This is a genomic window from Hymenobacter lapidarius, assembly GCF_001816145.1.
Lineage (GTDB): Bacteria > Bacteroidota > Bacteroidia > Cytophagales > Hymenobacteraceae > Hymenobacter > Hymenobacter lapidarius.
The window spans coordinates 1-57,024 of sequence record NZ_MDZB01000074.1 but is presented as its reverse complement, the minus strand read 5'-3'; the positions used below and the strand labels follow the sequence as shown (position 1 = coordinate 57,024).

Sequence of the window (57,024 nt, the reverse complement as noted above, 5' to 3'; positions counted from 1 at the left end):
CCGGCCGCCGAGAAAGCGGAAACCGAAGAAACCAAAGCAACTGACAAAACAGTGACTGTGGTGCGCCCCACGGCGGCTACGCCCGGCGCCGCGCCCGTAGCGGAGGTAGCAGCAGCACCAGCCCCCGCCGAAGAAGAAGAAGCGGCCCCGGCTCCGGCCCCGGCCGCTGCCCCCGAGCCCGCTGCGCCGGCCAACATGACGCTCTCGGGCCGAATAGAAGACGAGAACGGCCGCCCCATGGTGGGCGCTACCGTGTTGCTGCGCGGCAGCAGCAAAGGCACCAGCACCGACGGCAACGGCAACTACACCCTGGAAGTACCCGGCGGCAACGACCACACCCTTATCTACGGCTACGGCGGCTACGAGGACGAGCTGGTGCGCGTCAGCGGTTCCAAGCCCGTGAACGTGACTCTGACGCCCCGGGCCAAGGTGGGTAGGAAGCGCCGCTAATCGAGCCGCGTCGTGCCAGCCGCCCAACGCGCCGGACCGCGTAGTTGACGCACACAAAAAAAGGCCCTCCCATACGGGAGGCCTTTTTTTGTGCAGTTAGTGCGTCTAGTCCGGTACGCCTACGCTCGGCTGCCGAACCGGCGGCCAAAGAGGAAGTACACGGGCAGGCCCAGGGCCATCAGGCCCAGGCCACGGCGCGAGAATTCGGCCGTGTCGGGGGCGAAAAGCAGGATGATGCAGAAGGTGGTAGCCAGCAGTACGTACAGGCCCGGCACCAGGGGGTAACCCCAAGCGCGGTAGGGACGGGGCGCCTCGGGACGCGTGCGGCGCAGCACAAAAATGCCGATGATGGTGACCACGTAGAACAGGATAACCGAGAACATGACGTAGTCGAGCAGCTGCCCGTACTTGCCGCTCAGGCACAGCAGGCAGGCCCACAGGCACTGGGCCCACAGCGCGCGACTAGGCACGCCCGCACCGTTGAGGCGGGCCAGGCCGGGGAAAAACAGGCCGTCTTTGGCCATGGCGAAGTAGGCGCGGGCACCGCTCAGAATGATGCCGTTGTTGGCCCCAAAGGTGCTCAGCATGATGAGCACGGCCATGACGTAGGCGCCGGCCCGGCCCAGTACCGATTCGGCCACGGCGGTGGCTACCCGGTCGTCAGTAGCGTACATAATGCCCCGGCCGGCCAGCGTGGTGGCGTCGGGCGTGCCCGCTAGCGGCAGCACCAGCAAGTACACCACGTTGATTAGAATGTAGAGAACCGTGACGATGGCCGTGCCAATGGCCATGCTCCGGACCAGGGTGCGTTCGGGGTTCTGAATTTCTTCGCCGGCAAAGCCAATGTTGTTCCAGGAATCGGAGGAGAACAGCGACCCGGTCATGGCCATGCCGATGGCCACCACCAGCGTAGTGCCGCTAATGGGCACCGTGGGCAGCGTGAGGCCCGGCGCCGCGTGCCGGCTGGCCGACCACAGGTCGGCGAAGTTGGCGGCAATGGCGTCGGAGTTCAGGCCCAACGCTACGCCCAGCACAATGAGCAGGCCCAGCGCCACCAGCTTGGTACTGCCGAGTACGTTCTGAATAAGCTTGCCGGTGCGCACGCCCTGCGCGTTGAGGGCCGTGATGCCCACAATGAGGGCAATGGCCAGCAGCTGCACCGTGCTGAACTCAAAGGAGCCCACCGAAAACAGGATGTTGCTCACGCTGAAATACGGCAGCAGCACCCCGGTGAACTTGGCAAAGGCCACGGCCACGGCCGCAATCACGCCGGTCTGAATCACGAGGAAGAGCGTCCAGCCGTAGAGGAAAGCGGTGAGGCGGCCGAAGGCCTCGCGCAGGTACACGTACTGGCCGCCTACTTTGGGGAACATGCTGGCCAGCTCGCCGTAGCTGATGGCGCCGGCCATGGTGATGACGCCCGTGAGCAGCCACACCACCAGCAGCCAGCCCGCGGAGCCCACTTTGCGGGAAATGTCGGCCGAGACGATGAAAATGCCCGAGCCTATCATGCTGCCCGTGACAAGCATGATGGCATCGAAGAGGGTAATGGCCCGCTGAAAATGGGGTTGTGAGGGTTGAGGTTCGGTCATAGAAAACGAAGATTTTTGTCAAAGAAAAGCAAAAGCCCCGCTGCGGAAGGCATGCCTGCATTAACGGAAGCGTAATTAAGTCAGAATTCGCCCCGGGCGGGCCTGCTGCGTACGCGTCCGCAGGTGGGTAGCTCTGACGAATCAGCTTCAGCATAGCGCTTATCGAACGGAAAGGCCGCCCGCTGTTTCGCGGCACAATAGGGAGTAGAAAGAAACGTTGCCCATACTAAAATCACTATTCTTCCCTATTCGTCTCCTTCTACCGCTGCTGCTTGTGGTGCTCAGTCTGCCGAAAACCGGCCACGCGCAAAGCAAGCTGTACCTCGACCTACGAGCGGGCATCAACCATAATTCTGCCGAAGGGGCTTATTTCGGGAAGGGAGAAGCTCCCTTCAAAGCCCACAGTAAACTAAGTTTCGGGGTGCAGGGCGTGGGAATGTTGCGGCTGCAGCTGAGCGAAAAGCTGGGCCTCGCTACCGGCTACAGCGGCAGCGAATTGGGCTGGGCCTACAGCATCGAACTTCCGAAGCAGTACAGGCCCAGTCCGCCTTACGTGGGATGGCGGGGCGCTGGAAAGGGGGTGTACATGCACCAGTTTCCACTCCTGGTCAGCAAAACAATCAAGGAGTACAACATCAAGGAAATTGATACCGTCCGGCACACTTACCTGGCCAGCTTCCGGCTTGATGCGGTATTCGGGGGCGGCCTGAACCGAATCGGTAATAACTGCCTGGACTGCGGCGGGCTCAGCGGCGGCGGCGGGCTCTATGACGAAATTGAGTTCCGCGAAACCATCATCGTGCGCCGCCAGTGGGGGCAGTTTCTTGTCGGCGGCGTCACGGCGCGCTTCTACCGCCGGGGCAAGGAGCGGCTGACCCTGAGCGTGTACTACACTCAGGGCCTGACCGATATGCTGCTCGTGCCGGTGGAATACCGCTACGGTCCGCAGCGCGGCGCTACCACGCTGCACGTGCGCGGCTCGGGGGTGAGCGCCACGTTGGGCTACCCGCTGCGGCTGGCCACCTTCGGGCGGGCCACGCCGCCGGGTGGCCCGCGCCGCTAACACCCAAGGGCGCTGGCCCGATAACTTGCGGGCGGGGCCAGCCAGTCTACGGCTCCGGTGCTTGAGGCAGCGGCAGTAAACCGGCTTCGGCCGTACTTTCGTCGCCCGTCATCCGCTTTCTTTCGCATGTCCCGTAAGCTCCTGGCGCTACTCATCGCCCTGCTGCTCCTGCTCTCGCTGGCCACGTACGTGTACTACCGGCGCACGCTGGCGGCGGCCCCCGTCGACTCCTACAGCCTGGTGCCCGACGACGCGGTGCTTGTGCTGAGCACCCACGACCACCCCGCGCTGGTGCGCCACCTGCAGGAAACCGAGCTATGGGATAATCTCACGGCGGTGCGCTACTTCCAGCAGGCGGCCGGGCACCTGGCCCTGGCCGACAGCCTGACCGGCGGCGGGGCCAGCCGGCGCCGCAACGGCGGCCTGCTGGCCCTGTTGGGCCGCAAGCTGGTCATTACCTCCGTGCACGTCACGTCGGCCCGGGAGTTTGATGTGCTCTACCAAGTGCCCCTGAGCCGGGTGAGCGAGCTCCGGCAAGTACGGAGCCTGCTCGAAACCCTGGGCCGCGACGGGCGCTACCGCCTCACCACCCGCGACTACGAGGACCAGGAGCTGACCGTGCTCACCGAACGCAACAGCGAAGGCAGTATAACGGTGTTTAATTACCGCAACCGGTTGCTTATCAGTGCCAATCCGGCGCTTGTAGAGGCCGTGGTGCGGCGGCTGGCCCACCCCAAAGCACCCACGGTGGTGGCCGCCTTTGGCTCGGTCGATGTTCTCAAGCTGCGCGGCATGGACGCCTCGCTGCTGGTGAATTATCGCCGCCTGCCGCAGTTTCTGGACGTCATGTTTCGGCGCGATGCGCACGGGCCCTTCGACCAGTTGACGGGCCTGGTGTCCGAAGGCCTGCTGGGCCTGAAGCTGGCCGGCAGCCGGGCCCAGCTCCAGGGCTTCTCCAATCCCGAAACGGCCCGGGGCACGCTCCAGCAGCGCATGCGTGGCCAGCAGCCCCAGGCCATGGGCCTGGCTTCCTTGCTGAGCACCCGTACCGCTTTGTTCATTCATTTGGCGGCCACCCCGGCCCGCACCTGGCCGGCCTCCGGTCCGGCGGTGGCCGACTCCTCGGGCCGTAGCGCTGCGCTGGACAGCCTGCGGGCAGGTTTTGGTGGGGAAATGGCCATCGGCTACCTGGCTACCAGCACGGCCCGGGGCCAGCCGGGGCGGCTGGCGTTTGTGCGCTGCGTGGCCCCCGCCCGCACCGCGCAGTGGCTGGCCCGCTTGCGGCGTCTCTACGGCACCTCGCCGGCTTTCACCAAAGTGGGCCCCTACCAAATACACCCGGTGAGCTTCTCCGAGGCCGCGGCGCTGGGCCCCCTGCTCAACCCCGCGCAGCCCTACGAGGTAGAGGCCCGGGCCGGGGCCGCCGTGTTGGTGGGAGACTACCTCGTTTTTTCCGACCAGCTCACCCTCAACGGCTACCTGGCCGATGTGGTGGCCGGCCTCACCTGGGCCCAGACGCCGGCCCAGGTTTCGTTTTTGCAGGAAACCCTGCCACGGGCTCGCCTGAGCGTGTTCGTGGACACGCGCAACAGCTGGAACGCCTTGCTGGGCGTGCTCACGGAGGAGCGCCGGGCCGGCCTGCTCCGCAACGAAGGCCTGTTTAAGCGGTTCCCGCAAATAGCCTGGCAGCTACTGCCCGCCACCAACGAAGCCAACCCCGAAGCCCAGTATTTTACCCAGCTGCTGCTGCGCCACCCGGACCTGGGCCCGGCCTCCGCCCAAACGGCCGGGGCGGCCGCCAATGGCCGGGTCATCACCTTTAAGTACCCACTCACGGGCTTGCCTACGCTGCTGCCGGCCGCCGGCACGCGCATTCCCGCCGTGGTGGTGCAGGACTCTGCCCGCGCGCTACACTACGTGAGCGCCGATAATACCTTGCTCTGGTCTGATACTTTGACCGGGCCGGCCGTGGGGGCGCGGTTGGTGGCGGCCGGCAGTGGTGGACCCAGCGGCCTGCTGGTGGGCGCGGGGTACCGGCTTCACCTGTTTGGAAGCGACGGGCAAGACCTGCTGCCTTTCCCGCTTAACCTGCCGGATACCGTGCGGGTGGCCGCCCTGATGGCAGCGCCGGGCGCCACACCGGCTACCGCCACCCGGCTGCTGGCCGTCACGGCCGGCAACGACTTGCTGCTGCTCGACGCCAAAGGCCGGCTCTTTCCCGGCTGGCAGCCCAAGCGGCTCGATTTCCCATTGGCCGGGCGGCCCGCGCTGTTCAACGTGAGCGGCCGCGATGCGGTGGTGGTGCCCCTGCAAAACGGGTACGTGTACGCCTTCGACGGGCTGGGAAGTCTGTTTCCGGGCTTTCCGGTGAGCATGGGCGCGCGCCTGGCCGGCGATGTGCTCGTGCAGGCCGCCAGCACGCTGGGGCGCACCCAGCTCAAGGTGGTGAACCAGCACGGCGAGCTGGTGACCTTCACCCTGAGCGGCGACGTCCTGAACCGGCGCCGGGTGGCTACCTGGAGCCGCACCGCACGCTTCCACCTGGTGCCCGACGCGCAGGGCCGAACCTACGCGGTAGTCCGGGAAGATGGTAACCAACTCGACTTGTACTTCCCCGACCAAGTGGCGCCGCTCATCACCCAGCGGTTTGTGACGTCGGGCGAGAAGCCGGTGCAGTATTTTGATTTTGGCAAAGGCCGGCGCGTGGTGGCCATCACCGAGCCCGGTCCCGGCCAGGTATTTCTCTACGATGGCAAAGGCCGCCTGCTGGGCGGAGCGGCGCTGCCTAGCACCGGCACTGGCGTTGGCCTGAGCTACGACGCCACCACCGACACTTACCAACTGGTGCGCCTGGTGGGCCGCGAGCTGCGCCGCACCGAGCTTAAAGTGACGCTACCGTAGCGCCGCCTACCCGTTACCGCTGGCTGCCCCAAATCAGGCTGCTTCCAACCTTTTATGACGCATTCCTTTGAGACGGGTCTCGTGGTGGGTAAGTTCTGGCCGCCCCACCGGGGCCACCAGCTGCTACTCGAAACCGCCGCGGCCCAGGTAGCGGAACTACTGGTGCTGGTGTACGCTAACCCCGATTCGGCCACCATGCCGGCGGCTGTGCGCGCCGGCTGGCTCCGGGAGTTGTACCGCGGCGACGAAGTTGCGGCCGGCCTCCGCATTGGCACCACACCGCTCCGGATTATCGCCCTGTCTGCAGAGGAGGACGGGGTGCCGCCGGATGCGGCCGAGGATGCCGTTCAGCGGGAGTTTGTGCGCGGGTGGCTGCACCGGCAGGGGCTGCGAGTGGCGGTAGTTTTCAGCAGCGAGGACTACGGTCCGGGCTTTGCAGCGCACCTGGGAGTGCCCCACATAGCTGTGGACCGGGCCCGGGCGCAGGTGCCCGTTTCGGGCACCGCTGCCCGCCACAATGCCGCGCCGGTGGCCCGCTACCTGCATCCGCTGGTGGCGGCGCAGCTGGGCACGGTGCCGCCCGCCCAGGTGCCGCGCGTGGTGTTGCTGGGAGCCGAAAGCAGCGGCAAATCGACTCTGTGCCAGGCCCTGGCCGAGGCGTACCACACGGCATGGGTGCCGGAATACGGCCGCACCCTGCACGAGCAAAAAAACGGCAACCTGGAATACGAAGACCTGCTCTACATTGCGCGCCGCCACGCCGAGCTGGAAGACGAGGCCGCGGCCGTCGCCCGGGGCGTGTTGTTTTGTGACACCAACGCCGCGACCACGGCGCTGTATTCCTACTACTATTTCCACGCCTGTGACCCCGCTCTGCAAGCCATGGCGGCAGTGTGCGGCCAGCGCTACGCCCACATGTTTGTGTGCGCGCCCACCGTGCCCTTTGAGCAAGACGGCTGGCGCGGGCCCGAAGCCCTGCGCAGCTTTCAGCACGGCATGGTGCTCATGCAGCTCGACCACTTCCATATTTCCTACACGCTGCTGCAGGGCACAGTAGCCGAGCGGGTAGCGCAGGTAAGGCAGCAGCTGGATGTTGAGCTAATCGCCTCAAGCCATTAGGGCAGGAGTAACCTTGCTTAATTGGGTCATGCCGAGCGCAGCCGAGGCATCTCGCTCGCACCGTTCAACGTAGCGGGCGAGATGCCTCGGTTGCGCTCGGCATGACAGCCTGTTTACCGTTGTTTCGACATCCAGCCTTTCCGCCAGAAGTAGACGAGCTGGCCTATCACCATCAGGGCCATGAGGCCGAGCACGGCGGGGTAGCCCCAGGGCTGGTAGAGCTCCGGCATATTCAGCGGGTTGGCGCCCGCAGGCGGGGCTTCACGCTGAAAGTTCATGCCGTAGACGCCGGCCACGAAGCTTAGGGGAATAAAAATGGCGCTGATGATGGTCAGTACCTTCATCACCTCGTTCATGCGGTTGCTTTGGTCCGAGAGGAACAGCTCGGTGAGGCTGGTGATGTTTTCTCGGTAGCTTTCGGCCAAGTCCAGCGCCTGCATGGCGTGGTCGTAGGCATCCTTGAAAAAAACCTTAATGTCGTCGGGCATCACTTCCTCCGGCATGCGCAGGATTTCACTGATTTTGTCGCGCTCCGGGTACACCAGCCGCCGAAAACGCACAATGTCCTTCTTGATGCGCAGAATGCGGTTGAGCATGCGGTGCTCGCGGCGCTCCGAAAAAATCCGTTCCTCCAGGCCTTCAATGTAGTCGCCGATGGCGGCCATGGTGGGGAAGTAGTGGTCAATGACCACGTCGGTAATGGCGTAGGCCAGGTAGAGCGAGGGCTTGCGCTTCATCTGGCTGAAGTTGCTGCGCAGGCGGTTGCGCAGCGAGTCGAGGCAGTCTTCGTAGTCGTCCTGAAAGCTGAGCACGTAGTTGGGCCCGGTGAAGAGCGAGAGCTGGTCGTCGTCGATTTCGAGGCTGGCCGTGAAATCAGTCATGCGCGAGACCATAAACAAGCGGTTGTCGTCGAAAACGTCCACTTTGGCGCGCTGGTAGTCGCCAAGCACGTCTTCCATTTGCAGCGGGTGCAGGTTGAAGTCCCGCATGAGGCGCTCCATCAATTCCAGGTTGCCGTAGCCGCGCACGTCCACCCAGTGGCGCAGGTCGGGGCGCCCCTGGAAGCTGGCCCACAGCTCGTCGTAAGTAGAATACTCCTTTTCGATGAGCGTGTTGGCATCGTAGGAAATCATGAACAGCCGCGGCCACAGGGCGCCCTCCCGAATAACCAGAGCCCCCGGGCGCTGGCCCAGGGTTTCGGTCTGGTGCCGGGCCTGCAGAATGGCTTCGCGGTCGCTGATGCCAAAAGCGGGCTCGTGCTCCTCGTCGGGGGCCTGTGACGGGCCAGGGGCGGGTTTGGCAGCGGAATTGGTGGGGGTCATGGGAAGAAAAACGATAAAGCTGGGCGGGTCACTGCGGCATCCTACGCCCGTTGGCGCCCCGAAGATGCTGCCCGGAGCGAAGGTTTACGCGCAGAGCGGGCCCAAAAGCTGGCTTTGCGCGGGGGCAGTGCCGTACTTTGCCCGCAGAGCGACGAAAATCAGGTTTGAAAATAACGCATTCTTTGGGCACAGCCGCCGCGGGCGGCCCCGCCGCACCCGCCGGCTTGCGCGTGTGGACGGCCGAAAGCACCGCTGGGCCCACCGCCCCCCGGCTGCCGCTGGCCTTCGAGTCGTTCTTGTACCTGCGCCCCGCCCATCAGGCCCTGGCCGCCAGCCCCGACGCGGTGCTGAGCTTTTATCTGGAAGATGCCGCGGCCGGCCGCACCGTGGCGCAGCTACACGTAGCGCTTGCCCCCGGCAGCGACGTGGCGCGCAGCCCCGCCCAGGCGCCGTTTGGCGCCGTGCAGCTCGCGCCGGGCATGACGCCCCCCGGCCCTGCACCAGCTGCTGGACGTGGCCGAGGCAATGCTTCGCCAGCGCGGGCTGGGGGCGCTGGCCATGCGCGGCTACCCATTTGCCTACGACCCCACCGGGGCGGCCGTGCTGGCCGAAACCCTGCGCCAGCGCGGCTACCGGGTGGTGCTGGCCGAGCAGAACTACCACCTCGACCCGGCCCAGGATTACGAAGGTCACCTGCACCCATCGGAGCGGCGACGGCTGCACAAGTGCCGGCGCCACGGCCTGCACGTGGAGCAGGAGCCGCCGTTTTTGCTGCCCGCCGCTTATGCCTTTATCGAGGACTGCCGGCAGGAGCGGGGCCAGCAGCTTTCCCTGTCCCTAGCGCGGGTGCAGGAGCTGTTTCAGCGTTTCCCCCAGGAGCATTTCCTGTTTTCCGTGCGCCAGCCCGACGGGGCATGGGCCGCACTCACGGTGGCCATTCGCGTGAGCGAAACAGTGCTGTACAACTTCTACCCGGCCAGCCCGCTGCGCTGCAACGCCCTCAGCCCCGTGGTGCTCCTGAACGAGGGCCTGCACGCCTTTGCCCGGGCCAGCGGCATGACAGTGCTGGACCTGGGCACGTCCACGCTCGACTCCGGCCCCAATGCCTCGCTGCTGCGCTTCAAGCGCCATCTGGGTGGCGTGGCCGGCCTGCGCCTGAGCTGGGAGAAGCAGCTCTAGGTAATGAGCCGTTAGCTTCAAGCCATTAGCTGTGAGCTTTTATGTTCAGTTTGGGCCTGAGTCATTGTGTGGTTAGTTCAGGGCCGAGCAATTGACCTCTCTTTTACCTAGGCAAAAAACAAGAGCACCGCTGTGACCGCGGGGACGTGCCGTTATTTGCCGGGCCCATTCGCCTGACCCCGCGCCGCCCGTGCCCCAAGCCGCTACCACTACTCGTGCCGCCCAACTCACCATTTGGCGCGGCTTTGTGCGCAATTCCCTGGGCACGGGCGTGGCCGTGGTGGCCCGCGCGGCCGGGGCGCTGTTGCTCAATAAGCTGTTCGCGACCTACGCCCCGGCCGGTGGGCTCACGCTGCTCGCGCAGTTTCAGAATTTGATGGCTCTGTTCACCACCCTGCCCAACGATGGCGTGCACGTGGGCGTGGTGAAGTACCTGGCGCCGCTGCGGCCCGGCAGCCCGCGCTACCGCCTGTGGCTGGGGGCCGCGGCCGGTCTCAACGCGGCAGCGCTGCTTGCGGGCACGGTTGTGCTGGCCGCGCAGGGCTTGCTGGGGTGGGGGTGGGCCAGCATTGGCGCTTTTGTGTTCGGCATCGGCCTGCTCACGGCCCAGGGCCTGCTGGGGGCTGCCCTGCTGGCCGCGGGGCGGTTGCGGGCCTACATCGCGCTGTCGGTAGCCCTGGCGGTGCTGGGCACTGGTGCGGCCAGCGTTACGCTGCTGCGGGGCTATTCGCTGGAGCTGGTGCTGCTGGCCTATTTGTTGGCCCAGGGCGCTACGGTGCTGCCGGCGCTGGGGCTGGCGGCCCGGGCGGGCGTGTTGCAGCACCTGCGTTGGCCGGCTTCAATCAGCCGCGTGGCGGTGCGCGGCCTCAGCCAGTTCCTGCTGATGGCGGTGAGCACCCTTGTCTTTGGCAAGGCTGTGGACTACGTGCTGCGGGACTACCTGCTGGCTGCGTACGGTGCCGCCCGCACAGACCTGTGGCAGGTAGTGGCCAAGCTCTCGGATAATTATACCATGGTGTTTGCGGCCGTAATGAGCAGCGTGTTCTACCCCCGGCTGGCGGCCCTGGGCGCGCAGCCGCGGGCGGCCCGCGCCTACCTGCAAAGCGTGCTGCTGCTGCTGGCGCCGGTGCTGGCGCTGGGACTGGGGGTGGTGTTTGCCTGCCGGAGCTGGCTGCTGCCGCTGCTGTTTGCCCCGCATCTGGTGCAGGCGGGCGACCTGCTGGGGCCGCAACTGGTGGGCGACTGGGCCAAGTTTTTGAGCTGGCTTTTTATCTTTCAACTGGTGGCTACGGCGCGGACCGGGGCCTACGTAGCGGTGCAGGCGACCTCAGCGGCTGTGTTTGCGGTGCTGTTGGCCCTGCTGCTGCCGCGCTACGGCTTGCCGGGCGCGGTGCTGGCCCATGCGACTCGCTACGGGCTGGTACTGGCTGCTTGCCTGGGGGTTTATTGGCGGGCAAATGGTGCTTCGATGGAGCATGAAAACGTCGCATAAGCAACGGCTGCCTAACAGCAGTAAGCGCGGTTTCTTCGTTTAATTTGCGACTTCAGCCTCATGTCTGATTCTTCCTCCCATCTTGCGCTTCCGGACCCTGGCACCGTGCCCCTGGTGACCATTGTGGCGCTATGCCACAACCATGCGCCCTTTTTGCGGGAGGCTTTGGATTCCATACTCAGCCAAACGCACCCCAGTCTGGAAGTGTGGCTCGTGGACGATGCCAGCACCGACGACAGCGCCGCCATCCTGCGCGAGTATGCGGCGCAGCAGTCCACCTGGCATCTGCTGCTGATTCCCGAGAACGTGGGCAACTGCCGCGCCTTCAATCAGGCTTTTTTTCAGAGCCGGGGTGAATTTGTGATTGATTTTGCGACCGATGACGTGCTGCTGCCCGCGCGGGTAGCGCAGCAAGTGGCCGCGTTTGCCGCCGCTGCGTCAGATGTGGGCGTAGTGTATTCCAACGCCGAGCTGGTGGCCGAAGACGGCAAGCTTCTGGGCCTCCACCACCGCCCCGATGCGCACGGCAACCTGCTGCCGGCCCCGGCCAGTGGCTGGGTATTTGGCGAGGTATTGCGGCGCTACTTCATCAGCACGCCCACCATGATGATGCGCCGCGCCTGCCTGCAGCAGCTGGGCGGCTACGACGAAACCCTGGCCTACGAAGACTTCGATTTCTGGGTGCGAGCCAGCCGCCAGTGGCAGTTCCTGTACCTGAACGAGGTGACTACCCGCAAGCGCATCCACCCGCGCAGCATGAGCAGCCGCGCCTACCGGCGGCACGACCCGTACCTGGCCTCTACCATCAAGTGTGCCACAAGGCCCTGGCCTTGGCCACCGGCCCCACCGAACGCGCAGCGCTGGCCACCCGGCTCCGCTGGGAAATGCGCCAGGCCGCCTGGCGCGGCCGCCATGCCGAGGCGCGGGAGCTGTTTGCGCTGCTTCGCCGCACGGTCCGGCCCACTCCGCTCGACGCGGCCCTGGCGGTATGGTGCGGCCTGCGCTCATGAAATAGCAGCTAATTTTAACGCGGTTAGCCGGGCCTAAACGCCGGGCTTTAGCTGGTGCTATTTTCGTAGTTTCTCCATTCATAATTTCTGTGTCGAACCATACCCGTCGCGCCATTTTTCTTCGGGTGGTGCTCCTGCCGCTAGGGCTGGTGCTGGGCACGGTGGCGGGGCTGGGGAGTTATTATGAATCCAGTGATGACTCCACCCTGGCCTGGCTCTTTTCCGGAGTACTGGCTCTGCAGCCCGTGCCCTCGGTGCCGCTTTATTTCCACGGCTACGGGCACGTGCTGGCGGCCGCTTACACGGCCATGCCAGGTGTGTCGTGGTTTGGCTGGCTGCTGGGCGGCCTGTTGATTTGGGCCACGGTGCTCACTTTTGCCGTGCTCGACGGGTGGTTGCGGCCCCGGCTGCCCCCGCAGCGGCTGGCGCTGGCGCTGCTCGGGTTTTTCCTGCTGGCCTGGCTGGAGCACGTGCTCTGGTTCAGCTTCGTGCGGGTGGCATTGCTGCTGGCGGGGGCTTCGGTGCTGTTTGCGGCCCAGCGGCCGGGGCGGTGGGGCGCGCTGCTGGTTGGGTTGCTGGGGGTAGGCGCGGCGTGGCTGATGCGGCCCAGCCTGGCCCTGGTGGCGGTGGGCGCGGTGCTGCCGGCGGCGGTGCTGCTGGCCGGCGGGTGGCGCAAGGCTGCTCCGCTGCTCGGGAGTGCATTCCTGGGTCTGGCCCTGGCCGCGGCCCTCTTTTTGTGGCAGCAAACGCCCACCGAAGCGCGAACTCAGATGCGGGACGCCTACTTCGCCCAAATCCTGGATTTTGACCAGCTGCGCCCACAGCCGCGCACGCCCGCTGACAGCCTGGGCACCGCCGCCCTTGGCCTGTGGCTGATGGGCGACACCACCGTGGTGAACGCCGGCCTGCGTCAGCGGGCCTACCGTTTCGACGCGGCGTATTTCCTGCAGCGCGAGGTGCCGGCCAAGCTGCTGGTGCGTGCCGTGCTGCTGGTGCGTGATTATTTTCCGCTCCTGCTCGCCCTCGTGCTCAACGGCCTTATTGTGGTGCGCCGCGGGGGACACCGCGGGTGGTTCTGGCTGGTGCAGCTGGGATTTGCGGCCGGGCTGGTTGTGTTGGCTGGCATCTACAAATTGCCGGCGCGCCTAGCCATGCCCTTGCTTGATTTCTGGGTGCTCACGAACCTTGCTTTTCTATTTAAAGCATTCAACTATTCTCGGGCTGAACCTGTCTCGGCATCACTTGCCACCGTGCCAGCGTTGGGTTTCAAACTTCTCTTCTCCATCAGGGAACGGCAGGGAATACTAGTGCTCGGAGTGCTTGCAATATCCCTCTACGGCGTCAAAACGCTGCATCGCTACCAGGTGCTGAGCCGGGAGCAGTACCGGCACGAGTTAGCCTGGGCGCAGTTGGCGCAGCGCACGGCCGGCACCACGCGGATACTGGCCGGAACCAACGACTTACTCAAAAGCCTGTCGCCGTTTCGCGTGTATACTGCGGGGCCCGGTTTGGTATTGGAACTGTCCGGGTGGCAGTCGCACGACCCTTCGCAGGCCGCGCTACGGCGGCACCTCACCGGCGCGCCGGGGCAGGCCGAGTGCCTGCGCCGCCTGGCGCTGGCGGCGCCTGCTACACAGTGGCTGCTGTCGGCCGAAACGGCACAGTGGCTCAATCGGCGTTCTCGGTTTGAAGCTGCGGGGCGGGTGCCAGTTGTTACATTGGAAACAGTTGAGGTTTTCCCGGCCGATACTTCGCTGTATTATTACCGGCCGGTTGTGCGGTGAAAGGGGCACTGAACTTGCAGTGGGCCACGATACACGCGCATTTCGCCTCCACTTTATGCCAACGCATTTTAGTAATGCCATAATTTTATACCCGCCTCCGTGCCGCCTCAGCGGACCTTTGCTTTGCCAAAAGCGTTTCCTCCATAATTACTCACGCAATTGCGTCCTCCTATGCTCTCTTCCACTATGACTTCCCGCGCCGAAGTCCTCCAGCACATGGAGGGTTTTCTGAAAGCCAACATGAACACCTTCCTCAAGAATGTGGAAGAAAGCTGGCAGCCCGCCGACTTTTTGCCGGACTCGCGGCAGGATACGTTTTTCGACGAGGTGAAGGAGCTGCGCGAGAAGGCCGGCAACCTCAGCTACGACCTGCTGGCCGTGCTCATCGGCGACACCATCACCGAGGAGGCCCTGCCCAACTACGAAGCTTGGTTTCACGAGCTCGACGACCTGAACCGCGACCCCAACAACGGCTGGGCCGAGTGGATTCGGGGCTGGACCGCCGAGGAAAACCGCCACGGCGACCTGCTCAACCGCTACCTTTACCTCTCGGGCCGCGTCAACATGCGCGAGTTTGAAGTATCCACCCAGTACCTCATCAACGACGGCTTCGACCTGGGTACGGCCCACGACCCGTACCGCGCCTTCATCTATACCAGCTACCAAGAACAGGCCACCAACATTTCGCACCGCCGCGTGGGCCAGCTCGCCCGCACCGCCGGCGACGACCAGCTCTCGAAAATCTGCGGCATGATTGCCGGCGACGAGAACCGCCACGCCCGCGTGTACAAGACCTTCGTAGAGAAAATCTTCGAAGTGGACCCCAGCGAAATGATGCTGGCCTTCGAGGACATGATGCGCAAGAAAATTGTGATGCCCGCCCACTACATGCGTGAAATGGGCATCGAGATGGGCAAGACCTTTGGCCACTTCACCGACGCCGCCCAGCGCATCGGCGTGTACACCAGTGCCGACTACACCGATATTCTGGACTCGCTCATTCACGACTGGAAAATTGAGCACATCACCGACCTCAACGGCCCCGCCGAAAAGGCCCGCGACTACATCATGGCCCTGCCCAACCGCCTGCGCCGCGTGGCCGACCGCATGCCCGTACCCAAATTGGAATACAAATTCAAATGGATTTCGTAAGTACTGCGTGGAAATGAAAAAAGCGGCCGGCCTTCGCAATGAGGGTCGGCCGCTTTTTTGTGGTACTGTTGAATGGTTTAATCCCCTTGCTTGGGCATTACTTCTCCACTTTCACGCCTTTCCAGAACGCCACGCGACCTTTGATTTCCTTGGCGGCGTCCTTGGGCTCGGGGTAATACCAGGCGGCGTCTTTGTTCTTCTCGCCGTTCACGCTCAGGGAGTAGTAGCTGGCGCGGCCTTTCCAGGGGCAGGAAGTCTGGGCGACGCTGTCCTCAAAAAACTCTTTTTTGATGGCATCGGCTGGGAAGTAGTGGTTGTTTTCAACGACTACGGTATCATTGCTCTCGGCAATGACGGTGTTGTTCCAAATGGCTTTCATACGTTGGGAAGTAAGCTTTCGCTTGCCGTTAAGTGAGTTGTGAATTCCTGAGTACCTGCCACGGCAAGCCAAAGCTGACCGCACGACCCGAATTGAACATTGCCCGCCTCACTGTTGTTTTCGGAGCCAATTTATGGGGCTGCCAGCCTAAGTAGCCGCAGCCTTTCGAATTATTAATTGCTAACTGATACCTGTTCACTGACTATATGGCCGTTGGCTTCCGCTTCCGCGATTTTGTGCCCGAAGACCAGCCCGAAAAGGGCTTTGAATCCTTATTTAAGCTGTTTATGCAGCTTGTTACCATCACCTCCGGCGACGTGGGCGAGGCCCTGCAGTGGCTCAACGAGCTTGACAAGCAGTACGGCCTCACCGACGATAACTACGGCATGGGCAATTTCATTGATGACCTGAAGAAAAAGGGCTACATTGATGAGAATGAGCAGCAAAAGGGGGAGTTCAAGATTACGCCCAAGACTGAGCAGGGCATTCGTAAGAGTGCATTAGAGGAGATTTTCGGCAAGCTGAAAAAGAGTAGCACCGGCAACCACCGCACGCCCCACACCGGCCAGGGCGATGAGCAGAGTACCGACCTGCGCGAGTTCCGCTTCGGCGACTCGATGGAGTCCATCCAGATGACCGAATCCATCCGCAACGCCCAGCTCAACCACGGCATGGAAGGCGGCGAGTTTATGCTGACCGAGGGCGACCTGGAAGTGCGCGAAAACGAGCACAAGTCGCAGACCAGCACTGTGCTGATGATTGACATCTCGCACTCCATGATACTCTACGGCGAGGACCGTATTACGCCGGCCAAAAAAGTGGCGATGGCCCTGGCCGAACTGGTAAAGCAGAATTATCCTAAAGATTTTCTCGACGTCATCGTGTTCGGCAACGACGCCTGGCAGATTGAAATCAAGGATTTGCCGTACCTGCAGGTGGGCCCCTACCACACCAATACCGTGGCCGGCCTGGAGCTGGCCATGGACCTGCTGCGCAAGCGCAAAACGCCCAACAAGCAGATTTTCATGATTACCGACGGAAAGCCTACCTGCCTCAAAGAAGGCAACGGCTACTATAAAAATGCCTTCGGCCTCGACCGCAAAGTGGTGAACAAGACGCTGAACCTGGCCGCCGCCGCCCGCCGCGTCCACATACCCATCACCACGTTCATGATTACCTCCGACCCGTATCTGCAGAAGTTCGTGGAAGAATTTACGGAGGTGAACCAGGGCAAAGCCTACTACTCGGGCCTGAAAGGACTGGGGCACCTGGTGTTCGAGGACTACAAGAAAAACCGCCGCAAGACGCTGTAGCTACCCGTCAGGCTGACGCAGGAAGCCTCTTATCACGGCAGCCTGAGTTAGCACTTATTTATACACACGGCGCGAACGTGACAAGGTCCTTCGCGCTCTTCAAGACGACAATATAATCCCCTTCATGGCCAATCAACCGCTTCCAACCAATCATTCCGCACACATCACCACGCTCGGCCAGCTCAAAAAGTCCGGCTACAAATCCCGCACCGTGAAAGCGGAGCTTCGGGAGAATCTTATTCGCAAGCTCCGGCTTAAAGAGGACGTTTTCCCCGGCATCTTCGGCTACGAGGAAACGGTAATTCCGGAGCTGCAGCGCGCCATTCTGGCCGGGCACCACATCAACCTGCTGGGCTTGCGCGGGCAGGCCAAAACCCGCATTGCGCGCCTGCTCATCAACCTACTCGATGAATACATGCCCGTGGTGGCCGGCTCCGAGCTCAACGACGACCCGCTCCAGCCGCTGTCGGTGTTCGCCAAAAACCTCATTGCTGAGCACGGCGACGACACACCCGTGACCTGGATGCACCGCGACGACCGGTACACCGAGAAGCTGGCGACGCCCGATGTGTCGGTGGCCGACCTCATCGGCGACGCCGACCCCATCAAAGCCGCCACGCTGAAACTGCCTTATTCCGACGAGCGGGTGATTCACTTCGGGCTGATTCCGCGGGCGCACCGGGGCATTTTCGTGATAAACGAGCTGCCCGACCTGCAGGCCCGCATTCAGGTGTCGCTGTTCAATATTTTGCAGGAAGGCGACATTCAGATTCGCGGTTTCAAGGTGCGGCTGCCGCTGGATATCCAGTTCGTGTTCACGGCCAACCCTGAGGACTACACCAACCGCGGCAGCATCGTGACGCCGCTCAAGGACCGGATTGACGCCCAGATTATCACGCACTACCCGAAATCCATCGAAATCGGCAAGCGCATCACCAAGCAGGAGGCCCGCATCAAAGACGAGCAGCGCGGCATGGTGACCAGCAACGAAGTCATTCACGACTTGGTGGAGCAGGTGGCTGTGGAAGCCCGCGGCTCCGAGTTCGTGGACGCCAAGTCGGGCGTGTCGGCCCGCCTCACCATCTCGGCCTACGAGCAGGTGATAGCTGGCGCTGAGCGCCGCGCGCTGGTGAACGGTGAAGCCAATACCTACGTGCGCTTGGGCGACTTTATCTCGGCCGTGCCCGCCATCACCGGCAAGGTGGAGCTGGTGTACGAAGGCGAGCAGGAGGGAGCCGGCATCGTAGCCGAAAAGCTGATGGGCAAGGCCATCCGCACGCTCTTCCTCCAGTACTTCCCCGACCCCGACAAGAGCAAGAAGCTCAAAAACCGCCCCTCGCCCTACAAGGCCATTCAGGAGTGGTTCGGTAACGGCAATACCCTGGACCTGCTGCACGACGCCAGCACGGAGGACTACAAAAAGGCCCTCGACCAGGTGCCCGGCCTACGCGACATCGTGACCGAGCTGCATCCCAATGAAACGTCCGAGCACACCTATTTCCTCATGGAGTTCTTGCTCCACGGCCTGAGCGAGCACAGCCTGATTTCGCGCAACCGCCTCACGGCCGGCGCGCAGTTCAAGGATTTGCTCTCCTCCATGTTCACCATGCCCACGTTCGGGGAAGATGAGGACGACGAGGACGAAGAAGAAAAGCCGCGGCGTAGGCGGTAACGCAATACAGCCCGGACTTTTAGTCCGTGAATAAAAACGCAAATGCCCTGCGTTCCGAATGGTGCGTGGGGCATTTTTGCGTTTTGGTCGCCCTACAGCTGCCCCGTGCCCAGCCAGCGCGCCACCGGGTAGCGGTTGAATCCTTTTTCGTGGTAGGGCGAATTGAGGTACACCCATTCCAGCTGCGCGGCGCCGTTGCTGGCGAAAGCGGGGTTTTGTTTTTTCAACGCTTCCAGGCGTTCGCGCAGCGCGGGGTCGCGGCGGAGCAGGTCGGCGGCCAGGTCCTCGAACACGTAGTCGGAGAAATGCTCTTTCTGCTGCAGCACGCTGTCGAAGAAGCCCCAGGCGAAGAAGGAGTCCGTGGCTTGCGGCTCCAGCGTTTCCAGGAGGTAGCGGATGGGGGCTCCGGCGCGCAGGTACACCACGTAGTCGCCCCGGTGGAAGGCCACTGTTTCGGTGGCCGTGCGCAGCTTCACCTGGCTGTGCAGGTAGTGGCCTTCGTAGGCCCGCGGGCTGGTTTTGTAGTCTTCCAGGTACTGCACTTCCACGGGCAGGGTCACATCGGCGGCCAGGGGTTCCAGCGTGGCCCCGTTGCGGCGCAGGATTTCCACCACTTCGCCCCAGGCTTGGGGAATAAGGTAAGCCGTGGGCCGGGTGGCGGTAGCGGTGGGCTGGTAGGTGTTGTAGTGCTTCACGGGCCGGGTGAAGGGCGCCGTGCGGTCGTAGTAGAGGCGGGGCTGGCCGCTCACGTCGCTGGGTTTCATCCGGCCCTCGTAGCCGCGGAACTGCACCGTTTCGTGCTGGCTTTCGTCCAGGGTCCAGGCCAAGGGGAAGGTGCTTTGGGTGGCTAGGTCGGCGGTGGCCTGGGCGCGGGCGGCGGCCAATAGCTCCGCCTGCTGGCCCACGGTTTCGAGCATGGTTTTCAGGAAATCATAAGTGGCGTGTACCCGCGGCGCAAAGGCCTTCAGCATGTGCGTTTCGGGCATAAAGCCGATGGTGTTGAACAGCGCCGCGTAGCCGGTGGAGTAGCGCGGCGTTTCCAGAAAAGCCCGCAGGCCGCTTTCGGGCGTCTGGCCATTGAAGTCCACGTAGGGCGTCATAGGCCACTTCTTCTTGTCCATGCCTTTGTAGAGGGCCGGCAGGAGCTGCTGCTGCAGGTAGCGGCCCAGCGCCGGCGCCAGCTTGCTGTGCTGGGTCGGAATGAGCGTCATGGTGTACTGGTAGTCAGCACCATTAGACGTGTGTGTGTCCACGAACACATCAGGTTGCCACTTCTGAAACAGCGCGGCAAACGAGCGGGCATTGCGCGAGTCCTGCTTGATGTAGTCGCGGTTCAGGTCGAGGTGCCGGGCGTTGCCCCGGAAACCATATTCGGCGGGGCCGTTCTGGTTGGCGCGGGTGGTGCTGTTGCGGTTCAGGGCGCCTTCCACGTTGTAAATGGGCACAATCACCACCGTGACCGTGGCCAGTAGCTTTTGCAGCTTGGGCTGCTGCATGAGGTCACGGGCCAGCATCATGCTGGCGTCGATGCCCTCGGGCTCGCCGGGGTGAATGCCGTTTTGAATGAACAGGATGCGGCGGTTTTTCCGGCGCACACTGGCCGGGTCGGTGTCGCCGTCAGGTGAGAGCACCACCTCGTGCAGGGGCCGGCCGGAGTCGGTGGGGCCGGCTTCGGCCAGGTGAAGATGCGCGGGATAGGCCGTGGCCAGTCTTTGGTAGTAAGCAATGCACTCGGCGTGGGTGGCCGTGGTGTTGCCCCCGCCGGTTTCAAAAGGGGTGCGCCATTCCGGCGCCGGAGGATTGGGAGAAGTCATCAGCAAGGCAGCGAGCAGTATCGTGAGCATAGACGAAAGTAGCGCGAAGCGGTGCTTCGCGCCTGCTAATGGCCTGAGCCAGCTTCCTGGTTACAACTGCCCGGCTGACGCGGCCCCGCCCCGTATACCGGCGCGTTCTCGGCTACCGCAGGCGGCTGCCCGCGAGCCGCTCGTCGAGGCTGTACTTGCCCGGCCCGGCAAACAGCAGCCCCAGAAACACAAACGCCGACTCCAGTGCGTGCGAGTAGCCGCCGAAGCCGTCGCCCTTGCTCACGTGCATCACCGTGGCCATTACCATGGTCAGGAGCAGGACCACGCACGCGGCCCTGAACCACAGCCCCGCCGCCAGCAGCAGCCCGCCGCCAAACTCGGCAATGGCTGCCATAAAGCCCCAAAAAGTGGGCGCAAACCCCAGGCCGACCTTGTCCATTACCCCGCCCAGGCCCGCCCAGGTTTCCGGGCCGCCCGCCAGCTTCGGAAACCCGTGCACCATAAACATAACGCCCAGCCCCACGCGGAGCAGCAGCAAACCCAGGTCGTGAAAGCGGTAGCGGTTGGCGAGATTCATGGGATGGAGGCGCGAGTGGGATGGTTTCGGGGCGCTAGTTACGATTGCGCCACGAGAAACACTCCGGCCGTGCCCCAAAACAATTTCCCGTGGCCCGCAGTAGGAGGGAGCCTACCTTTGCGCCTGGTGCCGCCTCGCACCCATTTCCCCCCCCGCCCTATGACCCCAACGCGCCCCCTTATTCTGGTATCCAACGATGACGGCATCACGGCTCCCGGCATTCGCCACCTGGTTGAAACCGTGCTGGCCCTCGGGGCCGAAGTAGTGGTGGTTGCGCCCGATGCCCCACAGTCCGGCATGGGCCACGCCATCACCATCGGCCACCCCCTGCGCCTGTCCAAAAACCCGATTTTCGGCCCCGACGTCGAAGCCTACGAATGCTCCGGTACCCCGGCCGACTGCGTGAAAATCGCCAAGCACTACGTGCTGAAAGACCGCACCCCCGACCTTGTGGTGTCCGGCATCAACCACGGCTCAAACGCCTCGGTGAACGTGCTGTACTCCGGCACCATGTCGGCCGCCATCGAAGCCGCCATTGAAGGCCTGCCCGCCGTGGGTTTTTCGCTGTGCGAATACGGCCCCAACGCCGACTTCTCGCACGCGGCCGAGTGGGTGAGCCAAGTATGCCGCCACGCGCTGGAGCATGGCATTCCCGCCGGCACGGCCCTGAACGTCAACATTCCCAAGAATTCGGACACGCCCATTGCCGGCCTGCGTCTGGCCCGCCAAGCCCGGGCCAAGTGGCAGGAGGAGTTCGACCGCCGCCTCGACCCCTACCAGCGGCCGTACTACTGGCTCATCGGCTCCTTCGTCAACCTCGACCACGGCACCGACACCGACGAGTGGGCCCTGGCCAACAACTACGTTTCCGTGGTGCCCTGCCAGTTTGACCTGACTGCCTACACCGGCTTGAAGCAGCTCAGCACTGCCTGGCAGCTGCCCATGCCCGTGGCCGCCGAAGTAGCTGCCCCGCCGCAGCCCGTGCCCTCCGGCGACTACGGCCCCGCCTCGCTTGGCTAGCCGGAATAAATCCATCGCACCCGGCCCTTTCCCAACAAGTCCGTACTTTGCCACTGCTTCGGCTCACCACCTTTCATTCTGAATGAACATGACTGCTCGTATATCCTTTTGGTTGTTTCTGCTGACTGGGTTGGCTGCGTTGCTGGGCAGCTCGGCCTGCCGGGCGCAGGTGCCAGTTGCTGCTGGCAAAGGCAAGGCGAAAGCCAGCCTAACCACCATTTACCTGATGCGCCACGGCGAGAAGGACACCATCGGCAATCCTGCCGACCCGGCCTTGACGGCAGTGGGGCAGGCGCGGGCCCAGGCCCTGCGGCAGCTGCTGGCACGCAAGCGCCCAACCGCCATTTTTACCACCGACACCAAGCGCACCCGCGCCACCGTGGCGCCGCTAGCGGCCGCCGTTAAGGTAGAGCCCGAGGTGTATAATGCCAAGGAAACCACGGCCCTGGCCCAGCGCCTGCGCCGCGACTACGTGGGCAAAACGGTGGTCGTGGTGGGGCACTCCAATACTTTGCTGCCCCTTATCGAGTCGCTGGGCGGCACGCCGCCGGTAGAAGAAATCGGCGACAATGAGTACGACTACCTGTTCACGGTGCGCATTGCCGAAGGCGTGCTGCCCGTGGTAGAAGTGCGCGGCTACGGCCCCGAGCGCAAGGTGGAAGGTGCGCCCAAAGCAGCGCGCATGCGCTAGCCACGGCTGGCCACGTACTTTCGCAGCATTGCCTTCGCATTCCGAGGCATCTAATACCGACTTATTATGTTTGATTTTCGTTCCGGGGCCTTGGGCCGCCGCACGGCCTTGGCTGCCGCTACTGTGCTGGTAGGACTGGCGCCCGTCCACGGGCAGCGCGCTCCCAAAGCCAGCAAAAACAAGGCTGCCGTAGCCGCTGCCGCCGCCGCTCCCCGCGTGGACCTCGCGGACTCGGTGGCCCTGCGCAAAATCTACGACGAAGCCTTGCTGCGCGGCCAGAGCTATGAAAACCTGCGCTACCTCACCGGCACCATTGGGGCGCGGCTGTCAGGCTCGCCCCAGGCCCAGCAGGCCGTGGAGTGGGGCAAGCTCACCATGGAAAAAGCCGGCTTCGACCGCGTGTATCTGCAGGAGGTGATGGTGCCCCACTGGGTGCGCGGCAAAAAGGAGCGCGGCGAAATTGTGGGCAACAAGGGCAAGGAAGTAAAGGTGCCGGTGTGCGCCCTGGGCGGCTCGGTGGGCACGGGCGGCAAGCTCAAGGCCGGCGTGGTGGAAGTCCGCAGCTTCGACGAGCTGCGGGCCCTGCCCGAGGCTGCAGTGAAAGGCAAGTTCGTGTTCTTCAACCGGCCCTTCGACGATGCCCTCATTGAGCCCGGTACTGCCTACGGCCGCGCCGGCGACCAGCGCCGCAGCGGCGCCATTGAGGCGGCCAGGCGCGGTGCCGTGGGCGCCTTGGTGCGCTCCCTCACCAGTGCCCGCGACGACAACCCGCACACGGGCACCATGGGCTACGACCCGGCCGTGACCAAAGTGCCGGCCGCCGCCCTCAGCACCAACGCCGCCGACCGGCTCAGCCTCCTGCTCAAGGCCAATTCCGAGCTGGAGTTTGAGCTGGAAATGGAGTGCGAAACCCTGCCCGATGTGAAAAGCTACAACGTGGTGGGCGAAATCAAGGGCAGCAAGCTGCCGGAGGAAATCATCACCGTGGGCGGTCACCTCGACTCCTGGGACCTGGGTCAGGGCGCCCACGACGACGGCACGGGCGTGGTGCAGAGCATGGAAGCCCTGCGCCTGCTGAAAGCCGCCGGCTACCGGCCAGAGCGCACAGTGCGTGCCGTGCTGTTTATGAACGAGGAAAACGGCAACCGCGGCGGCATGGAGTACGCCCGCCTAGCCGCTCAGAACAAGGAAAACCACCTGGCCGCCATCGAGTCCGATGGGGGAGGCTTTACGCCCCGCGGCTTCAACATCGAAGCCGACCCCGCCACCGTGGTCAAGTTCAACCAGTGGACTCCCTTGCTCGCGCCCTACCATGCCGGCAGCGTGAAGGCCGGCCACGGCGGCACCGACATCGGCCCGCTTAAAGACGCCGTGAAGCCCAAAGCCCTCATTGGCTTCGATGGTGACTCCCAGCGCTACTTCGACATTCACCACACGTCGGCCGACACCTTCGACAAGGTGAACCGCCGCGAGCTGGAGCTTGGCGGAGCCGCCATGGCGTCGCTCATTTATTTACTGAGCAAATACGGGCTGTAGGCCGGCTACGCCCCGGGCCGGGTGGGGCCGGGGCCTGCCATTTCGGGCAAAGAGCATTCTCTCTGTCTCTTACCATTCGGGCCGGCTGTTCCCAGCCCGGCCCCACCACGCAACAGATTTTGACCAGGTTTTGGGGCCGTTTTTGGGGCGCGACGGGAATGCTTCTCGTGCTGGGGCACCACGCGCCGGCCCAACCCCGGCCGACCTCCCCATTGGAGCGCTACGTGGTATCGCTCCGCGATAAAACAGGGGCTCGCTTCAACTCCGCGCTATATTTTTCGCCAGCGGCCCAGGCCCGCCGCCAGCGCCAGCACCTGCCCGCCTATGACGCTACCGACCTGCCGGTGCGCCCTGATTATTTGCGGGCCATCAGTGCACGGGTTGATACCGTGACGCTCGTGAGCCGCTGGCTCAATGCCGTGGTGTGCCGGGCCACGCCCGCGCAGGCTGCCGCTGTGCGCGCCCTGCCGGGAGTGCTCAGCGTGGCCGCGTGGCCCGTGCCGGCCGGGGGCGTGGCCCGGCGTGGTCGAACGATGGCCGCGCTTGCGGAGACCGCAAAACAGCCACCCCGGCCCATCTCGGCCAATGACTACCTGCTGGCCCGCCGCCAAACCGCGCACCTCGACGGCGTGGCCCTGCGCAGCGCCTCCCTGGATGGCACGGGCCTGCGCATTGCGGTGTTCGACGTTGGCTTTCGGGGCCTGCCGTCGCACCCGGCCTTTCAGGAGCTCATGGCGGGCAAGCGCATTGTGGCCACCCATGATTTTCTCCGCAACACCCCCGATGTGTACCGCGGCGGCAGCCACGGTACCGAGGTAATGGGCTGCCTGGCCGGCCGCCTGCCCGCCGGGCCCGGCAGTACGTCGGGCCCCGCCCTGGGCCTGGCCCCCGGCGCCGAGTTCCTGCTGGCGCGAACCGAGCAGTCGGCCCGGGAGCGCTACGCCGAAGAGGAAGCGTGGCTGGCGGCCGTGGAGTGGGCCGACCGGCTGGGTGCCGACATCATCAACTCCTCGCTGGCCTACACCGAGCAGCGGTATTTCCCGGAGCAAATGAACGGGCGCCTGAGCCTGATTTCGCGGGCTGCCAACATGGCGGCCCGCAAGGGCATGCTGGTGGTGAGTGCCGCCGGCAACGATGGCGACAACGACTGGGTACGCATCGGCACCCCGGCCGATGCCGACTCGGTGCTGGCCGTTGGCGGGCTCGACCCCGAAACGGGCCTGCACGTCGATTTCAGCTCCTACGGCCCCACGGCCGACCGCCGGGCCAAGCCCAACCTGGCTGCCTTTGGCGTGGTCCTCACCACCACCACCAACAGCTACGAGCGGCTGGAGGGTACCTCGTTTTCGGCGCCGCTGGTAGCGGGTTTTGCGGCCTGCATGTGGCAGCAAAACCGCCAGCTCACGGCCATGCAGGTCTTTGACCGCCTCGAAAAATCAGCGGAGCTTTACCCTTATTTCGACTACGCCCACGGCTACGGCCGGCCTCGGTTTCAGCAGTTTGCTGTGCCGGTGGCGCCGGCGGCAGCAGTGGCGGCCACCTTCGATTTTGTGCCCCACGACAGCCTGGTGGCGGTAGTGATTCGCACTGAAGCCGCCACCCGGCCCGCCGAAGTGCTGTCGCTGATGCTGGACCAGAGCGAGGTTGCGCTCAACGTGTCTTCGGTAGAGCCCGATGCTAAGGCGCCGGCCGCGGGCGCGGTGCCGCCCGTGGGCCGCGAGCAGCCCGTGCCGGAGCCCTTGGCGCCTATGCCAGAGCCACATTATCCCGCTTACCTGTACTGGAGCCTGGCCGACCGCCGCGGCGTGCTGCGCCGTTACGAAACCCGGGCCGTGACTCAGCGCCTGGTGGTGCAGGTGCCGCGCCGCCTGCTGCGCGGGGGCGATGTGCTGCGGGTCCATTTCAAGGGCTACACGGGTTCTTATTCAGAATGATGCACCGCTCCGCTCCCGTAGATGGCCGCGTCTCACCGGCCCGTTTTTGGAATCCTATGGCCCTGTGGCCGGCGGTGCTGGTGCTGGCCGGGCTGGCCGGCGGCCCGGCGGCCCACGCCCAACAGGTGCTGGTGCAGGCCAATGTGGCCGACGATACCCTGAAAGCTTCTCTGGGGCCCAACCGTCGTTATTTCGGCCATTTGTACGCCGGCTACGGGCTGGTGGCTGGCAGGAGCGAGGAGGGCGCGGCCCTACGCCACGGCCTCGCGTCCTCGGAGCTGCGGGCAGGGGGACGGCTCAAATTTCGCATCAACCAGGCGCTGGCCCTGAACCTGGACCTAGGGTACGCCTACCTGCGCTACGACCTGCGGCAAAATGCCCAAAAGGTGGTGCCCGCCCCTGTGCAGCACCGCCGCGAAAGCCTGGGCCTGCACCAGCTCTACTCCGAGGCCAGCTTGCGCCTGAACGTGGGGCGGCGCGGCAATTCCGTGGGCAGCTACCTCGATTTGCTGGGCGGCGGCGGCTGGGTGGCCGCCACCAGCCACGTGACGGAAGACGTGCCCAGTGCCGGGGTGCGCTCCGTGGAAACCACCGAGCGGGGCTTATCCTACCTGCGCCGCTGGACTGCTGCCACCGGCGCCCGCCTCGGCGTGGACCGCTACGCGCTGGTAGGGCGCTACCGCCTCACCAGCACCTTTGGGCCGGAGTACCAGGCCTGGCCCGAACTACCCCGCTGGGTGGTTGGACTTGAAATTGGCCTGTTTTAACGGGCCACCCGCACTATTTTAAACCTATAGCTCGTCCTTTGCCGTAAAAATCCGGATAGCTACCGGATTTAGAAATAATTCCGGAGTCCTTTCCTTCCCGCCGTACCTTTGGGTGGGCAATTACTTATTGTCGCTTATCTATTATGAAAACCTCTTCGCTCAAACTTATTGCCTTGGCTTCCGCCGCTGCCGTGCTGCAGCTCACCTCCTGCGTGAGCACCGAACGCGAGGTGAGTACATCCACCGTAGACCCCCGGTCTACCTACACGCCGCCACCCGCCGGCAGCCGCACCCGCGTGAGCAGCAAAACGGTGCTCAATACTGTGAGCGTGACGCACGCCTTTTCGCGCGCCGATACCAAGGATAATTTCATTTTGCAGCTGCGCGGCCCGCGCGTGCTCACGGCCCAGGCCCACCTCATCGTGACGAGCAGCACCGGCGATACCCTGCGCCACGAGGTGCTGCCGGCCCGGGCCCTGATCGGCGAAAAGTCCCTGCTTGACCCGCAGGCGTCCACCGTTCGGGCCCAGGAAATCGCCATCTTGGAAGGCATGAACAACTTCTTTGCCGATGGCCGTTTCAGTCAGCCCGCAGTGCCTGCCGGGGCCGCACAGCCCGCCGAAATGGACACGAAAACCTGGGCTGCGCTGCGCGAGGACGCCAACACCGTGGGCTTCGACTACATGGGGGCCGGTGGCGCTGAGCGCCGCATAGCGTATGCCCGTAAGCTGGGTAAGGCAGTTGTAATCAATCAATAAATATGGTTTGCTTCAAGCGATGAAGCAAGCTGAACGTAGTGCTCTAAGCAGGCTTCTTGCTTAACTTTACGCACTCATCTTCTCCTCCTGAACCATGAAATACATTCTCTCTTTCGCGGTGGTACTCGTTGCCATTTTGCTCTATATCCGCTTCGTGCCTTCGGCCCCCATCAACCCGCTGCTGCCGGTGGAGGGAGCGCAGAAGGAAGTAAACGGCCACAATGCGGAAGTGCCCCCCGGAGATGAGAGCAACACCACCGAGAGCGTTGAGGAAGGCCCCAGCACCCAGGTGGCCCCGGCCGCCGCGGGCCAGACATTCGGTGCCGTTATCACGGCCGATGGCGCCCTGCCCATCAGCGCGCTCAACGTGGCTCTGGGCTCGCGCGACTCCGCGCAGGTGAAACTGGTGGGCAAGGCCAAGGCCGTGTGCCAGGCCAAAGGCTGCTGGATGACCCTGCCCACGGCCGACGGCAAGGAAATGCGCGTTAGCTTCCGGGACTACGCGTTTTTCGTGCCCAAAGACCTCAGCGGCCGTACCGTGGTCGTGAGTGGTTGGGCGCATCGCAGCATGGTGCCCAAGTCGGACCTGCAGCACTACGCCAAAGACGCCGGCAAATCCGACCAGGAAGTAGCGGCCATCACCCAGGATGAGCAGCAGCTCACCTTCATGGCCGACGGCGTGCTGGTGCAGGAGTAATCCCCCTTTCATCTTGCTTTTTAGTCGCTGTTGCTCCAAAATGCTTCGACGACAGCGAATTAAGTAATTCCATTTTCCAAAGATAAAAAGCCACCCGTCCAGGTGGCTTTTTCTGGTTTTAAACTCGTTTTAGCCGGCAGGTGTAGCTTGCGGTATAAGTCTGAGCGAGCTTAGCAGCACCTGTGCTGCCGACGGCCCACCTGCTTATTTTTCCATTATTTTGACCGGGCACTCAGCGGCTCGACACGCCTGCCATTCACCCCATGCCTGAAACTTCTGCCGTTCAGCAACGCATTCTGGCCCTCACCGAGCGGCTGCATCACCTCAACCACCAGTACTACCAGCTTGATGTGTCGGAGGTGCCGGACCAGGAGTTTGACCAGCTGCTGGCCGAACTCAACCAGCTGGAAACCGACCATCCCGATTTCGCCTTGGCCAACTCGCCCACGCGCCGCGTGGGGGGCACTATTACGAAGCAGTTTCCCACGGCGGTGCACCGCTACCCCATGCTGAGCCTGGGCAACACCTATTCCGAAGACGACCTGCGCGAGTTTGACGAGCGGGTGCAGCGCGGCTTGGAAGGAGCCCCGTACTCGTACGTGTGCGAGCTGAAAATTGACGGCGTGGCCATGAGCCTGCGCTACGAACACGGCGAGCTTACGCAGGGCGTGACCCGCGGCGACGGCACCCAGGGCGATGTGGTAACGGCCAACGTGCGCACCATTCGCACCCTGCCGCTGGCCCTGCGCACCGCCCCCGACCAGCCCCAGGATTTTGAGGTGCGGGGCGAAGTATTCCTGCCCCTGCCGGTGTTTGCGGAGCTAAATGCCGAGCGCGAGCAAAACGGCGAAGCCCTGCTGGCCAACCCCCGCAACGCCGCCAGTGGCACCCTCAAGCTGCAGAATTCCGCCCAGGTGGCGGCCCGCAAGCTGCGCTTCTTCGCCTACTCGCTGCTCACGCCCGCCCGGCACTTCCCCAGCCACAGCGCCGCCCTGGAGGCGCTGGCCCGCTACGGCCTGCCCGTATCGGATACGTGGCGCCGCGCGGCCAACATCACCGAAGTGCTGGACTTTGTGCACTATTGGGCCAAAAGGCGCTTCGACCTGCCCGTGGCTACCGACGGCATTGTGATTAAAGTAGATGACTTGCGGCAGCAGGACCAGCTGGGCTACACCGCCAAAAGCCCCCGTTGGGCCATCGCCTACAAGTACCCGGCCGAAGCCGCCCGCACCCGCCTCAACGAGGTGGTGTACAACGTGGGCCGCACGGGGGCCGTGACGCCCGTGGCCCTGCTCACGCCCGTGCCCCTGGCCGGGACCGTGGTGAAACGCGCCACCTTGCACAACGCCAACCAGATAGAGCTGCTGGGCCTGCGCCTCGGCGACCTGGTGTATGTGGAGAAGGGTGGCGAAATCATCCCCAAAATCACGGGTGTTGACTTGTTGGCGCGCCCTGCTGCGGCCGTGCCCATCCGCTACCCCACGGCGTGCCCGGCGTGCGGCACCGCATTGGTGCGCCCGGAAGGCGAGGCGCATTTCCGCTGCCCCAACGAGCGCGGCTGCCCGCCCCAGCTCAAAGCCCGCCTGGAGCATTACGTCTCGCGCAAAGCCCTGAACATCGACGGGCTCGGGGCCGAAACCGTGGGCCGGTTCTCGGACCTGGGACTGGTGGCCACGCCGGCCGACATCTACGACCTGCCCGCGCGCCGCGCCGACCTGGTGACGCTGGAGCGCCTCGGCGAGAAAAGCATCGACAACCTGATTGCGGGCATTGAGGCCAGTAAGCAGGTGCCCTTTCCCCGCGTGTTGTTCGGCCTGGGCATTCGCTACGTGGGCGAAACCGTGGCCCAAAAACTCGCGGCCCACTACCGCACTATTGACGCGCTGATGGCCGCCTCGGCCGAGGAGATGGCCGCCGTACCCGAAGTAGGGGCCGTGATTGCCGAGGCCGCGGCGCAGTGGTTCCGCCAGCCCGAAAACCAGCTGCTCATTGAGCGGCTGCGCCAGGCCGGCGTGGCGCTCACCGTGACCGGGGAAGCCCCGGTACCGGCTTCAGACCGCCTGGCGGGGCTCACCTTCGTCCTTTCGGGGGTGTTTGAGCAGCACAGCCGCGACGAGCTGCAGCAGCTCATTGCTTCCAACGGCGGAAAAATTACCGGCTCCATCAGCAAAAAAATTAGCTACCTGGTGGCCGGCGACAACATGGGCCCCGCCAAGCGCGAGAAAGCCCTCACCTTCAAAGTGCCCATTATTTCCGAAACCGAACTGATGGACATGCTGCCCCCCACGGCCCCGGTGCCGGAGGGTGACAGCAGCTTGCCTCCAGCCGGCCCGGGCCAACAAATGCCTCTGTTCTAACGACCGGCTAAAGCCTTCAATGCGATAAAAATGAGTACAGTTGAGTACAAAAAAGCTCCCGGCCAGTAAAGGCCGGACTTTTTTGTAATTGGTTGTCACGCTGACGGAGGAACTACCCTATCAGGGAGCAGTAAGCCCTTCGGTGAGGAACAGGCAGTTCTGCGGGGATAAGATGCCTCCTTCGTCAGCATGACAGGCTTTGAGACAGGCTTTATGACAGACAGTTCCTGATTTAGAACGACTGCTTGATGTTGTTGTGCAGGGTGCGGGGCGTCCAGTAGCCGCTGGCGATGATGCGGCGTATGGTGAACATGGGGTCGTTCTGGTCGCGCTTTTCGGCCAGCGAGAAGGCGGCCACGAAACCGCGGCTCTTTAGCTCGGGGAAAGCCTGCGGGTTCCACAGGCCAAAGGGGTAGGCGAAGTAGGTGATTTTCTTGCCCGTGATTTCCTCCAGGGTTTTGGTGGGCTTCTCGATTTGAATTTCCCAGTCCTTACCCTGGTATTTTTTCACGTTGTGGTGGTCCCAGGTGTGCGAGCCGATGACGTTGCCTTCATCGGAGAGCTGCTTTACCATGGCCTTGGTCATGTAGCGGGGGCGGCCCAGGCTCACGGTCATCACGAAGTACATGGCCTTGAAGCCGTGCTTTTCGAGGGTGGGGCGCGCCACGGTGAACTGGTCCAGGTCGGTGTCGTCGAAGGTGAGCAGGATGGGCTTGCTGGGCAGCTTGGCCCCGGTGGTCATGTAGGCGTAAAGCTGGTCGGGCGAGATGGTGTGGTAGCCCGAATCGGCCAGCATTTGCATTTGGGCCTTGAATTGGGCCACGGGTATGATGTAGTCTTTGGCGCCTTTGGAGTCGCGCGCGGTCCAGTCCCGGATTTGGTGGTAGCAAAGAATGGGCACTTGCGGCCGGGCTAGGATAGCGGCGGCATTGCCGGAGCTGGCGGCCGGAATGCTGCGGGGGTCAGGCGCTGGCGCGACGTTGGCCTCGGCACTGGCGGTGGCCTGGGTGCCCGAAGTGCCCGCCGCGGCGGGAGCAGCCTCCAGGGTGGCGCTGCTGGTGGCAGATTCGCCTAGAGTGGCGGTTTTGGAGTCACAGGCGGCCATGGCAAGGGCGCCCAGCAGGAGGGAAGCGGATGTAAATTTCATGTGAACTGAGCCGCGTCGCACGCGTCCGCCGGAAAGGGCAGCTATAAAATGGGGTGGAGGCCTACGGCGGCGAACCGGGCGCGTGCGACACGCCCCTACCTTTACACAAAACTAACCCCTAACCTCCTGCATGAACAACTCTGGCTCACATCTTCCGGCGTTTCACGGTACGGGCGTCGCACTGGTCACGCCGTTTTCTTCCGATTTCTCGGTGGATTACGACGGCTGGCGCCGCCTGCTCGACCACTGCCTCGACGGGGGCGTGGAGTACCTGGTGGTGAACGGCACCACCGGCGAATCGCCGACCACGACTGCTGCCGAGAAGGCTGAGCTGCTGCGCGTTGCTAAGGAGCACGTGGCCGGGCGCGTCCCGCTGGTGTACGGCATTGGAAGCAACGACACGGTGGCGGCCGAGGAGCTGTTCGGCAGCACCGACCTCAGCGGCATCGCGGCCGTGCTATCGGCCAGCCCGGCCTACAACAAGCCCACCCAGGCCGGCCTAGTGGCGCACTACCACCGCCTGGCCGATGCCAGCCCGGTGCCCGTTATCCTGTATAACGTGCCCGGCCGCACGGCCTCCAACATCACCGCCGACACCACGCTGCGCTTGGCGCAGCACCCCAACATCATCGGCATCAAAGAAGCCAGCGGCAACATGGACCAGTGCCTGGCCATCGCGGCCCGTAAGCCCGCCGACTTCCTGCTGCTTTCCGGTGAGGACATTCTCACGCCGGCCCTGGTGGCCTGCGGGGCCGAAGGCATTATTTCCGTCATGGCCAATGCCTTTCCCCGGCGCTTTGCCGAGATGACCCGCGCCGCGCTGGCCGGCGACTTCGCGGCCTCGCGCGCGGAGCTGTTTCACCTGTTGCTCCTCAACCCGCTCATGTACGAAGAGGCCAACCCCGTAGGCGTGAAGGCCGCCTTGGAAGCCCTGGGCGTGTGCGGGCCCTCCGTTCGACTTCCCTTGCTGGAGGCCACCCCAGGCCTGAAAGAGCGGATTCGCAAGCTGCTCTAATCCGTGCTTTTGTGAATCAATCAGAAGTTTAATAGCAGTGAAATAACTAACTGAAAACTAACTGTTTATTAAGCATATATCGATTGATTATCTTTTGACGAAAATCAGATAATTTGCAGGGGCTCTCAACTTTTTTCAACGAGCGGTGACGCTTCCTGAGGAGTGTTGAGAGCCCGCTTTTTTTGCTGGTGTGCCGCTTCGGCTGCCACCACCAAAAAGGCGTAGCCGAAGATGAGCAGGTGGCGCCCGATGTGCAGGGCCGTCACCGAATCGACCAGCATGGCGGTGGCTTCAACCAACAGGAAAAAGCACACGTAGGGGTTACGGCGGAGGTGCGCCTGCGTCAGGGGCCAGAACAGCAGGGCCAGCAGCAGCCCCAGGCCCACCACGCCGCCGCCCAGCACGGCCAGCACGTACTGGTTATGAACTTCCACCTGATTGACGGGCCGGAGGCCAAAGTCCTGCCACCTGTACTGCTCCCGCATGGCGGCCTGCGTGTCGGCCGGGCCTACGCCCACCAGCCAGTGCTGCGCAATGATGGCCCCGGCCGTTTCGAAAGCCGCAAGGCGGCGGGCCAGCGAATAGTCGTTGATGTCGTGCCCGAGGGCGTATTGCTGTACGTCCCAGATGGAGGAGCTGACCCGTTCCCGCACGGTGGGCAATGCAGTGTAAGCAGCCCAGGGAGCCGCCACTACCAGCACCGACAGCGCCACGCCCAGAGCAATGTGTTTCTGTAGCAGCAGCCGCAGCGCATACGCCAGCAAACCCGCGTAGAGCACCAGCAACCCCGTGCGATAGGCCAGAATGTGGAGCGTGGCGGCCGCGGCAACCGCGGCCACAAGGAACAGCAGGCGCAGCCACGGCGGCGCCAGCGCCGTGCGCCGTAGCAGCAGGCCCCCAAAAAAAGTCAGCGCCAGCATCGCGCCGAACGTGATGTGGAAAATGGGTGTCACCGGCGCCATGTTCTGGCCGATGCGAACGGCTTCGGTTGCGCTGCCAGGGTCCAGAAAGTACTTGCTGAGCGTTGCTAGCCCCAAGAGGGCCGTGCCGAGAACAAAAAAGGCACCCACCGCTACGCGTTGGCGCGGGGCAAGCGGCACGGCCACGGCAAACGCCAGCGGTACGGTTGCCCAGGGCAGATACCGCAGTAATTCGTGCCGCCACCCGGCCAGGTCGCTGGTATACAGCCCTGTAATCAATAAAAAAAGGAGCGTGGCTGCCGGCCAGAGCGCGGCCCTGTTGCGAAAATAATTGCCGATATCGCGCTTCAGGTTCGGGTTTGCGAGCACGGCTAGCACCCCGATAATGGGGGCAAACGACACGAAAATCCGCACGGCCAGCAGCCCCAGTACCCCCGCCAGGCAAGCTCCCCACAACAAGGACTGAGAAAGGCGACCTGATGAATAATACTGCACAAACAAGGGTGTCAAATAGGAAGGGTAAGTGCTTAGCTATTAGCTTTTTTGCTGCTTATTAAGCAGTTGTGCAGAATGCATTGCCCGCTTAATTTAGTACAGGTACTTCGCTGCTTTAATAGCCCTAGCGCCAATAGATTGGGCAGAGCAGCAGGGCGGCATCGTGTGCGGGAGCCCTCCTCGTTGCTACCAGCCGCTGGCCAGGGCATCGGCCACGTGCAGGCAGCGCAGGGGCAGCTTTGCTTTTTTGATGTAGGCTTCCAGGTGCATCAGGCAGCTCACATCGGTGCTGATGAGGTACTGCGCCCCGGTGTCGAGGGCGTGTTCCACTTTTTGCTGGGCCATGGCCACGGAAATGGCTTCAAACTTTACGGCGAAGGTGCCGCCAAAGCCGCAGCAGGTGGTGGTTTCGGCCATTTCAATGCGTTCCAGGCCCGCTACGCCATCAAGCAGCTGGCGCGGCGCGGCCCGGATGCCGCATTCGCGAAGTGCCGCGCAGGAATCGTGGTAGGTGTATTTGCCGGCCAGCGTAGCGCCCGGAATGGCCGTGATGCCCAGCACGTCCACCAGAAACTCGGTCAGCTCGTACGTGCGGCCTTGCACCGCCTGGCAGGTGCGGGCTTGCGGCGTACCGGCAAAAAGCTCGGAGTAGCTGTTGCGCACCATGCCCACGCAGGACGCCGAAGGACTCACGATGTAGCGCGGGCGGGTGCTCACCTGCACCGCGGGAGCCTCAAAGTCCTGCAGGAATTTCTCGGCTACGGCCCGGCTTTGCGGGTGGTAGCCGGCATTGTAGGCCGGCTGGCCGCAGCAGGTTTGGCTGGGGTTGTAGTTCACCTGCATGCCCACCCGCTCCAGCACCTTCACCATATTCATAGCGGTGGCCGGGTAAAGCTGGTCAACGAAGCAGGGAATGAAAATATCGACGATGGGTGACATGAGAGGTGGGTACTGGCGGCGTTTTTGGGGTTGGCTAATCAGAATAATTTTCAATTAACGCCCAAATATTCGGGTTTTCGTAGTCAGTTAATGCAGGTCTCCGGAGGACTTCAATCCCGAATTGATACTGTGGCAGGGCTTACGCACGGTAGTTGAAGAAACCTTCCCCGCAGGGTTCACACTGCGACCCTCTGCGTTTTCACCTCCGCGACCTCTACGGGAAAGAAAGTCAGAAGCAATGCGCAAGTCCAGTTAGATAAAGCGTGCCCCCTTGTATCTTCTAAGTGCAACTCCTACCGGAAGATGGCATGGTTCAGCGCGCTGGCTTCTCCGAGGGCCTCCAGGTTCAGGCCCAGTTCTACGCGGGCTCCCGCCGCGAAATCGAGCAGATTTTCGGTGGCCATGTTGCCGGTCAGCTCATCAGCGGCCATGGGGCAGCCGCCGTAGCCGCCCAGGGCCCCGTCGAAACGCCGGCAGCCGGCCTGGTAGGCAGCGGCCACTTTCTCGTGCCAGGTGGTGGGCGTGGTGTGCAGATGCGCGCCAAACTCAACGCCAGGAAACGCCGGAATCAGCGCCGAAAACAACGGCGTGATGGTGGCCGCCGTGCTGGCGCCAATGGTATCGGACAGTGCCACCACCCGAACGCCCATAGCTGCCAGCTGCTGGGTGAAGCCGGTCACAATTTCGGGGCTCCAGGCATCGCCGTAGGGGTTGCCGAAGCCCATGGAGAGGTAGGCAACCAGCACTTTGCCGTTGCGCTCGCACAGCTCGTGCATGGCGGCCACGTCGGTCAGGGCCTCGGGCGTGCTCTGGTTGGTGTTGCGGCGCTGGAACGTTTCGGATACAGAGAGAGGAAACCCCAGGTAGCTGATTTCAGAGTGGTTTACCGCCGCCTCGGCGCCCCGCAGGTTGGCCACAATGGCCAGCAGCTTGGTTTGGGTGGCGCTCAAATCCAGGCCGGCCAGCACCTCGGCCGTGTCGCGCAGCTGCGGAATGGCTTTGGGCGAAACGAACGAGCCGAAGTCAAGCGTGTCGAAGCCCACGCGCAGCAGGGCGTTGAGGTAGTCAATTTTGGTGGCAGTGGGTATAAAATCCGGCAGGCCCTGCATGGCATCGCGGGGGCATTCAATCAGCTTCATGGCGGGGAGGCAAGTGGTGGGACGGGCCATAAAGGTAGCAGCCCCGGCCACGCGGAAACCAAATCCATCGGCCCCCACCGGGGCAAGCGGCGCCCGGCTGCCGCGGGCCGTTGCTGCACCCAGGGCCGAACTTCACGGGCCCAACCGGTGTTCCACCGACATGCATTATAGTAAGGATGAAGTGAAGCAGCAGCCGAAAACCCGGCAGCTGAAAGGTGTTTTTTTGCCCGTGCTGCTGGCGGCTGTGCTCGTGCTTGCCGGCTGTGGCAAGCAGCAAACCCTGCAGGCGTTGTTTCAAAAGTCAACTCCCCACGAAGCCTACGCGCGCCAGCTCCGGCAAGCCGGCCTTGACCGCCGCGCAGCTGGCCGGGCCTGGCTGGCCGCGTCGGAGCAGGCCTTCCGCGATTCGCTGGTGGTGCCCCTGCCTTTTGCCGAAACCGGGTATTTCCGGGCCGATAAGCCCAGTGCCGCCAGCTACCGCTACGCGGTGCGCGCCGGTGAACAGGTGCACGTGAGCCTCACGCTGGGCACCGGGGCCGCCGCCCGCGTCTTTCTCGATGCCTACGAGGTGGTGCCCGGCCGTGCCCCCGCGCCCCTGGCCAGCGCCGACACCCTGGTGCTGGACTTTCGCTACCGCGCCGAGGCCGACGGGCAGCACCTGCTGCGCGTGCAGCCCGAGCTGCTGGCTACCGGGCGCTACACCCTGCGCGTGGCCCGCGAACCCAGTTTGGGCGTATTTCCGGTGCTGGGCCGGACCGATGCCGCGGTGGGGAGCTTCTGGGGAGCCGCGCGCGACGCCGGGGCCCGCCAGCACGAGGGCATCGACATTTTTGCCGCGCGGGGCACGCCCGTAGTGGCCGCCGCCGATGGCCTGATTTCCCGCACCGGCGAAACCCCCATTGGCGGCCGCGTGGTGTGGCTGGCCGATGCCGAAGCCGGCAACCACATTTACTACGCGCACCTCGACAAGCAGCTGGTGTCAGCCGGCCAGCGCGTGCGGGCCGGCGACACGCTGGGCCTGGTGGGCAACACGGGCAACGCCCGTTCTACGGTGCCGCACCTGCATTTTGGCATCTACCGCAGCGGGCAGGGTGCCGTGGACCCGTTTCCGTTTGTGCGCCGGCCGGCGGCGGTCACGGTCGCCCCAACTGGCCCGGACCGCCGGGGGGAGTTTGTTCGCCTGCGTACTGCCGCCACTCTCCGCCAGGCCACCGGCCAGGACAAACCGGCAAAGCCCCGCGCCGTTGCCCGGCTTCCCACGCAATTGCCGCTGCTGGTGGTAGGGCAGCAGGGCACGGACCTGCGCGTACAAACCCCCGATGGCCAAATTGGGTACGTGGTGGCCCAGGCCGTAGTACCCGCTGCTGGCACACCGCTCCGCCGGCTGGTACTGGCCGGCACCACCGAGCTGCTCACGCTGCCGGCCCGCAACGCGCCCGCGGGCGCGGCCCTGCCGGCGCAGAGTGCGGTGGTGGTGCTGGGCCAGGCCAATGGCTACAGCCTGCTGCGCGGCCGGCAAGGGGAGACCGGCTGGGCCATAATCTGAGCAAAGCAGCGAACAAGGAAAGTCATAACGTCATGCTCATCTGGCGGCCGCGCAACTGTAGCATCTCGCGTGGGGTAGTAAACTAATCTTAAGCATCAGTGAAGGCACGCAAGATGCCTCGGCTCCGTTCGGCATGACATTCTGAGAAGGCAATGCCAAGAAGCTGCTAGTGCTTCGACAACAACCGGGTTTGCACTAGCTTACCGCGGTTGTCGTACTGCTCGGTTTTAACGATGCCCACGGCAGGGTCGTAGTAATCAACCTGGCGACCAGTGTTTTTGAGCACCAGGTCGGCGCGGGCGGCGGTCGATACTTCGCGCTGGCTCTCTACGGGGTAGCAGCTGAACGTGCCGGCCGGCACCCTAACCGACACCCGCTCGCCACTCACCTTGCGCTGGCGCTGGGTGGTTTCCACCTTGGCAATGGCTACCGACGGGCTGCTCACCTGCACCAGCACGCCGCCGTTGGGCAGCTTGCTGCCCGTGGCGGGCTGGTTGGGCCAGGCAATGGGCGTGGCTTGGTAGTTGAGGCGCCGGTTGTTAAAAGACTCGAGGGCATCGTAGTTGATGATGCTTAGTCCGTCGGTGAAGGTGGTGTCGTTGCGGCAGAAGAAGGTGAGGTCCTGCTGGGCAAGCACGTTGTTGCCGGTATCGTAAAGGCCACTTTTTACCTGCACACTGGCAATGGCCGTAGCCTTGCCCTTCTTGCTGGTCACCGAGCTGATGCCGACTTTGACCACGCGGTAGCGCCACGTGCCCAGCGCCTTGCCTTTGCCGTCCAGAAGCTGGTACTCCAGGTTTTGGCCGGGGCGCATGTTAAATGCGGTGGTGCAGGTGGCAGCTTTCTCGCTGATGGGCTGCGAAGCACTTTTAGCGTGTGGGGCGCGGGACTTGGCCAGGGAAGCCTCCTGGCCCCAGCTGGGAGTGTAAAGTAGAAGCGAGCAGGCGGTGGCGCACAAGGGCCAGGTTCGAAAGAGGGACATACAGTAAATTTTAACGAAATAAGGACAACTTAACCGAAGTCGGGGAGGGGCCTTACCACCACAATTCGGCAACCCCGGGCTTTCCGTTGCGTTAAGCAAGCCCAAGGTCGTACTTTGCGGCCACCTCATGCGGCAGCGGCTACCACAGCCTTACGGCCGCTTTTAACTTTCATTCCCTAACAGCAACCATGCCTGATTCTTCGTCTACTAACTGGGCCGATGCGGCCGCCTCCCTGCTCGGTAAGCTTTCGGGCGGGGTGGAACTAAGCTGCGCATTCGAGCAAATGGAGCTGCAAGTGCCCAATCCGCAAAACCCCACCGCCCCCGCCGCTACCTGGAAGCTGAACGGCTCGCTGCGCATCCGCACCCGTGGCGACCAGCCTGCTGCCGCCCCGGCCACGCCCCAACTGCCCGCCAGCGCTGCCCAGCCCGGTGCCTAGTTCCCTGGAGATAGAGGCCCAGCTCGTCATCACCTGGAACGGCCACGCCCTGCAGCTTGCCGCTGCCGGCACCTACCTCATCCTCAACATCCCCAGCCAACAGGTGCTTGACCTGCTCACGACGGGCCCACCCACGCCCCCTGGTGCGCCCAAAAGGGCGAAATCGGAGGGCCCGGACCCCATGCAGCAAATCAACGATTTGGCGCGGCAGCTGGGCTGGGTGCTCGATTTGCGGGTGGGCGGCAAAACCTACGTGACCTTTGGGGTGCAGCGCACGCCCAAAATCACGCTCAATGCCGTGTTGGGTAAAATCGGCTCATTTTTCAAGTAAAGGTTTTGTCCGGCAAAATTGCTCGCGGCTGCAACTAATTTGACTGCTAGTAGTTTGGGAGGAATAGTTCTTTCCGCCCGATGAAATCCGAACACGAATCCCGCAACCAGGTGGGTGCCCCGCGGCAGCCTTCTGCCTTTGGCCGCATCGAACGCCTGCCGCCGTTGGTAATGGCCCTTTACCTGGCCCTGCTCGGCATCACCGTCATGTTTGCCATGCTGCTGGTGGCGTATGTGAGCGCGCGGCTGCGCAGCGGTGCCCCGACGGGGCTGCATTCCCTGCCCCGCTACTTTTCCATCAGCACCATTGCGCTAGTTATAAGTAGCTTCACCATCGGGCAGGCCCGGCGCCTCTATGCCCAAGACGACCTACCCACGCTGGCCCGCTGCCTGGGCGGCACGCTCATTTTGGGCTCCGTATTCGCGGGATTGCAGGTGCTGGGCTGGCGCGAACTCATGGCCAACGGCGTGCTCTTTCAGGGCGAGACCAGCAACAGCAGTGGCCAGTTCATCTACCTGATTTCGGCCCTGCACGTGGCTCACTTGCTCGGGGGAATGCTGTTTCTGCTCGCTATGATGCTCCGCGTTATTCACGCCAACCGCGACGCCGTGCGCACCCTGGTTTTCATTCGCAACCCCTACCAAGCCCGGCAGCTGCGGCTGGTGGGCACATACTGGCACTTTGTGGATGTGCTGTGGGTCGTGTTGTTTGCCGTCTTTCTGTTCCTGTATTAACCGTTGGCTGGTGGCTGGCGTGCACCAGCCCAGTAGCTGCGTAAACTCAGCTAAGAACCACTACTAAGCCCGCCGAAGGTGAAAACCTACGGAATAACCTCCAGCCAGCCGCGGTACTTGCGGCCGTCGGTGTAGGTCACGTAGTAGTAGTACACGCCGCCCGTGCCCTGGCCGGGCCAGCGGAATTCCCGGTCCGTTGACTCGTACACCTGCTGCCCCCAGCGGGTGTATATTTTTAGGCTGCCAAAGCGGGCATCGCAGAAGTTGGGCGGCAGGTCGGGCAGCCGGAAGTAGTCGTTTTGCCCGTCGCGGTTGGGGGTGATGACGTTGTAGAGCTTCACGGCCAGGGTGTCGGGGCTTTTCACTTGCAGCTGCACGCGCTGCACCTGCGGCAGGGGCTTGCAGGTGGCATCCACCAGCTGAAAGGTCACGATGAGGCTGCGGCGCAGGTTGGCGGCGGCACAGCTCACGTCCCAGGTAAACGTGCCACTGGCGGTGCCGGTGCCGTTCCTGGCCTCGAAGCGCATGCCCGCCGCAGCTAGGTCGAATCCTTCTTTTCCATCAATCGAGCTGCCCGTAGCCGTCAGCGTCAGACCGTCGCGGTTCAGGTCTATACCCGTGAAGGTGGCCGTGTAGCGCTGTCCCAACGGCAGCTCAATTAGCGGTATCTCGGCAGCTTTGGCCAGTGGCAGCGTAGAGGCCAAAGTAGGCGCTTGGTTGCGGTAGCTCACAATGATGGGTACGGTCACGCTGGCCGCCTGCCGCTCGTTGCAGGGCGACGTGGCAGCCGCGAACATAAAGTTGAAAACCGAGTCCGGCCCCACGGCCCGGCAGTCTACGCGCCACGTGAAGCGGCCGCGCCGCTCGGCCCCTTGCGTGCCCTGCGAGAGCGTGGCTCCAAGGTCGGCAGGGTTGAAGCCCCGCCCCGTCATTTCCAGCTGCACCGCGTCATTATCAGGGTCGGTGCCGATGACGTCGAAGCTGAGTAAATCGCCGATGCGGGCGCGTATTGGCAGGGTTGGAACGGCGGTGGTCGACAGGCGCGGCGGGGAATTGGGCGGCCGCATGGCCGTAAACGCCACCCGCACGGTGTCGCGTTTGGGCAGGCTGCAGCCATCGTCGCCCACCACCACGTCCAGCAAAAACACCTTGCCCTTGGTGTCAATGCATTCCGGAAAGCAGAGGGTGGCCGTGAGGGTGTCGGGTGCGCCGGGGCTGCGCACCGCGCCACTGGTGGCCGTGGTAAAATTGGGCAGCAGCCCCGAAAAATTGACCGCTTTTAACGACAGCGAGAGGCGGGAATTCCGGTCGGCGTCGGTGAAGAGCACGCGCACGCAGCGGTTGCCACCGGGCACCAGCCGCAGGGTGTCGCGGCCCGGGCGATAGGCCAACCGGCCCGTGGGCGCGGGCAGCAGCGCCAGGCTGGGTTTGGTGTTGATGGCGCAGTCCGAGCGCACCATCAGCTGGAAGTCGCGCCGGGTTTCACCAATTTTCTCGCCCCCGCGGTACTCCGTGCACCGCACCCCAAACACGAACAGGCCCTGGTCGGTGGGCCGCACCGTGAGGCGGCCCGTTTGCGCGTGGATGGCCAGCGTGGGGGCACCCGGAATCTGGTTGGCGGTGCTCAGCCCTGGCTTCCAGGTAATGAGGGGGTAGGGGGCGGGGCCGGCCGCGGCAGGCTTGGGCAGGTCCGAGAACGAATTGCCATTGAGCGGCGTCACCATGTCGTAGACCAGCGAGTCTCCGTCGGCATCCTGGCCCGCAAAATCGTAGTAAAACAGCTCGTTGATGCACGCGTAGTCGGCCAGCGGCGGAAAGATGCGGGGCGTGGAGTCGATGAAAGGCTGCCCGCGCCGCACCACGGCCGGAAACTCGAGGTAAAAAGCCTGCGCCGCGGTGTTGGGCGACTGAATGTTGCTGATGCTGTTGTTGCGGCAGCAGCGCTCCACGGCCACGTAGTAGCCCTGTGGGCTGTTGTAAATGGTAGGCGCCAGGATAATAGCCCGGCTGTACACCAGCCGCCGCGTGCTCAGCGTAGACTTCACGCAGGCCGGGTTGGTGTAGTTGACAAACGTGTTGTTCACCAGCGGCATCAACACATTAGCCATCCGCCGGTTGGTGCTTTTTTCGAAAATGCTGGCCGTCAATTCCCCGTCCAGGGCGCTGGGACTGCCGTTGGCGGCATCAAAATACAGGTTGAGCTGCAGCGTGTACGCATCTCCAGTGCCGTGCACCAACTCCATTTCGCCGCCCACAATGTGCGTGCCCCATGCCGGGCCGACGAGCACGAGCCAACTGCATGCAAACAGCACGATGGCTGACCATGCCGGGCCGGACAAGCGGAAATAAAAAGGCATCGAGCAGGGAAAAGGAGCGAACCAAATGCGGTTGAAGCCGAAATATACGGCCGTAAAATGCAACTACTTCAGGGCCGTCTACAGTTTGAGAACCGGCACCAGCCCCGTCCTTTGCCCGCGTGAACCGCCGCCTCCGCGGCAGTGCATTATATTACGTTGGCAAAGGCGCATTTCCTTTGTTTTGCCTTTCCGTTTCCTGCATGCGTCTGTCTCCCTACTGGCTTACCCTGAGTGTTTTAATTGCTACTATCGGGATTGCGCAAGCCCAGGCCCCGGTGCCGGGTATGCTGCCCCGGACCGTTAGCCAGGAACTGCTCACCGGCGGGCAGGTGTGCGCCACGGGCCGCGTAAAGTCGGCCCTGCGAGCCACCACCACCTCGGTGCCCCACCGCCGCAAGATGGACCGCTACGACGTGAAGTACTACAAGCTGGACCTGGCCCTGGAAAATACCTCGCTCAACGTGGCCGGGTCGGTGCTCATGCGCTTGCGGGTAGGCAGCCAGCCGCTTGATTCGCTGGCTTTTGAGCTCTACCAGGCGCCTGCCGGCTCGGCTGCCAGCGCCGCTAGCCTGCTTATAGATTCCGTGGTGGTGGACGGGCGCAAGTCGCCCGGCGTTCGGCACAAGGGCCCCGATGCCACCGCCAAGCTCGCGGTAGTAGCAACGGCCAATTCCTTGGTTGACGCCCGCATCTACTACCATGGCACGGCGCCGAGCGGGCAGTCGGCGGCCATCGGCAACGGGCTCAGCAACCGCAAAGACGTACATCTGGAACCCGTTAACGGCTCTCCAAAATTTCCATACAACGTCACCTGGTCGCTGTCGGAGCCGTTTTCGGCGCACGAGTGGTTTCCCTGCAAGCAGGTACTCACCGACAAAGCCGACTCGGTGGACGTGTGGGTGACCACCGCAGCCACCAACAAGGTGGGCTCCAATGGCGTGCTGGTGCGCACCGTGCCCGTGGCCGGCAATAAGGTGCGCTACGAGTGGAAATCGCGCCATCCCATTGCCTATTACCTCGTATCGGTGGCCGTGGCGCCCTACGTGGAGTACGTGAACTACGCCAACCCCGTGGGTGGCCCGCGCATTGCCATCGTCAATTACGTTTATAACCAGAGCTACCTCGACTTCTGGAAAAGCCGAATCGACCTGACGCCGGGCTTTATTGAAAACTTCTCGGTTCTGGCGGGGCTGTATCCTTTTGCCGATGAAAAATACGGGCACGCAACCGCGCCCATCTCTGGCGGCATGGAGCACCAGACCATGACCACGCAGGATGGTTTTTCTTTCACCCTCACGGCCCACGAGCTGTTTCACCAGTGGTTCGGCAACAACGTGACCTGCGCCAGCTGGGAAGATATCTGGCTCAATGAAGGCTTTGCGTCCTACGGCGAGTACCTGTCGCTGCAGGCCTTCAGCACTCCTGCCAATGCCCGCGGCTGGATGAACGAGGCCCACCGCCTCGCGCAGTTCAGCGGCGGCAGCTTATACGTGACCGACACCACGTCGGTGGCCCGCATTTTCGACTATTACCTAAGCTACAAAAAGGGCGCGGGCGTGATTCATATGCTGCGGTACCTGCTGAATGACGATGCCAGGTTCTTCCGGGCGCTGCGCACCTACCAGAGCCAGTTTCGCGGGGGCACGGCCCGCACCGCCGACCTGCAGCGGGTGTTTGAGGCCGAAGCGGGCCGGTCGCTGGACTATTTCTTTCGGCAATGGTACCGCGGCCGTGGCTACCCCACCTTCACCGGGCGCTGGAACCAGGGCGGCAACCGCTTCGTGTTGCGGGTAGACGAATCGGTTTCGCAACCGGCCGTGACCCCATTTTTCGAAACAGATGTCGACTACCTGCTCACCTTCACCAACGGCACCACCCAAACCTGCGCCTGAGGCAGTCACAGCCCCGCGAAACTTCGAGCTAACAGTCCCTGGCGAAGTGGCCAGCGTCGTAGTCGACCCCGACCAGTGGCTGCTGGACTTGCCCGCCGCTGCCCCAACCCGCGACAACACCCTGCTGGCCACCCGGCCCAACGCCGCCCTGCCAGCCCTGGGGCTGTACCCCAACCCCTGCCACCACGAGCTGAATTTGGTGGGCCTCGCCGCTGCCCCGGCTGCTGCCCAAGTGCGGGACGCCACGGGCCGGCTGGTGCTGCGCCAATCCGTGAGCGCCAGCCAGCCACAGCTCGACACGCGGGCCCTGCGGCCGGGCTTGTACTACCTGCTCCTAACGAGCGCGCAGGGCCAGCCCGCCGGGCGCGGGCAGTTTGTGAAGGAGTAGCGCTGTCACGCTTTCTTTCAACCAAAAAGAGCCCCTTTCAACATTGTTGAAAGGGGCTCTTTTTGGTAATTACTCAGCACTTGAAACCGTTCGTCGTCCTGAGTTGCGAAGGACCTTATCAACTAGCTGTCAATTGGAGGAAATGCCAATGAAGCAGTTGTGAGAAGGTCTTCGCAAGCTCAGGATGACAGACGGTTTGGGTTACTGAACAGTTGTTAGTAAAGAGACGGCATCGGCTAAAACATGGAGTGATACACCGGAATCAGTGCCTCGGTAGTCTCATTGGGGGGAGGCGCGTCAAGTAGTGCTTGCAGTAGCTCATCGAAAGAGCAGGCCGGCGTAAACCACGGCTCGAGAACGGCGTTGCTGGCGATGCGGATAAATACGGGCTGGTCGTCCACATCGACTAGGTCTATGGTAACCAGGCCAAACCGTTGGTTGCAGTGCCCGGTTTGGGGGAGTCGGTGGGGTTGGGCTTGAAAAACTGCTTGAGCGTGGTTTCAGTGTGGTGCTCGTGCTGGTTGGCCAGCTTGTCGGCACAAGCGCGGTGGTAGCCCAGGTTTACCAGCCGCTCGCCCAGGTGCTCAAAGAAGTGCCGGAAGTTGCCGGGCCCAATGCTGGCATGATACAGCAGCAGGGCGCCCTGGCTGCCCTGTTCCTGCACCAGCTGCACCTGGAAACCCCGGGTGCCCGCCGCGCCGCCCTTGCGCAAGTGGTACGCTTTGAAATACGGAGCGAGCCAGTTCAGGTACACACGCTGCGCTACCCAGCGGGCATGGCGCTTCGCCTGAGCGGGCGACAGCACCACCGCGTGCCAGGCCGCCGGAGCAGCCGCCTGGGGGCGAAACAGATTATGAATGAAGTTGAACAAAGCGTGCGAGAGAACTGCTGACGAAACACCCGCTTGGGTAAATAGTTTAGGGCGGATGCGACGAAAGCCACGTTTTAAGCCGCCCCCATTGCTCCGTTTGGCAATGGGGTGCCACAAACAAAGGCCGGCCCTTTGCGAAAAGGACCGGCCTTGCCAGTTGCGATGTGCAAGCCGGGCAGGTGTTATTTAACCCGCGTCCAGGTCTGGGATTTGCCGATGAGCGAGAAGCCGATGTAGCCCTTCACTTCCATGGTGTTGGCGTTCTCCATCTTCATGTAGCACGAATAGGATTTGCCGCTTTCCGGGTCGTAGATTTTGCCATCGTCCCACTTGTTGTCGTCGTCGTATTCAAAGCCCTGCATGAACACCATGCCCAACCGGGGGCGGCTCCGGAGCTTGGCGTTGGGGTTTTGGGTGTCGGTTTTGGGCTTGCCCGTAGCGGGGTCGTTGGGCACGGTCAGGCTCACGATTTTACCGCAGAGCTTGTCGCCGCACTTGTAAATCTCGAACGTGGCTTTCTTTTCCGAGTTGGTCCAAATCCCGAGGGGCGACATGGTCTGGGCGGAGGCCATACTCGTCAGGCCCAGCACGAGGGCGAAAACGAAGAGCAGTGTTTTTTTCATTTGTTGTTGAACGTTTGGGTGGAGTTGAGGAGAAAAGATAAGGCGAAATTTTTAGTGGGCCCGCTGGAACGGCTGACGTGGTAAAGGCAAGTTTACGGCCAAGTTCTGTCTTGCCTAAAAAAGGGGCGGTAATGGAGCACGGATACAAAAAAAGAAACCTGTAAATCAGCGCTAAAGCTATAATCCGGGCGGTTTTGTTGAAAAAAAACGCCGCAAATTTTGAACCTTAGTTCCCGCTATTAACTTTACCGCTCAGTAGTGAGTGCTACGGCCTTACCCAAGCAACCCTAAGGTGCTGGGCCGCGCGGGTGAGGTTATGTCGAACGTAAAGAAAGGAGGTACAAAATGTCTAGTAGTCCCAAACAAATCCTGCCAAGCCTGTCGAATGTCGTACGCTTCACCGCAGTACGCGCCTAACAACAGCTTCGTGGGGTAGCTCCTAAGGCTGCCCACATTCGGCCAGGTCTTATCTCTAAGGAGTGGACGCCGGAACTGTACCCCAGTTTCGCCGCTCGGTAAGATTTGAAGGATTAGATGCCTGGTTTGCCCAGCCGCCCTTTAGTGGGACGGCAGAGGCAGGCCGGGCATCGCTGCGTTTAAGGAGTTTAAAGGGTTGAATGTTGAATTCGCTGGGCTGGCGCGCACTGCGACGCGTGACCGGCTGGGCCGAGCCTGCGGTTCGCCGCCGAACGACTTGTGCTAGGGCCCAAGAAACCGCCCACCTCCGAGCCACAGGCTAGAACCCGTAGGTCACGCGTCGCAGACGCGCGCCAGCCCAGCGAATTCAACATTCAGCCCTCAAAACTCAACCCTTTCTATAGCACCCGCCGCACCTGCATGAAGCGCCGCTCGTAGTCGGTGCCCTCCACTTGGCTGATTTTTACGCCGGACTCGCGGCGGGCCGAGGAAGCGTGCACGAAGCGCATGGGCACCTCGCCCGGCCGCGTTATTACAATGCCCGCGTGGCCCGGCACGGTGCTGGTGGCCACGGTGCCGGTAAAAACTACGATGTCGCCGCGCTGGGCCTGGGTGCGCGGCACGGGCCGGCCCACCCCAATGAGCAGCGCCGTGGAGTGCGGCACCGCCACCCCAAACCGCGCAAAAGCGAACATGATAAACCCCGAGCAGTCGAACCCCGTGAGCGGGGAGGTGCCGGCGTAGCTGTACGGGGTGCCCCGCTGCGCGAGGCCAAAGGCCACAATGCTATCGGCCAGGCCTGCCGGGGGCGTGGCCGCGCTTTCGCGCACCACCGCAAAAGCCGAGGGCCGGGCCGCCGGGCGTGGGGCCCGGCCCTCGGTGGTGGCCCATATTGCGCGCTTGGCTGGGCCCCCCGCGGGGCCGTTGAGCCGGGGCAGCAGGAGCACCATGGCCGTAATTAATCCCACAAATACCATCCAGATGTACCGCATAAATTTTTAATGAGCAAAAGCAGCGCCAAGAGTAAGCGCGGCCTTTGTTGCTAACGGCCCCGACGCTGGCTAGGTTAAAGCAGGCGCTGGGGATTTACTTTGTGGTCCTGCTTTACCTCACAACCGTCTAATGTTTCAAAATTCAAAACAACTCTTTTGTCAGGCCGCGCTGGCCGGCTTGTTGGCTACCAGCCTGCCGGCCGCTGCCGCCCCCGTTGCGGCCGTGCCAACCCTGAAGTACACGCTGGCCATGCCCGCGCCCCAAACGCACTACTTTGAAGTGAAGATGGAGTTGGGCGGCTTTCCCACCGACTACACCGACATCAAGATGCCCGTCTGGACGCCGGGGTCGTACTTGGTGCGCGAGTACGCCAAAAACGTGGAGGGCTTTGAGGCCCGCACCGCCAGCGGCCAGGCCCTCGGCTTCGAGAAGATAAACAAGAACACCTGGCGCGTGCGGCACCCCAAGCAGGGGGCTTTCCAGGTGAGCTACCGGGTGTATGCCTTCGACCTGACCGTGCGCACGTCCTTCATCGATGGTGAGCACGGCTACCTCAACGGGGCCAGCGTGTTTATGTACCCCGCCGATAATAAGGCATTGGCCAGCACCGTATTGGTGCAGCCCGCGGCTGGCTGGGCCCAGGTGAGCACGTCGCTGCGGCCGGGGCCGGGCAAGTTTACCTACAAATCGAGCAGTTACGACGAGCTGGTGGACTCGCCCATGGAAATTGGCAACCATAAGGTGCTGGAGTTCAATGCCAATGGCACGCCGCACCAGGTGGCCATGTTTGGCAACTCCAATGCCGACGAAACCAAGCTGCTGGCCGACATGAAGAAGGTGTGCGAGGAAGCGCACCGCGTGGTGGGCCAGAACCCGCTCGACCGCTACCTCTTCATTGTGCACAACCTGGAGCGCGGCGGCGGCGGCCTCGAGCACCAGTTTTCTACCACCCTCGAAGTGGCCCGCAACAGCTACGGCACCGAGGCCGGCTACAAGTCCTTTCTGGGCCTGGTGGCGCACGAATACTTCCACCTCTGGAATGTGAAGCGCATTCGTCCGGTGGCCCTGGGGCCGTTCAACTACGACCAGGAAAACTACACCAACATGCTGTGGGTGAGCGAGGGCATCACCACCTATTACTCCAAGGTCATCAATCTGCGGGCCGGCTACACCACGCGCGAGGAATTCCTCAACGGGCTGGCTAACGACATCAGCAGCGTGGAAAACACGCCCGGCAACCGCGTGCAGTCGGCCGCGGAATCCAGCTTCGATGCCTGGATTAAATCGTACCGGCAGAACGAGAACTCCCGGAATAGCGAAATCAACTACTACGCCAAAGGCGACCTCATCGGCACCTTGCTCGACCTAAACATCGCCGAAGCCACCAAGGGCGAAAAACACCTCGACGACGTGTTCCGCCTGCTCTACGACACCTACTACAAGAAAGCCAACCGCGGCTTTACCGACAAGGAGTTTCAGGATGCCGTGGCGCAGGTGGCCGGCCGCCGCTACGATGAATTCTTCAGCAACAGCGTGTACGGCACCAAAACGCTCGACTACGCCACGGCGCTGGGCTACGCTGGTCTTGCCATCACGAGTGCGCCCCTTGCCAGCACCGGAACGCTGGGAGCTAATTTCAGCAACCGTACCGGCAAATTGCTCGTGGCCAGTGTGGTGCGCGGCGGCGCAGCCTGGGACGGGGGCCTCAGCCCCAACGACGAAGTGCTGCTCATCAATGGCGTAGCGCCCAGCAACGAATCGGCGCAATCGCTCATCACCAGCCCCGTGGGCACCGAGATGAAGCTGCAGGTCCGCCGCGACGGCCTCACCCGCGACGTCACGCTCAAAACCCTGGCCAACCTGGACCGCAAGTATCAGATTCAGCCCGTAGCGGCCCCCACCGCTGCCCAGCAGCGCGTGCTGGCCCGGTGGCTCGGCTCCGCCAAATAGGCGCCAATTACCGCACGCACCTTATTCACAAAGAAGGCCCCTTGCAATGCGCAAGGGGCTTCTTTGTGATAGACTGGATGGGTTTTATTGCGTTTCTACCTCGTGCAAACGGCGGGCTGCTTTGCCGCTAGTTTATCCGCTTCAGTGCTACTTCGCCAACGGGTGCAATCACCATGGGTACCTTTTCCACTTTCACCGACGACGTATCTAGGCCGAAGTACTGGTCTTCGGAGGCGATGAACTGCCGGATGTAGAAGTACGACTGCATCACGAGCTTCTCCATGGTGGGGAAGTCGTTTTCCACGCTCAGGAACTTCTCGAGCACCACGAAACGGAAGTCGCCGGTGACGTGCTGCTTGCTCAGCGACTCGTAGCGGGAGGTGATGTCCACTTCCTTGTTGCGCACCAGGTCCTCAATCACCTTGCGGAAGTAGAGGTTGATGCGCTGCTGCACCCGGAAGCCCAGCCGGAAATTGATGCGAAACACGTCGTCGGGTGCCACTTCGGTCACCTTGTACTCCATGGTGTAGGGCTGGTCGGTGGTTTCAACGTGGATGAACCAGTAGATATCCGCCCGCTTGGGCCGCTTCTGGAAGATGGAGTAAATGATTTTCTGCTCAATCTCCGAGCTGCGCTCCGCCGAAGTCAGGAACACGAGGTGGGTGGCGTATTTCGGAATGGACTCGTCGTCGCTCAGCTGCTTAAGGGCATCCACGTAGGGCTCCAGTCGCACAAATTCCGTCAGGCGGCGCTTGATGTAGAAGGCCTTCAGCCACACGTACATCACGGCCATGAGCGCCCCGCCAATGGCCAGCGACACCCAGCCGCCGTGCGGAAACTTCTTCATGTTGGCGATGAGGAAGGAGCCCTCAATGATGCCGTACAGGGTAGCAAACCCAATGACCAGCGGCAACGCGACCTTTTTAGAGCGCAGCCATACCGTGAGCAGAATAGTGGTCATGAGCATGGTGAGCGTAATGGCCAAACCGTAGGCCGCCTCCATGTTTTCCGACTTCCTAAAGTAAAGCACCACACCGATGCAGCCCAGCAGCAGCAGCCGGTTCATGCTGGGCACGTAGAGCTGGCCTTTCACGTCGGTGGGGTAGTTCAGCTTCACCTTGGGCCACATGTTCAGGCGAATGGCCTCGGCCACCAGCGTAAACGAACCCGTGATAAGCGCCTGCGAGGCAATAATGGCCGCAATGGTGGCAATGCTAATGCCAATAAGCAGGAACCACTGCGGCATGAGCGCGAAGAACGGATTTCGGTCGCCCAGCATCTTGCCCTCCTGCGTCAGGAGCCACGCGCCCTGGCCCAGGTAGTTGAGCAGCAGGGCGCTCTTCACAAAAGTCCAACTGATGCGAATGTTGCCCTTGCCGCAGTGGCCCAGGTCCGAATACAGTGCCTCGGCCCCGGTAGTGCACAGAAACACCGAGCCCAGCAGCCAGAAGCCCCCCGGGTAGCGCACCAGCAAATCATAGGCATAATATGGGTTGAATGCCTTGAGAATGACTGGATTCTGAATGACCCAGCTGATGCCCAGCACAGCCAACATGGAAAACCACAGCAGCATGATGGGTCCAAATGCCTTGCCGACAATCTGAGTGCCAAAGCTTTGCATTAAAAACAGCCCGGCAATGATGCCAATGACAATGTACACCACCATGTCCTGCGTGAGGCTGGGGTACACGTTCTTGAGCCCTTCAATGGCCGAGGACACCGAGATGGGCGGCGTAATCACGCCGTCGGCCAGCAGGGCCGCGCCGCCGATAATGGCCACTGCCGACAGCCACGCCCCACGCCGCCGCACCAGGGCGTAGAGCGAGAAAATGCCGCCTTCGCCGTTGTTGTCCGCGTTCAGCGTAAGCAGCACGTACTTTACCGTGGTTTGCAGCGTCAGGGTCCAAATAACGCAGGAAATGCCGCCCAGCACCAAATGCGAATCAACTAGGCCCGGCACCGTGCCGCTCTTGAGAATGGAGGCCATTACGTAGAGCGGCGAAGTGCCGATGTCGCCGTAGATAATGCCAAGGGCAATGAGCAGCCCCGCCCCTGAGATGACGGTGTGCGAATGTTTAGAGCTGGAAACTACTGGCGAAAGGTCAGACATTGGGTTAACCGGGGCAATGAGTGGTTTACGGGGCGCGAAGGTAGTAGATGAGACCCCGCCAGCAGCCTTACGGCAGCACGCTGAGAAAGGGGAAATGGCTAAGCAGAAAAATTTTCTCCGGGCGTATCGTAGCCCTCATGGTCTGCGGTGGCGGCAGCGTCCAGCTGAGCAGCCAAGCGTAAAGCCGCGTCGTGGGCGGCTAACTCTGCGGCGGCTTGCCGCGCGGCGTGGTCATGCACCCGAAAAATGCGGCGGTTGATTTCCGCCGTCAGCTGCTGCCAGGGGGCAGTTTCGCCGGGCAGGGCCACATTCACCACCTCACGGCCCAGCCGGAACAGGCGCAGGCGGTTGGTGCCCCGGTGGCCGTAGATGAGCAGCAGCGCCGTGAGCGTCATGCCCAGCATGGCGGGCCCGGTTTTCAGCCAGTTCTCCAGAAAGGCAATCATGACAGCGGCCAGGCCCAGGGCGCCCAGCAGGTACCACAGTATCCAGCGCACGTGCATCACATCAGCGCGCTCCAGCTCCCGCAAGAGGTAGAGCTGGCCGCGCACGAGGAGCGTGATGCCGGTGAGCTCCACCCGGTCGTCGGGGCTGCGCACGGTGGGCAGCGGCCCCAGCGGCTCCGGAGCGACTGGGGCCGCGAAGTATGGCCCTGGCCCGGCCACCGGCGGCCCAGCCGAAGCCAAAGAAGCCCCGGAAAATTGTTCCGGGGCTTCTGGTGGGGTTGGTTCAGCGGCTGGCTGAGCTTCGGGGTCGGTCATGGGCTCAGCAGCAGCCAAGGTGGTGGTGGGGCGCGTCCAGGTGGGCGCGGTGGGGCGGGTGGGGGTAGATGCCGTAAAACTGCCTGCTGCCCCCACGGCGCCTTAGTTTACTTTGATGAGCTCCACGTCGAAAATCAGGGCCGTGTCGCCGGGAATGTCACGGCCGGCGCCCCGCTTGCCGTAGGCTAGGTCCGATGGAATGTAGAGGCGGTACTTCGAGCCTTCGGGCATGAGCTGCAGGGCTTCTGTCCAGCCGGCAATCACGCCGTTCACGGGGAACGTAGCGGGCTGGCCGCGCTGGTAGCTGCTGTCGAACACAGTGCCGTTAATCAGGGTGCCGTGGTAGTGCGTGGTCACGGAGGAGCCCAGCGAGGGCTTCTTGCCGGTGCCCTGGGTCAGCACTTCGTACTGCAGGCCGCTGGGCAGGGTGGTTACGCCCGACTTGCTGGCGTTTTGGGCGAGGAAGGCTTCGCCTTCGGCTTTGTTGTTGTTCATGGCGTTGGGGTCTTGGTCTTGTTGGTCGTCATCGGCGCCGCCCATTGTCTCTTGCAATTGCTGCATGGCGGCCTGCATTTCTTCCTGGGTGAGGCGACTGGGCAGGCCCTGCATGCCTTCTTTGAGTGCGCCGGCCAGGGTATCCACGTCCAGGTCGAGGCCCTGCTGGGCGAAGTTGCGGGCCAGGTCGCGGCCAATAATGTAGCTCACCTGAGCTTGGTGGGAATCGAGGTTCATGGGCAGGAAAGGGGGAAGTGAAGCAACGGGCTTTCGTGCCAAAAGCACCGCCGCCAGTTAAAGAAGGAATGAACGGGTTACGCCGCTCGGGAACCAAAGTTCCAAAAGCCGCGCCGAACCGCCCCATACGGCCGAATTGGCTGACTACACAACAAAAAAGCCCGGCCATCGGGCCGGGCTTTTTGCCTTTTTTATTGCAGGGGGCGGCGCAAACCCATAATGTAGGGCTTAGCAGTAATGATGCTGGTCGTCGTCGCCGTGGAAGAAGAACGTCAGGTCCAGGTCGGCCAGTTTGGCAGCCAGGTAGCCAACGCTGCCCAGCAACAGCAGCGAGGAGAACGATAATGCGGTGGTCTTTTTCATAAATAAGCGTGAAATAGCCTAGTGGTAATTCCTGCGCAAAGATACGAAGAATCGCGCGGAAATGGTATGCATGCAGCATACATTTTCTTTGTGTTACCCTTCCAGGTCAGCCACTTCTACCACCGTGCCCGACGGCATGGTGCCCAGCAGCACGCCGCCCACCCGCACCCGTACCAGCCGCAGCGTGGGAAACCCCACGGCGGCGGTCATCTTCCGCACCTGCCGGTACTTACCCTCGGTGAGGGTGATGGAAACCCAGGAGGTGGGCCCGTGCCGGTCGTCCCGGATTTTGCGTGAGCGGGGCGCGAAGGCAGGAGCGAAGTCCAGCCGAAACGCCGTGCACGGGCTGGTTTGGTAGCGCACGTTGTGAATGCCGATTTCCACGCCGGTCTGCAGGCGAGCCAGGGCTTCGTCGTCAATGAGACCGTCTAGCTGGGCGTAGTATTCCTTCTCCACTTTCTTGCTGCGGATGTGTTCGCTCATGCGCCCGTCGGTGGTGAGCAGGAGCAGGCCTTCGCTGTCCTCGTCGAGGCGGCCAATGGCCATGATGCCGGCTGGAAAATCATGAAACTCGCCCAGCTTTTTCTTCTTGGCTTCGCCCACAAACTGGCTGAGATAGCCGTAAGGCTTGTGAATAAGAAAATGGCGGTGGGCAGGCTTTTCAACGCTGGGCAACATACTGCTGGGTAACATACTATTTGATAAGATTATGGCACGCCCTGCACTTCTACGCGGCGGTTGCGGGCATCGGGCGAGGAGTGCAGCGGCCGGGAGTCGCCGTAGCCCACGGTGCTGATGCGCTCCGGGGCAATGCCCGCTTTCATCAGGTAGGCTTTCACCGCTTGGGCGCGCTGCTCCGATAGCACCTGGTTCTTGTCGGACTCCCCGACTTTATCGGTATGCCCCGCCACCCTTACACGCAGGAGGGGACGAGCCAGCAGCTCCGCCGCAAGGCGGCTTAGGGCTGGAATGCCTGCGGGCAGCAGCTCCGCGGTGCCCAGCCCGAACAACACGGTGGGCAGTACCACCGGCGTGGGCGCCACGATAAAAGCCGGCGGCCGACGCGCGTTGTTGGGCTGAGCAGGAGGCGTTGGAGCGGGCTTGCGCGCCGAAATCGGTGGCACGGAAGCCGGCCGCCGGGGTGCTGTGCCCATTACTTGGATGGTGATGGGCACGACGGGGCTTTCGCTGGTGGGGTAATAATTTTGAGTGAGGTAGAAGGTGGTGGTTTTGCTGAGGGTGGCGCGGTAGGTGTTGCCGGCCGCTATGGGTTGCTTGAGGGCTGCATCGGCGTACCAGAGCACGTTGCGGCCCGTTACGCGGTGCGTGTTGGTGATGCGGGCTTTCACCGTGCTGGGCGATTTTAGCTTGATGCGGTAGAAGGTGAAAGTGCCGTGGTCGCAGTCGAATACGGGGCGGTAGGTGGCGCGGCCGGTGAGTTTCTCAAGCGCGGCGTCGTAGGTGAGGGTCATGGCCCCGTCGCACCAGTAGCTGGTTTGGGTCTGGCCGGTCTCGGTGAGCTTGCGCTGGTGTTCCAGCCGTATTTCAGGGCCGGTTTGGTTTCCCCGCATCTGGAACGTGACCGACAAGCCCGGCGTGCCGCCCACTTCCTGATAGAGCACGCCGAACAAGCCCTGCGTCTGGCTTTTTTGCAGCCGGAGCACCGCGGGCCAGTTCTCGCCGTCCTCGCGCGTGTCGGTTTCCACGCCCTGCCAGGTGCCCGTCAAGGTTTGGGCGTGGGCGGGCGCGGCCAAAAGCAACAAGATGGCGATGCCGTACCAAAAGCTGCGTTTCATGAGTGCGAAAGTAAATTCTGATTGAGCAGTGAAAAACCAAGCCTCGACTTTCTGAAACAAAAAAAGTTTGTAGAAAGGCCTTCTGTTACGCAGTGTTTTGGTTAAGCTACTGCCGTACTGCGTATTCTTGGAAAAGGATTTGCCCGATTTTAATTTTTGGACCAAAGCCCCCAGACGAAACCGGGAAACGCCAGCCACCATACAGGATGTCCCGGCCCACGTTCAGTCTGCGCGGGCTACCCCAGATACGCCATATCCTCAGCACTCAGCCGGATATCTGCGGCCTTGAGGTTTTCCCGCAAGTGCGCCAGCGATGAGGTGCCCGGAATGGGCAGCAGCCAGGGCGACTTGTGCAGCAGCCAGGCAATGTTCAGTTGCGCTGGGGTGGCCTTGTGCTTTTGGGCAATTTCGGCCAGCTTGTAGCCGACGTTGGGTAGGCCATGTACCAGCGAGAAAAAGGGAATGAGCGGAATGCCGTGCTGCTCACACAAATCCAGCACTTCTTCGCCGCCGGGGTTGGCGCTGTGGGGCAGCTGCACGGTGGTGCGCTGGCCGTAGCTGTACATGTTTTCCACGGTGGCAATAGGTCCGAGCTGCAGTCCGGTTTCCAGCTCGGCGCGGGTCACGTTGCTCAGGCCCACGTGCTGAATTTTGCCTTCCTTCTGCATCTCGAACATGGCCCCGAGCTGCTCGGCCAGCGGCACTGTGCCGGGGCCCATTAGCCGCAGGTGCACCAGCTGGATTTGCTCCTGCTTCAGGGTCCGCAGGTTGTTATCGATGCTGGTGCGCAGGTTTTCAGGCGTGTTGAAGGGCACCCAGCTTTTGTCGGGCTTACGGGTGGCGCCCACTTTCGTGCAAATGACCAAGCCGGCCGGGTAGGGATGCAGGGCTTCGGCAATCAGCCGGTTGGTCACGTCCTCGCCGTAGTAGTCGGCCGTGTCGAGGAAGTTGACGCCCGCGGCTACGGCGGTTTTCAGGATTTCCAGGGCTTCGGGGCGGTTGGCGGGTTCGCCCCAGATATCGGGGCCGGTGAGGCGCATGGTGCCGTAGCCGAGGCGGGAAACGGTGAGGGGGTGGGCGGTGTTTTGGGCGATGGTGATGGTCATGGGAATGTAGTCAGGTAGAGGGCTGATTTATTTTAGAGCGGTTCCGTAAGTGGTTTTCAGGCGCGAAGCGCGAAGCGGTGCTTCGCGTATTCAAACGCCTTCCAATGGCGCGAAATCGTCAAGCACCGCTTCGCGCTACTGGCTCGGGGCCCTGACATTGCTTCGGTTTCCCGGTTAACAACTGCTGGTGGTGAATTGTCAGCCGGGGCGCCGGCGGCGTGTTGCCAGCTGTTAATTAACCCAAGTTGCGGATTACAATAGGCATAAAAAAAGTCTGCTCGGCAGAGCAGCAGTAGGTTTAAGGTCTTTGACCTCCTCATTCCTGCTGAAACCATGCGCGAACAGACCATCGCAATGTACTGCTTCCTCGACGATTTGCTCACCCGGACCCGCCCCGTTTGGGCGCG

At 62.8% G+C, this 57,024-nt stretch carries 49 protein-coding genes (1 of these 49 only partly in view); 27 read left to right on the top strand and 22 right to left on the bottom strand.

Annotation, left to right across the window (positions count from 1 at the left end):
• Positions 1-450, top strand: the 3' portion of a protein-coding gene (locus BEN47_RS04585; protein WP_070725582.1) for a carboxypeptidase-like regulatory domain-containing protein. It extends 276 nt beyond the left edge of the window; the window shows 450 of its 726 coding nt (coding positions 277-726); its start codon lies beyond the left edge, outside the window; its stop codon occupies positions 448-450.
• A 119-nt stretch (positions 451-569) separates the two neighbouring features.
• On the opposite strand, the gene BEN47_RS04580 is transcribed toward BEN47_RS04585, so the two are convergent.
• Positions 570-2,042, bottom strand: coding sequence for an APC family permease (locus BEN47_RS04580; protein WP_070725581.1), 1,473 nt, complete (start codon positions 2,040-2,042; stop codon positions 570-572).
• 274 nt (positions 2,043-2,316) lie between these two features.
• On the opposite strand from BEN47_RS04580, the gene BEN47_RS04575 reads away from it, so the two are divergent.
• The 3 genes from BEN47_RS04575 to BEN47_RS04565 all read left to right on the top strand — a co-directional run bounded on the left by BEN47_RS04575 (position 2,317) and on the right by BEN47_RS04565 (position 7,125).
• Positions 2,317-3,105 carry a hypothetical protein gene (locus BEN47_RS04575; RefSeq protein WP_070725579.1) on the top strand — a complete coding sequence of 263 codons (789 nt, stop codon included), beginning with the start codon at positions 2,317-2,319 and terminating at the stop codon, positions 3,103-3,105.
• A 126-nt stretch (positions 3,106-3,231) separates the two neighbouring features.
• Entirely contained in the window at positions 3,232-6,006 is a 2,775-nt protein-coding gene (locus tag BEN47_RS04570) for a hypothetical protein (protein WP_070725577.1), read from the top strand.
• A gap of 54 nt (positions 6,007-6,060) precedes the next feature.
• Complete coding sequence (locus tag BEN47_RS04565) at positions 6,061-7,125, top strand: AAA family ATPase (protein WP_070725576.1); 1,065 nt, start codon at positions 6,061-6,063, stop codon at positions 7,123-7,125.
• A 113-nt stretch (positions 7,126-7,238) separates the two neighbouring features.
• Here BEN47_RS04565 and corA read toward each other — a convergent pair whose 3' ends face one another.
• A complete protein-coding gene (corA, locus tag BEN47_RS04560; protein WP_083322116.1) occupies positions 7,239-8,447 on the bottom strand; it encodes a magnesium/cobalt transporter CorA in 1,209 nt (402 codons plus the stop codon).
• A 525-nt stretch (positions 8,448-8,972) separates the two neighbouring features.
• Here corA and BEN47_RS04555 point away from each other — a divergent pair.
• The 5 genes from BEN47_RS04555 (at position 8,973) to BEN47_RS04535 (ending at position 15,064) form a co-directional block, all read left to right on the top strand.
• Positions 8,973-9,626 (top strand): hypothetical protein, encoded by a 654-nt coding sequence (locus tag BEN47_RS04555; protein ID WP_070725572.1) that lies wholly within the window; start codon positions 8,973-8,975, stop codon positions 9,624-9,626.
• A gap of 190 nt (positions 9,627-9,816) precedes the next feature.
• Positions 9,817-11,118, top strand: coding sequence for an MATE family efflux transporter (locus BEN47_RS21300; protein WP_070725570.1), 1,302 nt, complete (start codon positions 9,817-9,819; stop codon positions 11,116-11,118).
• A gap of 60 nt (positions 11,119-11,178) precedes the next feature.
• Positions 11,179-12,165 carry a glycosyltransferase gene (locus BEN47_RS04545; RefSeq protein ID WP_083322115.1) on the top strand — a complete coding sequence of 329 codons (987 nt, stop codon included), beginning with the start codon at positions 11,179-11,181 and terminating at the stop codon, positions 12,163-12,165.
• Positions 12,166-12,217: 52 nt separating this feature from the next.
• Positions 12,218-13,912 carry a hypothetical protein gene (locus BEN47_RS20580; RefSeq protein WP_070725566.1) on the top strand — a complete coding sequence of 565 codons (1,695 nt, stop codon included), beginning with the start codon at positions 12,218-12,220 and terminating at the stop codon, positions 13,910-13,912.
• A gap of 171 nt (positions 13,913-14,083) precedes the next feature.
• Positions 14,084-15,064 carry an acyl-ACP desaturase gene (locus BEN47_RS04535; protein WP_070725564.1) on the top strand — a complete coding sequence of 327 codons (981 nt, stop codon included), beginning with the start codon at positions 14,084-14,086 and terminating at the stop codon, positions 15,062-15,064.
• 97 nt (positions 15,065-15,161) lie between these two features.
• On the opposite strand, the gene BEN47_RS04530 is transcribed toward BEN47_RS04535, so the two are convergent.
• On the bottom strand, positions 15,162-15,443 hold the full coding sequence (locus BEN47_RS04530; RefSeq protein WP_070725562.1) for a DUF427 domain-containing protein: 282 nt from the start codon (positions 15,441-15,443) through the stop codon (positions 15,162-15,164).
• Positions 15,444-15,649: 206 nt separating this feature from the next.
• On the opposite strand from BEN47_RS04530, the gene BEN47_RS04525 reads away from it, so the two are divergent.
• Both BEN47_RS04525 and BEN47_RS04520 read left to right on the top strand, forming a co-directional pair.
• Positions 15,650-16,756 (top strand): vWA domain-containing protein, encoded by a 1,107-nt coding sequence (locus BEN47_RS04525; RefSeq protein ID WP_070725558.1) that lies wholly within the window; start codon positions 15,650-15,652, stop codon positions 16,754-16,756.
• A 124-nt stretch (positions 16,757-16,880) separates the two neighbouring features.
• Positions 16,881-18,428: a sigma 54-interacting transcriptional regulator gene (locus BEN47_RS04520; protein ID WP_070725557.1), complete on the top strand. Its 1,548-nt coding sequence runs from the start codon at positions 16,881-16,883 to the stop codon at positions 18,426-18,428.
• Between the two features lie 92 nt (positions 18,429-18,520).
• On the opposite strand, the gene BEN47_RS04515 is transcribed toward BEN47_RS04520, so the two are convergent.
• Together BEN47_RS04515 and BEN47_RS04510 are read right to left on the bottom strand one after the other, a co-directional pair.
• The gene (locus BEN47_RS04515) at positions 18,521-20,272 is read right to left on the bottom strand and encodes a M14 family metallopeptidase (RefSeq protein WP_070725555.1); all 1,752 of its coding nucleotides are present in this window, start codon (positions 20,270-20,272) and stop codon (positions 18,521-18,523) included.
• A 112-nt stretch (positions 20,273-20,384) separates the two neighbouring features.
• Positions 20,385-20,810, bottom strand: a complete 426-nt coding sequence (locus BEN47_RS04510) for a DoxX family protein (RefSeq protein WP_070725554.1) — start codon at positions 20,808-20,810, stop codon at positions 20,385-20,387.
• Positions 20,811-20,969: 159 nt separating this feature from the next.
• On the opposite strand from BEN47_RS04510, the gene surE reads away from it, so the two are divergent.
• The 8 genes from surE to ligA all read left to right on the top strand — a co-directional run bounded on the left by surE (position 20,970) and on the right by ligA (position 30,570).
• The gene (gene surE / locus BEN47_RS04505) at positions 20,970-21,830 is read left to right on the top strand and encodes a 5'/3'-nucleotidase SurE (protein ID WP_083322112.1); all 861 of its coding nucleotides are present in this window, start codon (positions 20,970-20,972) and stop codon (positions 21,828-21,830) included.
• A gap of 88 nt (positions 21,831-21,918) precedes the next feature.
• Positions 21,919-22,521 (top strand): histidine phosphatase family protein, encoded by a 603-nt coding sequence (locus tag BEN47_RS04500; RefSeq protein WP_158010849.1) that lies wholly within the window; start codon positions 21,919-21,921, stop codon positions 22,519-22,521.
• Positions 22,522-22,587: 66 nt separating this feature from the next.
• Complete coding sequence (locus BEN47_RS04495; RefSeq protein WP_083322110.1) at positions 22,588-24,057, top strand: M20/M25/M40 family metallo-hydrolase; 1,470 nt, start codon at positions 22,588-22,590, stop codon at positions 24,055-24,057.
• Positions 24,058-24,215: 158 nt separating this feature from the next.
• Complete coding sequence (locus BEN47_RS04490; protein WP_070725552.1) at positions 24,216-25,991, top strand: S8 family serine peptidase; 1,776 nt, start codon at positions 24,216-24,218, stop codon at positions 25,989-25,991.
• Positions 25,988-26,758, top strand: coding sequence for a hypothetical protein (locus tag BEN47_RS04485; protein WP_125921499.1), 771 nt, complete (start codon positions 25,988-25,990; stop codon positions 26,756-26,758). The genes BEN47_RS04490 and BEN47_RS04485 overlap by 4 nt, the downstream gene beginning before the upstream one ends.
• Positions 26,759-26,901: 143 nt before the next feature.
• Complete coding sequence (locus tag BEN47_RS04480) at positions 26,902-27,516, top strand: hypothetical protein (protein ID WP_070725547.1); 615 nt, start codon at positions 26,902-26,904, stop codon at positions 27,514-27,516.
• A 94-nt stretch (positions 27,517-27,610) separates the two neighbouring features.
• Positions 27,611-28,213 carry a DUF4920 domain-containing protein gene (locus BEN47_RS04475; RefSeq protein ID WP_083322109.1) on the top strand — a complete coding sequence of 201 codons (603 nt, stop codon included), beginning with the start codon at positions 27,611-27,613 and terminating at the stop codon, positions 28,211-28,213.
• Positions 28,214-28,476: 263 nt separating this feature from the next.
• The gene (gene ligA / locus BEN47_RS04470) at positions 28,477-30,570 is read left to right on the top strand and encodes an NAD-dependent DNA ligase LigA (RefSeq protein WP_083322108.1); all 2,094 of its coding nucleotides are present in this window, start codon (positions 28,477-28,479) and stop codon (positions 30,568-30,570) included.
• A gap of 232 nt (positions 30,571-30,802) precedes the next feature.
• Here ligA and BEN47_RS04465 read toward each other — a convergent pair whose 3' ends face one another.
• On the bottom strand, positions 30,803-31,717 hold the full coding sequence (locus BEN47_RS04465; protein WP_070725545.1) for a polysaccharide deacetylase family protein: 915 nt from the start codon (positions 31,715-31,717) through the stop codon (positions 30,803-30,805).
• 130 nt (positions 31,718-31,847) lie between these two features.
• On the opposite strand from BEN47_RS04465, the gene dapA reads away from it, so the two are divergent.
• Positions 31,848-32,732: a 4-hydroxy-tetrahydrodipicolinate synthase gene (gene dapA / locus BEN47_RS04460; protein ID WP_070725543.1), complete on the top strand. Its 885-nt coding sequence runs from the start codon at positions 31,848-31,850 to the stop codon at positions 32,730-32,732.
• Positions 32,733-32,857: 125 nt separating this feature from the next.
• Here dapA and BEN47_RS04455 read toward each other — a convergent pair whose 3' ends face one another.
• The 3 genes from BEN47_RS04455 to BEN47_RS04445 form a co-directional block, all read right to left on the bottom strand.
• Entirely contained in the window at positions 32,858-34,111 is a 1,254-nt protein-coding gene (locus BEN47_RS04455) for an O-antigen ligase family protein (protein WP_125921498.1), read from the bottom strand.
• A 222-nt stretch (positions 34,112-34,333) separates the two neighbouring features.
• Positions 34,334-35,086: a (Fe-S)-binding protein gene (locus BEN47_RS04450; protein ID WP_070725849.1), complete on the bottom strand. Its 753-nt coding sequence runs from the start codon at positions 35,084-35,086 to the stop codon at positions 34,334-34,336.
• 293 nt (positions 35,087-35,379) lie between these two features.
• Positions 35,380-36,225 carry a hydroxymethylglutaryl-CoA lyase gene (locus BEN47_RS04445; RefSeq protein WP_083322107.1) on the bottom strand — a complete coding sequence of 282 codons (846 nt, stop codon included), beginning with the start codon at positions 36,223-36,225 and terminating at the stop codon, positions 35,380-35,382.
• Between the two features lie 160 nt (positions 36,226-36,385).
• On the opposite strand from BEN47_RS04445, the gene BEN47_RS20080 reads away from it, so the two are divergent.
• The gene (locus BEN47_RS20080) at positions 36,386-37,771 is read left to right on the top strand and encodes a M23 family metallopeptidase (RefSeq protein WP_158010847.1); all 1,386 of its coding nucleotides are present in this window, start codon (positions 36,386-36,388) and stop codon (positions 37,769-37,771) included.
• 166 nt (positions 37,772-37,937) lie between these two features.
• On the opposite strand, the gene BEN47_RS04435 is transcribed toward BEN47_RS20080, so the two are convergent.
• Positions 37,938-38,753 carry a TapB family protein gene (locus BEN47_RS04435; protein WP_125921497.1) on the bottom strand — a complete coding sequence of 272 codons (816 nt, stop codon included), beginning with the start codon at positions 38,751-38,753 and terminating at the stop codon, positions 37,938-37,940.
• Positions 38,754-38,941: 188 nt separating this feature from the next.
• On the opposite strand from BEN47_RS04435, the gene BEN47_RS04430 reads away from it, so the two are divergent.
• The 3 genes from BEN47_RS04430 (at position 38,942) to BEN47_RS04420 (ending at position 40,258) form a co-directional block, all read left to right on the top strand.
• Positions 38,942-39,193: a hypothetical protein gene (locus tag BEN47_RS04430; protein ID WP_070725534.1), complete on the top strand. Its 252-nt coding sequence runs from the start codon at positions 38,942-38,944 to the stop codon at positions 39,191-39,193.
• The gene (locus BEN47_RS04425; protein WP_070725531.1) at positions 39,186-39,524 is read left to right on the top strand and encodes a hypothetical protein; all 339 of its coding nucleotides are present in this window, start codon (positions 39,186-39,188) and stop codon (positions 39,522-39,524) included. Before BEN47_RS04430 ends, BEN47_RS04425 begins: the two co-directional genes overlap by 8 nt.
• An 80-nt stretch (positions 39,525-39,604) precedes the next feature.
• Positions 39,605-40,258: a cytochrome c oxidase subunit 3 gene (locus BEN47_RS04420; RefSeq protein ID WP_070725527.1), complete on the top strand. Its 654-nt coding sequence runs from the start codon at positions 39,605-39,607 to the stop codon at positions 40,256-40,258.
• A gap of 86 nt (positions 40,259-40,344) precedes the next feature.
• Here the strand turns inward: BEN47_RS04420 and BEN47_RS04415 are convergent, their stop codons facing one another.
• The gene (locus BEN47_RS04415) at positions 40,345-42,615 is read right to left on the bottom strand and encodes a T9SS type B sorting domain-containing protein (protein WP_070725525.1); all 2,271 of its coding nucleotides are present in this window, start codon (positions 42,613-42,615) and stop codon (positions 40,345-40,347) included.
• Positions 42,616-42,815: 200 nt separating this feature from the next.
• Between BEN47_RS04415 and BEN47_RS04410 the strand changes: the two genes are divergently transcribed.
• Both BEN47_RS04410 and BEN47_RS04405 read left to right on the top strand, forming a co-directional pair.
• The gene (locus tag BEN47_RS04410) at positions 42,816-44,507 is read left to right on the top strand and encodes a M1 family metallopeptidase (protein ID WP_070725522.1); all 1,692 of its coding nucleotides are present in this window, start codon (positions 42,816-42,818) and stop codon (positions 44,505-44,507) included.
• A 46-nt stretch (positions 44,508-44,553) separates the two neighbouring features.
• Complete coding sequence (locus tag BEN47_RS04405; RefSeq protein WP_070725519.1) at positions 44,554-44,895, top strand: T9SS type A sorting domain-containing protein; 342 nt, start codon at positions 44,554-44,556, stop codon at positions 44,893-44,895.
• Between the two features lie 236 nt (positions 44,896-45,131).
• Here BEN47_RS04405 and BEN47_RS21295 read toward each other — a convergent pair whose 3' ends face one another.
• From BEN47_RS21295 to BEN47_RS04390, 4 genes are all read right to left on the bottom strand, one after another.
• On the bottom strand, positions 45,132-45,296 hold the full coding sequence (locus tag BEN47_RS21295) for a hypothetical protein (RefSeq protein ID WP_158010845.1): 165 nt from the start codon (positions 45,294-45,296) through the stop codon (positions 45,132-45,134).
• A gap of 11 nt (positions 45,297-45,307) precedes the next feature.
• Positions 45,308-45,766, bottom strand: a complete 459-nt coding sequence (locus tag BEN47_RS04400) for a hypothetical protein (RefSeq protein WP_070725517.1) — start codon at positions 45,764-45,766, stop codon at positions 45,308-45,310.
• A 182-nt stretch (positions 45,767-45,948) separates the two neighbouring features.
• Positions 45,949-46,389, bottom strand: a complete 441-nt coding sequence (locus BEN47_RS04395; protein WP_070725514.1) for a DUF2147 domain-containing protein — start codon at positions 46,387-46,389, stop codon at positions 45,949-45,951.
• An 815-nt stretch (positions 46,390-47,204) separates the two neighbouring features.
• Positions 47,205-47,798, bottom strand: coding sequence for a C40 family peptidase (locus tag BEN47_RS04390; protein WP_070725512.1), 594 nt, complete (start codon positions 47,796-47,798; stop codon positions 47,205-47,207).
• Positions 47,799-47,928: 130 nt separating this feature from the next.
• Between BEN47_RS04390 and BEN47_RS04385 the strand changes: the two genes are divergently transcribed.
• The gene (locus BEN47_RS04385; RefSeq protein WP_070725509.1) at positions 47,929-49,749 is read left to right on the top strand and encodes a M61 family metallopeptidase; all 1,821 of its coding nucleotides are present in this window, start codon (positions 47,929-47,931) and stop codon (positions 49,747-49,749) included.
• A 127-nt stretch (positions 49,750-49,876) separates the two neighbouring features.
• Here BEN47_RS04385 and BEN47_RS04380 read toward each other — a convergent pair whose 3' ends face one another.
• The 7 genes from BEN47_RS04380 to BEN47_RS04355 form a co-directional block, all read right to left on the bottom strand.
• Positions 49,877-51,859: a KUP/HAK/KT family potassium transporter gene (locus BEN47_RS04380; RefSeq protein WP_070725507.1), complete on the bottom strand. Its 1,983-nt coding sequence runs from the start codon at positions 51,857-51,859 to the stop codon at positions 49,877-49,879.
• A 98-nt stretch (positions 51,860-51,957) separates the two neighbouring features.
• The gene (locus BEN47_RS04375) at positions 51,958-52,716 is read right to left on the bottom strand and encodes a hypothetical protein (protein WP_125921496.1); all 759 of its coding nucleotides are present in this window, start codon (positions 52,714-52,716) and stop codon (positions 51,958-51,960) included.
• Between the two features lie 6 nt (positions 52,717-52,722).
• Positions 52,723-53,352 carry a BamJ family beta-barrel-assembly machinery protein gene (gene bamJ, locus BEN47_RS04370; protein ID WP_070725502.1) on the bottom strand — a complete coding sequence of 210 codons (630 nt, stop codon included), beginning with the start codon at positions 53,350-53,352 and terminating at the stop codon, positions 52,723-52,725.
• Positions 53,353-53,580: 228 nt separating this feature from the next.
• A complete protein-coding gene (locus BEN47_RS22420; RefSeq protein ID WP_262490377.1) occupies positions 53,581-53,715 on the bottom strand; it encodes a hypothetical protein in 135 nt (44 codons plus the stop codon).
• 93 nt (positions 53,716-53,808) lie between these two features.
• Positions 53,809-54,393, bottom strand: coding sequence for a pseudouridine synthase (locus tag BEN47_RS04365; RefSeq protein ID WP_070725500.1), 585 nt, complete (start codon positions 54,391-54,393; stop codon positions 53,809-53,811).
• A gap of 29 nt (positions 54,394-54,422) precedes the next feature.
• Complete coding sequence (locus BEN47_RS04360) at positions 54,423-55,511, bottom strand: OmpA family protein (protein ID WP_070725498.1); 1,089 nt, start codon at positions 55,509-55,511, stop codon at positions 54,423-54,425.
• A gap of 236 nt (positions 55,512-55,747) precedes the next feature.
• Complete coding sequence (locus tag BEN47_RS04355; RefSeq protein ID WP_070725495.1) at positions 55,748-56,617, bottom strand: aldo/keto reductase; 870 nt, start codon at positions 56,615-56,617, stop codon at positions 55,748-55,750.
• Positions 56,618-57,024 lie beyond the last annotated feature (407 nt).

Bases quoted from the DNA above. Each gene is read 5' to 3' on its own strand.
- BEN47_RS04580 (WP_070725581.1), bottom strand. From the start codon at position 2,042: ATGACCGAACCTCAACCCTCACAACCCCATTTTCAGCGGGCCATTACC.
- BEN47_RS04570 (WP_070725577.1), top strand. From the start codon at position 3,232: ATGTCCCGTAAGCTCCTGGCGCTACTCATCGCCCTGCTGCTCCTGCTC.
- BEN47_RS04565 (WP_070725576.1), top strand. From the start codon at position 6,061: ATGACGCATTCCTTTGAGACGGGTCTCGTGGTGGGTAAGTTCTGGCCG.
- corA (WP_083322116.1), bottom strand. From the start codon at position 8,447: ATGACCCCCACCAATTCCGCTGCCAAACCCGCCCCTGGCCCGTCACAG.
- BEN47_RS04555 (WP_070725572.1), top strand. From the start codon at position 8,973: ATGCTTCGCCAGCGCGGGCTGGGGGCGCTGGCCATGCGCGGCTACCCA.
- BEN47_RS04545 (WP_083322115.1), top strand. From the start codon at position 11,179: ATGTCTGATTCTTCCTCCCATCTTGCGCTTCCGGACCCTGGCACCGTG.
- BEN47_RS04535 (WP_070725564.1), top strand. From the start codon at position 14,084: ATGCTCTCTTCCACTATGACTTCCCGCGCCGAAGTCCTCCAGCACATG.
- BEN47_RS04530 (WP_070725562.1), bottom strand. From the start codon at position 15,443: ATGAAAGCCATTTGGAACAACACCGTCATTGCCGAGAGCAATGATACC.
- BEN47_RS04525 (WP_070725558.1), top strand. From the start codon at position 15,650: ATGGCCGTTGGCTTCCGCTTCCGCGATTTTGTGCCCGAAGACCAGCCC.
- BEN47_RS04520 (WP_070725557.1), top strand. From the start codon at position 16,881: ATGGCCAATCAACCGCTTCCAACCAATCATTCCGCACACATCACCACG.
- BEN47_RS04515 (WP_070725555.1), bottom strand. From the start codon at position 20,272: ATGCTCACGATACTGCTCGCTGCCTTGCTGATGACTTCTCCCAATCCT.
- BEN47_RS04510 (WP_070725554.1), bottom strand. From the start codon at position 20,810: ATGAATCTCGCCAACCGCTACCGCTTTCACGACCTGGGTTTGCTGCTG.
- surE (WP_083322112.1), top strand. From the start codon at position 20,970: ATGACCCCAACGCGCCCCCTTATTCTGGTATCCAACGATGACGGCATC.
- BEN47_RS04500 (WP_158010849.1), top strand. From the start codon at position 21,919: ATGACTGCTCGTATATCCTTTTGGTTGTTTCTGCTGACTGGGTTGGCT.
- BEN47_RS04495 (WP_083322110.1), top strand. From the start codon at position 22,588: ATGTTTGATTTTCGTTCCGGGGCCTTGGGCCGCCGCACGGCCTTGGCT.
- BEN47_RS04490 (WP_070725552.1), top strand. From the start codon at position 24,216: ATGCTTCTCGTGCTGGGGCACCACGCGCCGGCCCAACCCCGGCCGACC.
- BEN47_RS04485 (WP_125921499.1), top strand. From the start codon at position 25,988: ATGATGCACCGCTCCGCTCCCGTAGATGGCCGCGTCTCACCGGCCCGT.
- BEN47_RS04480 (WP_070725547.1), top strand. From the start codon at position 26,902: ATGAAAACCTCTTCGCTCAAACTTATTGCCTTGGCTTCCGCCGCTGCC.
- BEN47_RS04475 (WP_083322109.1), top strand. From the start codon at position 27,611: ATGAAATACATTCTCTCTTTCGCGGTGGTACTCGTTGCCATTTTGCTC.
- ligA (WP_083322108.1), top strand. From the start codon at position 28,477: ATGCCTGAAACTTCTGCCGTTCAGCAACGCATTCTGGCCCTCACCGAG.
- BEN47_RS04465 (WP_070725545.1), bottom strand. From the start codon at position 31,717: ATGAAATTTACATCCGCTTCCCTCCTGCTGGGCGCCCTTGCCATGGCC.
- dapA (WP_070725543.1), top strand. From the start codon at position 31,848: ATGAACAACTCTGGCTCACATCTTCCGGCGTTTCACGGTACGGGCGTC.
- BEN47_RS04450 (WP_070725849.1), bottom strand. From the start codon at position 35,086: ATGTCACCCATCGTCGATATTTTCATTCCCTGCTTCGTTGACCAGCTT.
- BEN47_RS04445 (WP_083322107.1), bottom strand. From the start codon at position 36,225: ATGAAGCTGATTGAATGCCCCCGCGATGCCATGCAGGGCCTGCCGGAT.
- BEN47_RS20080 (WP_158010847.1), top strand. From the start codon at position 36,386: ATGCATTATAGTAAGGATGAAGTGAAGCAGCAGCCGAAAACCCGGCAG.
- BEN47_RS04435 (WP_125921497.1), bottom strand. From the start codon at position 38,753: ATGTCCCTCTTTCGAACCTGGCCCTTGTGCGCCACCGCCTGCTCGCTT.
- BEN47_RS04430 (WP_070725534.1), top strand. From the start codon at position 38,942: ATGCCTGATTCTTCGTCTACTAACTGGGCCGATGCGGCCGCCTCCCTG.
- BEN47_RS04420 (WP_070725527.1), top strand. From the start codon at position 39,605: ATGAAATCCGAACACGAATCCCGCAACCAGGTGGGTGCCCCGCGGCAG.
- BEN47_RS04415 (WP_070725525.1), bottom strand. From the start codon at position 42,615: ATGCCTTTTTATTTCCGCTTGTCCGGCCCGGCATGGTCAGCCATCGTG.
- BEN47_RS04410 (WP_070725522.1), top strand. From the start codon at position 42,816: ATGCGTCTGTCTCCCTACTGGCTTACCCTGAGTGTTTTAATTGCTACT.
- BEN47_RS04395 (WP_070725514.1), bottom strand. From the start codon at position 46,389: ATGAAAAAAACACTGCTCTTCGTTTTCGCCCTCGTGCTGGGCCTGACG.
- BEN47_RS04390 (WP_070725512.1), bottom strand. From the start codon at position 47,798: ATGCGGTACATCTGGATGGTATTTGTGGGATTAATTACGGCCATGGTG.
- BEN47_RS04385 (WP_070725509.1), top strand. From the start codon at position 47,929: ATGTTTCAAAATTCAAAACAACTCTTTTGTCAGGCCGCGCTGGCCGGC.
- BEN47_RS04380 (WP_070725507.1), bottom strand. From the start codon at position 51,859: ATGTCTGACCTTTCGCCAGTAGTTTCCAGCTCTAAACATTCGCACACC.
- bamJ (WP_070725502.1), bottom strand. From the start codon at position 53,352: ATGAACCTCGATTCCCACCAAGCTCAGGTGAGCTACATTATTGGCCGC.
- BEN47_RS22420 (WP_262490377.1), bottom strand. From the start codon at position 53,715: ATGAAAAAGACCACCGCATTATCGTTCTCCTCGCTGCTGTTGCTGGGC.
- BEN47_RS04365 (WP_070725500.1), bottom strand. From the start codon at position 54,393: ATGTTGCCCAGCGTTGAAAAGCCTGCCCACCGCCATTTTCTTATTCAC.
- BEN47_RS04360 (WP_070725498.1), bottom strand. From the start codon at position 55,511: ATGAAACGCAGCTTTTGGTACGGCATCGCCATCTTGTTGCTTTTGGCC.
- BEN47_RS04355 (WP_070725495.1), bottom strand. From the start codon at position 56,617: ATGACCATCACCATCGCCCAAAACACCGCCCACCCCCTCACCGTTTCC.